Source organism: Bacteroides sp. 214, from assembly GCF_010501015.1.
Lineage (GTDB): Bacteria > Bacteroidota > Bacteroidia > Bacteroidales > Bacteroidaceae > Bacteroides.
On record NZ_QVML01000001.1, the window covers coordinates 1 to 57,671 of the forward strand.

At 41.2% G+C, this 57,671-nt stretch carries 43 protein-coding genes, 1 tRNA gene and 1 pseudogene (1 of these 45 running past the window's edge); 18 read left to right on the forward strand and 27 right to left on the reverse strand.

Annotation, left to right across the window (positions count from 1 at the left end):
* Positions 1-236: 236 nt before the first annotated feature.
* The 6 genes from D0T50_RS00005 (at position 237) to leuB (ending at position 7,136) form a co-directional block, all read left to right on the forward strand.
* Positions 237-488 carry a hypothetical protein gene (locus D0T50_RS00005; protein ID WP_163220693.1) on the forward strand — a complete coding sequence of 84 codons (252 nt, stop codon included), beginning with the start codon at positions 237-239 and terminating at the stop codon, positions 486-488.
* A 382-nt stretch (positions 489-870) separates the two neighbouring features.
* Positions 871-2,376 carry a 2-isopropylmalate synthase gene (locus D0T50_RS00010; RefSeq protein WP_163220695.1) on the forward strand — a complete coding sequence of 502 codons (1,506 nt, stop codon included), beginning with the start codon at positions 871-873 and terminating at the stop codon, positions 2,374-2,376.
* 37 nt (positions 2,377-2,413) lie between these two features.
* Complete coding sequence (leuC, locus tag D0T50_RS00015; protein WP_163220697.1) at positions 2,414-3,841, forward strand: 3-isopropylmalate dehydratase large subunit; 1,428 nt, start codon at positions 2,414-2,416, stop codon at positions 3,839-3,841.
* 97 nt (positions 3,842-3,938) lie between these two features.
* Positions 3,939-4,532: a 3-isopropylmalate dehydratase small subunit gene (gene leuD / locus D0T50_RS00020; RefSeq protein WP_163220699.1), complete on the forward strand. Its 594-nt coding sequence runs from the start codon at positions 3,939-3,941 to the stop codon at positions 4,530-4,532.
* Positions 4,508-6,040, forward strand: a complete 1,533-nt coding sequence (locus D0T50_RS00025; RefSeq protein ID WP_163220701.1) for an alpha-isopropylmalate synthase regulatory domain-containing protein — start codon at positions 4,508-4,510, stop codon at positions 6,038-6,040. Before leuD ends, D0T50_RS00025 begins: the two co-directional genes overlap by 25 nt.
* 22 nt (positions 6,041-6,062) lie before the next feature.
* Positions 6,063-7,136: a 3-isopropylmalate dehydrogenase gene (gene leuB / locus D0T50_RS00030; protein ID WP_163220703.1), complete on the forward strand. Its 1,074-nt coding sequence runs from the start codon at positions 6,063-6,065 to the stop codon at positions 7,134-7,136.
* On the opposite strand, the gene D0T50_RS00035 is transcribed toward leuB, so the two are convergent.
* Positions 7,133-8,053, reverse strand: a complete 921-nt coding sequence (locus tag D0T50_RS00035; RefSeq protein WP_163220705.1) for a cation diffusion facilitator family transporter — start codon at positions 8,051-8,053, stop codon at positions 7,133-7,135. The genes leuB and D0T50_RS00035 overlap by 4 nt on opposite strands.
* A 125-nt stretch (positions 8,054-8,178) precedes the next feature.
* Here D0T50_RS00035 and D0T50_RS00040 point away from each other — a divergent pair, with 125 nt between their 5' ends.
* The gene (locus tag D0T50_RS00040) at positions 8,179-8,691 is read left to right on the forward strand and encodes a hypothetical protein (RefSeq protein WP_163220707.1); all 513 of its coding nucleotides are present in this window, start codon (positions 8,179-8,181) and stop codon (positions 8,689-8,691) included.
* Between the two features lie 587 nt (positions 8,692-9,278).
* On the opposite strand, the gene D0T50_RS00045 is transcribed toward D0T50_RS00040, so the two are convergent.
* Positions 9,279-10,388 (reverse strand): dipeptidase, encoded by a 1,110-nt coding sequence (locus D0T50_RS00045; RefSeq protein WP_163220709.1) that lies wholly within the window; start codon positions 10,386-10,388, stop codon positions 9,279-9,281.
* 9 nt (positions 10,389-10,397) lie between these two features.
* Positions 10,398-11,633: a dicarboxylate/amino acid:cation symporter gene (locus tag D0T50_RS00050; protein ID WP_163220712.1), complete on the reverse strand. Its 1,236-nt coding sequence runs from the start codon at positions 11,631-11,633 to the stop codon at positions 10,398-10,400.
* A gap of 182 nt (positions 11,634-11,815) precedes the next feature.
* Between D0T50_RS00050 and D0T50_RS00055 the strand changes: the two genes are divergently transcribed.
* Positions 11,816-14,713 carry a helix-turn-helix domain-containing protein gene (locus D0T50_RS00055; RefSeq protein WP_163220714.1) on the forward strand — a complete coding sequence of 966 codons (2,898 nt, stop codon included), beginning with the start codon at positions 11,816-11,818 and terminating at the stop codon, positions 14,711-14,713.
* A gap of 1 nt (position 14,714) precedes the next feature.
* Here D0T50_RS00055 and D0T50_RS00060 read toward each other — a convergent pair whose 3' ends face one another.
* From D0T50_RS00060 to D0T50_RS00080, 5 genes are all read right to left on the reverse strand, one after another.
* The gene (locus D0T50_RS00060) at positions 14,715-16,397 is read right to left on the reverse strand and encodes a Plug domain-containing protein (RefSeq protein ID WP_163220716.1); all 1,683 of its coding nucleotides are present in this window, start codon (positions 16,395-16,397) and stop codon (positions 14,715-14,717) included.
* A gap of 24 nt (positions 16,398-16,421) precedes the next feature.
* Positions 16,422-17,591 carry a DUF4249 domain-containing protein gene (locus D0T50_RS00065; protein WP_163220718.1) on the reverse strand — a complete coding sequence of 390 codons (1,170 nt, stop codon included), beginning with the start codon at positions 17,589-17,591 and terminating at the stop codon, positions 16,422-16,424.
* Between the two features lie 4 nt (positions 17,592-17,595).
* Positions 17,596-20,337: a TonB-dependent receptor domain-containing protein gene (locus tag D0T50_RS00070; protein WP_163220720.1), complete on the reverse strand. Its 2,742-nt coding sequence runs from the start codon at positions 20,335-20,337 to the stop codon at positions 17,596-17,598.
* Positions 20,334-21,032 carry a hypothetical protein gene (locus D0T50_RS00075; protein ID WP_163220722.1) on the reverse strand — a complete coding sequence of 233 codons (699 nt, stop codon included), beginning with the start codon at positions 21,030-21,032 and terminating at the stop codon, positions 20,334-20,336. Before D0T50_RS00075 ends, D0T50_RS00070 begins: the two co-directional genes overlap by 4 nt.
* A gap of 208 nt (positions 21,033-21,240) precedes the next feature.
* Positions 21,241-21,314, reverse strand: a tRNA-Ala gene (locus tag D0T50_RS00080).
* A 73-nt stretch (positions 21,315-21,387) separates the two neighbouring features.
* Here D0T50_RS00080 and D0T50_RS00085 point away from each other — a divergent pair.
* The 3 genes from D0T50_RS00085 to D0T50_RS00095 are packed head-to-tail and all read left to right on the forward strand — an operon-like array spanning position 21,388 to position 24,061.
* Positions 21,388-21,690: a DUF4286 family protein gene (locus tag D0T50_RS00085; RefSeq protein ID WP_163220724.1), complete on the forward strand. Its 303-nt coding sequence runs from the start codon at positions 21,388-21,390 to the stop codon at positions 21,688-21,690.
* Complete coding sequence (gene ruvC, locus D0T50_RS00090; RefSeq protein ID WP_163220726.1) at positions 21,687-22,253, forward strand: crossover junction endodeoxyribonuclease RuvC; 567 nt, start codon at positions 21,687-21,689, stop codon at positions 22,251-22,253. Before D0T50_RS00085 ends, ruvC begins: the two co-directional genes overlap by 4 nt.
* Entirely contained in the window at positions 22,250-24,061 is a 1,812-nt protein-coding gene (locus tag D0T50_RS00095; RefSeq protein ID WP_163220728.1) for a type I pullulanase, read from the forward strand. Before ruvC ends, D0T50_RS00095 begins: the two co-directional genes overlap by 4 nt.
* Positions 24,062-24,219: 158 nt before the next feature.
* Here the strand turns inward: D0T50_RS00095 and D0T50_RS00105 are convergent, their stop codons facing one another.
* Entirely contained in the window at positions 24,220-24,828 is a 609-nt protein-coding gene (locus tag D0T50_RS00105; protein WP_163220732.1) for a DUF4923 family protein, read from the reverse strand.
* A gap of 364 nt (positions 24,829-25,192) precedes the next feature.
* Between D0T50_RS00105 and D0T50_RS00110 the strand changes: the two genes are divergently transcribed.
* Positions 25,193-30,772, forward strand: a complete 5,580-nt coding sequence (locus D0T50_RS00110; RefSeq protein ID WP_163220734.1) for an alpha-2-macroglobulin — start codon at positions 25,193-25,195, stop codon at positions 30,770-30,772.
* A gap of 9 nt (positions 30,773-30,781) precedes the next feature.
* Positions 30,782-33,038, forward strand: a pseudogene (pbpC, locus tag D0T50_RS00115) (penicillin-binding protein 1C).
* An 85-nt stretch (positions 33,039-33,123) separates the two neighbouring features.
* On the opposite strand, the gene D0T50_RS00120 reads toward pbpC, so the two are convergent.
* From D0T50_RS00120 to D0T50_RS00145, 6 genes are all read right to left on the reverse strand, one after another.
* Complete coding sequence (locus D0T50_RS00120) at positions 33,124-33,630, reverse strand: ferritin-like domain-containing protein (protein ID WP_163220736.1); 507 nt, start codon at positions 33,628-33,630, stop codon at positions 33,124-33,126.
* A gap of 78 nt (positions 33,631-33,708) precedes the next feature.
* A complete protein-coding gene (locus D0T50_RS00125; protein WP_163220738.1) occupies positions 33,709-36,609 on the reverse strand; it encodes a xanthan lyase in 2,901 nt (966 codons plus the stop codon).
* A gap of 94 nt (positions 36,610-36,703) precedes the next feature.
* The gene (locus D0T50_RS00130) at positions 36,704-38,695 is read right to left on the reverse strand and encodes a glucosamine-6-phosphate deaminase (RefSeq protein ID WP_163220740.1); all 1,992 of its coding nucleotides are present in this window, start codon (positions 38,693-38,695) and stop codon (positions 36,704-36,706) included.
* A gap of 450 nt (positions 38,696-39,145) precedes the next feature.
* Entirely contained in the window at positions 39,146-39,919 is a 774-nt protein-coding gene (locus D0T50_RS00135) for an amidohydrolase (RefSeq protein WP_163220742.1), read from the reverse strand.
* A gap of 13 nt (positions 39,920-39,932) precedes the next feature.
* On the reverse strand, positions 39,933-40,487 hold the full coding sequence (locus D0T50_RS00140) for a 1-acyl-sn-glycerol-3-phosphate acyltransferase (protein WP_163220744.1): 555 nt from the start codon (positions 40,485-40,487) through the stop codon (positions 39,933-39,935).
* A 102-nt stretch (positions 40,488-40,589) separates the two neighbouring features.
* Complete coding sequence (locus tag D0T50_RS00145; protein ID WP_163220746.1) at positions 40,590-40,859, reverse strand: hypothetical protein; 270 nt, start codon at positions 40,857-40,859, stop codon at positions 40,590-40,592.
* 268 nt (positions 40,860-41,127) lie between these two features.
* Between D0T50_RS00145 and D0T50_RS00150 the strand changes: the two genes are divergently transcribed.
* Both D0T50_RS00150 and D0T50_RS00155 read left to right on the forward strand, forming a co-directional pair.
* Positions 41,128-42,774: a diphosphate--fructose-6-phosphate 1-phosphotransferase gene (locus D0T50_RS00150; protein ID WP_163220748.1), complete on the forward strand. Its 1,647-nt coding sequence runs from the start codon at positions 41,128-41,130 to the stop codon at positions 42,772-42,774.
* Positions 42,775-42,838: 64 nt separating this feature from the next.
* Complete coding sequence (locus D0T50_RS00155) at positions 42,839-43,705, forward strand: glycoside hydrolase family 25 protein (RefSeq protein WP_163220750.1); 867 nt, start codon at positions 42,839-42,841, stop codon at positions 43,703-43,705.
* Here D0T50_RS00155 and prmA read toward each other — a convergent pair.
* Entirely contained in the window at positions 43,692-44,537 is an 846-nt protein-coding gene (gene prmA, locus D0T50_RS00160; RefSeq protein WP_163220752.1) for a 50S ribosomal protein L11 methyltransferase, read from the reverse strand. The genes D0T50_RS00155 and prmA overlap by 14 nt on opposite strands.
* Before the next feature lie 198 nt (positions 44,538-44,735).
* On the opposite strand from prmA, the gene D0T50_RS00165 reads away from it, so the two are divergent.
* Both D0T50_RS00165 and D0T50_RS00170 read left to right on the forward strand, forming a co-directional pair.
* The gene (locus D0T50_RS00165; protein WP_163220754.1) at positions 44,736-46,163 is read left to right on the forward strand and encodes a hypothetical protein; all 1,428 of its coding nucleotides are present in this window, start codon (positions 44,736-44,738) and stop codon (positions 46,161-46,163) included.
* Positions 46,164-46,225: 62 nt separating this feature from the next.
* Positions 46,226-47,731, forward strand: coding sequence for an OmpP1/FadL family transporter (locus D0T50_RS00170; protein ID WP_163220756.1), 1,506 nt, complete (start codon positions 46,226-46,228; stop codon positions 47,729-47,731).
* A gap of 181 nt (positions 47,732-47,912) precedes the next feature.
* Here D0T50_RS00170 and D0T50_RS00175 read toward each other — a convergent pair whose 3' ends face one another.
* From D0T50_RS00175 to D0T50_RS00220, 11 genes are all read right to left on the reverse strand, one after another.
* Positions 47,913-48,380, reverse strand: coding sequence for a nucleoside deaminase (locus tag D0T50_RS00175; RefSeq protein ID WP_163221281.1), 468 nt, complete (start codon positions 48,378-48,380; stop codon positions 47,913-47,915).
* 11 nt (positions 48,381-48,391) lie between these two features.
* Positions 48,392-49,378 carry a Gfo/Idh/MocA family protein gene (locus tag D0T50_RS00180; RefSeq protein WP_163220758.1) on the reverse strand — a complete coding sequence of 329 codons (987 nt, stop codon included), beginning with the start codon at positions 49,376-49,378 and terminating at the stop codon, positions 48,392-48,394.
* Between the two features lie 4 nt (positions 49,379-49,382).
* Positions 49,383-50,234, reverse strand: coding sequence for a transporter substrate-binding domain-containing protein (locus D0T50_RS00185; RefSeq protein ID WP_163221283.1), 852 nt, complete (start codon positions 50,232-50,234; stop codon positions 49,383-49,385).
* 6 nt (positions 50,235-50,240) lie between these two features.
* Positions 50,241-52,214 (reverse strand): putative porin, encoded by a 1,974-nt coding sequence (locus D0T50_RS00190; protein WP_370520837.1) that lies wholly within the window; start codon positions 52,212-52,214, stop codon positions 50,241-50,243.
* A 177-nt stretch (positions 52,215-52,391) separates the two neighbouring features.
* Positions 52,392-52,934: a 2-oxoacid:acceptor oxidoreductase family protein gene (locus tag D0T50_RS00195; protein WP_163220762.1), complete on the reverse strand. Its 543-nt coding sequence runs from the start codon at positions 52,932-52,934 to the stop codon at positions 52,392-52,394.
* Positions 52,935-52,938: 4 nt separating this feature from the next.
* Positions 52,939-53,700, reverse strand: a complete 762-nt coding sequence (locus D0T50_RS00200; protein WP_163221286.1) for a thiamine pyrophosphate-dependent enzyme — start codon at positions 53,698-53,700, stop codon at positions 52,939-52,941.
* A gap of 28 nt (positions 53,701-53,728) precedes the next feature.
* Positions 53,729-53,899, reverse strand: coding sequence for a hypothetical protein (locus tag D0T50_RS13595; RefSeq protein ID WP_203558150.1), 171 nt, complete (start codon positions 53,897-53,899; stop codon positions 53,729-53,731).
* A 25-nt stretch (positions 53,900-53,924) separates the two neighbouring features.
* On the reverse strand, positions 53,925-55,004 hold the full coding sequence (locus D0T50_RS00205; RefSeq protein ID WP_163220764.1) for a 3-methyl-2-oxobutanoate dehydrogenase subunit VorB: 1,080 nt from the start codon (positions 55,002-55,004) through the stop codon (positions 53,925-53,927).
* A gap of 45 nt (positions 55,005-55,049) precedes the next feature.
* The gene (locus D0T50_RS00210; protein ID WP_163220766.1) at positions 55,050-55,280 is read right to left on the reverse strand and encodes a ferredoxin family protein; all 231 of its coding nucleotides are present in this window, start codon (positions 55,278-55,280) and stop codon (positions 55,050-55,052) included.
* Positions 55,281-55,291: 11 nt separating this feature from the next.
* Positions 55,292-55,570 (reverse strand): lipopolysaccharide assembly protein LapB, encoded by a 279-nt coding sequence (locus tag D0T50_RS00215; RefSeq protein ID WP_163220768.1) that lies wholly within the window; start codon positions 55,568-55,570, stop codon positions 55,292-55,294.
* 439 nt (positions 55,571-56,009) lie between these two features.
* Entirely contained in the window at positions 56,010-57,410 is a 1,401-nt protein-coding gene (locus D0T50_RS00220; protein WP_163220770.1) for a glycoside hydrolase family 28 protein, read from the reverse strand.
* A gap of 197 nt (positions 57,411-57,607) precedes the next feature.
* Between D0T50_RS00220 and rpiA the strand changes: the two genes are divergently transcribed.
* A protein-coding gene (gene rpiA, locus D0T50_RS00225) for a ribose 5-phosphate isomerase A (RefSeq protein WP_163220773.1) crosses the window boundary here: on the forward strand, positions 57,608-57,671 show its 5' end (the start). 635 nt of this gene lie beyond the right edge of the window; the window shows 64 of its 699 coding nt (coding positions 1-64); it begins with the start codon at positions 57,608-57,610; its stop codon lies off the right edge, out of view.

Consider the following 57,671-nt stretch of genomic DNA (forward strand, 5'->3'; position numbering starts at 1 on the left):
GTACTGCGTAATAGTGGGAGAGTAGGTAGTCGCCGTTTTTTAAGTTTCCCGTCCGGTTCTTCGATTGATAGAAGAAACAGGGCGGGAAACTTGTTTATATAGGTGTGTATTATAAGAAGTAGGAAGAAGGAGTGTAATTTTTATATAAAAATGTTATTTTAAGTATTTGTTATTCTACTATTTTACTTACCTTTGCGCCGCACTATATTAATAAACATTTTAATGCAAATTGATTTATGAAAACAAAAGTATTATTAGCAGCTGTTGCTGTTATGTTTTCTATGACTTTGATGACTTCATGTGGCGGAAACAAAAGCAATGCTTCTACAGCAGAAACAACTGAACAAGTTGCAGACGAATGCTGCAAGAAAGATTCATGCGAAGCTAAATGCGACTCAACAAGTTGCTGCACAGCTGAAGGTGATTCTTGCTGTCATGCAAAAGCTGACTCTACGCCTTGCTGCAAAGAAGCTGCAAAAGCTGAGTAATTCTGAAAGTAAAAGGAATGAGGGGTATATAGCCCCTCTTTTTTTTGCCCTTCTCATAAATCTAAAGTGATAAATTCGCATTGTTAAGTAAGTAAAACTGATAAAATGATTAATAAAGAAACAAAAAAGTAACATTTGTTTTGTTTATTGAGATTTATTCCTACCTTTGCATCGAGTTAAAAGAAAAAAGAGATGAATCAATCGTTTATATACATTCTACTATCTGGTATTATTATTCTGCTGGGAATCTTCAGTGGAAGTGAGTACTGTATGTAGATATGTAAGATAACAATATACATAAAAGCCTTTCTCACTTCCATGTGTGAAAGGCTTTTTTCGTAAGTAGCATTTCAGTAAATACAAATTAATAACCAATATCGGTATGAGTGACAAATTATTTATTTTCGACACAACATTAAGAGATGGAGAGCAGGTACCCGGGTGCCAATTGAATACGGTAGAAAAAATTCAGGTAGCAAAGTCTTTAGAACTGCTTGGTGTAGATGTTATTGAAGCAGGATTTCCGGTCTCAAGCCCGGGAGATTTTAATTCTATCATTGAAATATCAAAAGCAGTAACATGGCCAACGATATGTGCGCTGACAAGAGCGGTACAGCGCGACATCGATGTGGCTGTAGAATCCTTGCAATATGCCAAGCGCAAGAGAATTCATACAGGTATAGGAACATCGGACTCTCACATTAAATATAAGTTCAACTCTAATCGCGAAGAGATTATAGAACGGGCGGTAGCATCGGTAAAGTATGCCAAAAGGTTTGTAGAGGATGTAGAATTCTATGCCGAGGATGCCGGAAGGACTGATAATGTTTACTTGGCACAGGTACTGGAAGCGGTTATCAAAGCCGGAGCAACGGTTGTTAATATACCCGATACTACAGGCTACTGTCTTCCCGATGAGTATGGCGCAAAGATAAAGTATCTTATGGAGAATGTACGTGGTATAGAAAAGGCTATTCTTTCTACACATTGCCACAATGACCTTGGTATGGCAACAGCTAATACCATAAGTGGGGTGTTGAATGGTGCTCGTCAGGTGGAGGTTACAATAAACGGAATTGGCGAACGCGCAGGAAATACAGCTTTGGAAGAAATCGCTATGATTCTTAAAAGCCACAAAGAGATAAAAATAGAAACAAACATCAATACTCAAAAAATATATCCAACAAGTCGTATGGTATCGAGCCTTATGAATATGCCGGTGCAGCCCAACAAGGCTATCGTAGGACGCAATGCTTTTGCACATTCATCGGGTATTCATCAGGATGGTGTATTGAAGAACCTGGAAACTTACGAAATTATTAACCCCAACGATGTTGGCATTGACGATAGCTCCATCGTTCTTACTGCTCGTAGCGGACGCGCTGCCTTAAAACATCGTTTGTCTGTATTGGGTGTTGAACCTTCTACAGAGAAGCTAGACCAAATTTATGAACAATTTCTGAAAATTGCCGACCGCAAAAAAGATATTAATGATGATGATATTCTTGTTCTGGCAGGAGCCGATCGTAGTATAAATCATCGCATCAAGCTAGACTATCTGCAAGTAACCAGTGGGGTGGGTGTGCGTTCGGTGGCGAGTCTTGGTCTGAAAATTTCGGGCGAGAAGTTTGAAGCGGCAGCCGGAGGTAACGGACCGGTAGATGCGGCAATCAAAGCATTGAAAAAGATAATCAATAGACATATGGTGTTGAAGGAATTTACCATTCAGGCACTTAGCAGAGGAAGTGATGATATGGGAAAAGTACACATGCAAGTAGAATACGACAACCAGATATACTATGGTTTCGGAGCAAACACCGATATTATTGCTGCTTCGGTAGAAGCGTATATTGATTGTATTAACAAATTTGCAGGTGTCGAAAAATAAAAAAATAGCATAACCATTTAATTAATAAAACTATAATATGAGTACATTATTCGATAAGATATGGGATGCCCACGTTGTAACAAAAGTAGAAGACGGACCTACACAGTTATACATTGATAGGCTCTATTGCCACGAAGTAACCAGTCCGCAGGCGTTTGCCGGTATGCGCGAAAGAGGAATCTCCTGTTTCCGCCCTGAGAAGATTTTCTGCATGCCCGACCATAACACACCTACACACGACCAAGATAAACCTATTGAAGACCCCATCTCGAAAACTCAAGTAGATACATTGGCAAAGAATGCCGCCGAATTTGGATTGGCACACTTTGGCATGATGCACCCAAAGAATGGAATTATTCATGTAGTAGCTCCTGAAAGAGGTCTCACTTTACCTGGTATGACTATTGTATGTGGCGATTCGCATACCTCTACACATGGTGCGATGGGGGCAGTAGCCTTTGGTATTGGTACTAGTGAGGTAGAAATGGTAATGGCGTCACAATGTATCTTGCAATCCAAGCCCAAAACGATGCGTATCACCATTGACGGTACATTAAACGAAGGTGTAACAGCCAAAGATATGGCGCTTTTCCTTATTGCACAAATGACAACAGGCGGTGCTACCGGCTATTTTGTGGAGTATGCAGGTAGTGCAGTCAAAGCACTTTCTATGGAAGGTCGCCTTACGCTGTGCAACCTCAGTATTGAGATGGGGGCGCGTGGTGGCATGATTGCTCCCGATGAAGTAACTTTTGAATACATCAAAGGTCGCGAGTATGCTCCTGTGGGCGAAGCATGGGATGCTGCTTTAGCTTATTGGAAGACTCTGAAAAGCGATGACGATGCTGTTTTCGATAAAGAAATAAGTTTCCCAGCCGAAACTATTCCGCCTATGATTACCTACGGAACCAACCCTGGAATGGGCATAGGTATAGACCAAAACATACCTGCTCTAAGCACCATACCCGAAGCGGGACAAGCCTCTTACATTAAATCTCTTGAGTATATGGGCTTTGAAGCAGGCGAATCGTTACTTGGCAAAGCTGTTGATTATGTATTCCTTGGCTCCTGTACCAATGGGCGTATTGAAGATTTTCGCGCGTTTGCTTCCTTAGTAAAAGGAAAGCAGAAGGCAGCCAATATAACCGCTTGGTTGGTACCCGGCTCTTGGGAGGTGGATAGGCAAATCAAGGAAGAGGGTTTGGATAAAATAGTTGAAGCAGCAGGATTTGTGCTTCGCCAGCCCGGTTGTTCGGCTTGCTTGGCTATGAACGATGATAAAATACCGGCAGGTAAATATGCGGTTTCTACATCAAATAGAAATTTTGAAGGGCGTCAAGGTCCTGGTGCCAGAACGTTATTGGCAAGTCCATTAGTTGCTGCGGCAGCTGCAATAACCGGAGTGATAACCGATCCACGGAAGCCTCTCCCTAACCCTCTCCAAGGGAGAGGGGATCTTAAATAGTCTCCTTGTTAGAATAATAATAATGATTAATAACTAAAAAACAGAGCTAATCCTTCTCCCTCTCCTTTGGAGAGGGGCGGGGTGAGGCCCCAATATTATGAAAGAAAAATTTAATATACTGACATCTACCTGTGTACCTCTTCCGTTAGAGAATGTTGATACAGACCAGATTATCCCTGCCCGCTTCCTGAAAGCTACTACCAAAGATGGCTTTGGCGAAAACTTGTTTCGCGACTGGCGATATGACAAACAAGGTAACAAAATAGCCTCATTTGTACTGAACAACCCTACATACGGTGGCAAGATACTTGTGGCCGGTAAGAATTTTGGTTCCGGGTCTAGTCGCGAACATGCTGCGTGGGCTATTGCCGATTATGGTTTCCGGGTGGTTGTGTCTAGTTTCTTTGCCGATATATTTCGCAATAATGCGTTGAATAACTTTGTGCTGCCGGTTGTTGTTAGCGAAAAATTTCTCTCGGAGTTGTTTGCTGTCATTGCCAAAAACCCAACAGCGGAAGTAGAGATAAATCTACCCGCACAAACCATTACCAATAAAGCTACAGGTGCTACTGAGAGCTTTGAAATCAATAGCTACAAAAAACATTGTCTTGCTAACGGATTGGATGACATCGACTTCTTGCTAACCAATAAAGATAAAATAGAAAAATGGGAACAGAACGCCGTAAAATAGAGATAATGGACACCACCCTGCGCGATGGAGAGCAGACGAGTGGAGTATCTTTTGTCTCGCACGAAAAGCTAATGATTGCTCGTTTGCTACTCGAAGAATTGCGTGTAGACCGCATAGAAGTAGCTTCTGCACGTGTGTCCAACGGTGAATTTGATGGTGTGAAGATGATTTGCGACTGGGCAGCCCGTCGCGATATGTTGCAAAAAGTAGAAGTGTTGGGCTTTGTGGATGGAAAAGCTTCGGTAGATTGGATCCGAGCCGCTGGTTGTTGTGTATTGAATCTGCTTTGCAAAGGATCTGAAAAACACTGTCGTCAGCAGCTTATGAAAACTCCCGAAGCTCATATTGAGGATATTAAGGAGGTTATAGCCTATGCCGATGAAATGAATATCGACGTAAACCTCTATCTTGAAGACTGGAGCAACGGTATGAAAAACTCGCCCGAGTACATCTATACACTTATGAATGCCTTGAAGGATACAAGTGTAAAACGCTTCATGTTGCCCGACACACTGGGGATACTCAATCCTATGGAGGTAGCTACCTTCGTTCGTGATATGGTAGAACGTTACCCCGATAAACACTTCGACTTCCACTCGCATAATGACTACGATCTTGCGGTAAGCAATGCTTTTGCTGCTACCTTGAGTGGTGTGAAGGGACTGCATACAACCATAAATGGATTGGGCGAACGCGCTGGTAATGCTCCTTTGGCAAGTGTGCAGGCGATGCTTAAAGATCAACTTGCTATAGAAACCAATATAGAGGAAAGTCGTCTGAATGACGTGAGCCGTGTAGTGGAATCTTATTCGGGTATCATCATACCTGCCAATAAACCTATTGTGGGCGAGAATGTCTTTACACAAGTGGCAGGCGTACATGCCGATGGCGATAACAAGAGTAATCTGTATTGCAACGACTTGCTCCCCGAGCGATTCGGTCGTAAGCGTGAGTATGCGCTTGGTAAGACTTCGGGTAAGGCGAATATCCGTAAAAACCTCGAAGACTTGGGTTTGAATCTGGATGAAGAGTCTATGCGCAAGATTACCGAACGCATCATTGAGCTGGGCGACAAGAAAGAACTTGTTACGCAAGAAGACTTACCTTATATCATTTCTGATGTACTGAAGAACAGAGCTGTTGCCGAAAAAGTGAAACTGAAAAGTTATTTTGTTACCTTAGCACATCGTTTGCGACCTATGGCAACGCTTAGCATAGAGATTGACGGACAACTGTACGAAGAAAGCTCTTCGGGCGATGGTCAGTATGATGCCTTTGTTCGTGCATTGCGCAAGATTTATAAAGTAACTCTCGGACGCACGTTTCCGATGTTGATAAACTATGCGGTAACCATCCCTCCGGGTGGACGAACCGATGCTTTTGTACAAACCGTTATTACTTGGAGTTACGAAGGTAAAGTGTTTCGCACCCGTGGTTTAGATGCCGACCAAACAGAGGCTGCTATCAAAGCCACTATAAAAATGTTGAACTTACTCGAAGATTATTAATAAGCAAATACATAATTTACGTATGAAAATGAATATAGCGGTTCTTCCTGGCGATGGAATTGGACCTGAGATTATAAAAGAGGCACTTGATGTAACCCTTGCTGTGTGTGCTAAATTTGGACACGAAATAACATATGAATATGCTCTTTGTGGTGCAACAGCTATCGATAAAGTGGGTAATCCATATCCCGACGAAACACATGAACTTTGTTTGAAAAGCGATGCGGTGCTTTTCGGAGCGGTTGGCGACTTGCGTTTCGACAATAATCCAAGTGCTAAAGTTCGTCCCGAACAAGGTTTGCTTGCTATGCGCAAAAAGCTGGGGCTTTATGCCAATATACGACCTGTGGCTACATTTGAGTCGCTCATTCACAAATCTCCGCTAAGGGCTGAATTGGTGCGTGGTGCCGACTTTATGTGTATTCGCGAACTTACCGGCGGACTTTATTTTGGTCGCCCGCAAGGTCGTTCCGAAGATGGTAACACAGCCTATGACACTTGTGTATATTCTCGTGAGGAGGTAGAACGCATTGTTACCCTTGCCTACGAGTACGCCATGAAGCGCAGGAAAAAACTAACAATCGTAGATAAGGCGAATGTATTGGCAACTTCTCGTTTGTGGCGCGAGGTGGCAAAAGAGATTGAACCCAACTATCCCGAAGTAGAAACCGAATACATGTTTGTAGACAATGCAGCGATGCGTCTTATTCAGTGGCCTACCTCTTTCGATGTAATGGTTACGGAGAATATGTTTGGCGATATCCTTACGGACGAAGCTTCGGTAATTACCGGTTCAATGGGATTGCTTCCTTCGGCTTCTATCGGTACTTATACCTCTGTGTTTGAACCTATTCATGGTTCTTGGCCACAAGCAGCAGGACAGAATATAGCCAACCCGTTGGCTACAATCCTTTCGGCTGCCATGATGTTCGACTATGCGTTTGGACTGAAAAAAGAGGCAGAACTGATTCGCGAAGCAGTAGATGCATCCATGAATACCAACGTACGTACGCAAGACATACAAGTAGAAGGAGTAGAGCCTTATTCTACTTCGGCAGTAGGTAGCTGGATTGTTGAGTATATCAAAAAGGCTTAATCGTCCGTTTCGGCTTCGCACTGTATGCTATCTAACTCGAATTCGAGTGTGGCATGTCCTATGTTTAAGTGCTTGAGCTTGTGGCGGATGGTGCTTTTGATACTTTCCATGTTCTCCAAATTGTCTATCACGATATGTGCCGTAAGTGCGGTTTCTGTAGTACTGATAGCCCAAATATGCAGGTGGTGCACGCTTAATATGCGTGGCACCTCCTCTATTTCCTGTTGTATCTTTTCTGAATTTATTCCTACCGGAACACCATCTAAGGAGAGGCGAATGCTATCGTGTAGCAATCTCCATGTCGAGATAAGTATAACTATCGCAACGACAATACCTATAATCGGGTCGATGATATACCATCCCGTTTTATTGATGATAAGCCCCGAAGCCAAAACTCCAACAGAAACCAGCGCGTCGGCAGCCATGTGCAGGTAAGCGCCTTTCACATTCAGGTCTTTATCTTTATCTTTCAAGAACAAAAACGCAGTGAAACCATTGATTAATACTCCGACACCTGCTACCCAAGCAATGGCTGTTCCTTCTATAGCGGTAGGGTTTTGTAGCTTTTCAATACTTTCAATAAGAATGGCTCCTACGGCTACAAGTAGAATCATGGCATTGAAAAGAGAAACCAACACCGTGCTTTTTTTATATCCGTAGGTGTATTTGTCGTTTGCTTTTACTTTAGATAGTTTGAAGGCAAGCAGGGCAAGCACCAAACTTACCACATCGCTCAGGTTATGCCCCGCATCGGAGAGGAGTGCCAGAGAATTGAACCAGAAACCCGCACCAAATTCTACCAATACGAAAATAAGATTCAGTGATATACCAACGATGAACGCTTTGTTCAGTGAGGTAATGTTTACAGCATGATGATGATCGTGCTGTTCGGCGTGTTTATGACTATGCTGTCCCATGATTATTTAGAATTAAAGAGAACACGAATGTACGATTTTTTGTTTTGATAGAAAAAACAATATCCATATCTTTACCGTTGAAGTTATGAAAGAGGTATGAGTGTCAACTAAAAAAAATGAATGAAATGAGGAAAGTTATCTTAGTTTGTTTGTTGTTTACATCGATAGGCTTGTCTGCGCAGTCGGGCTTTAATAAGAGTAAAATGACGTTTAGTGGAGGGTTGGGTTTGCAGTTTGGCGACTATACTTTGGTAAGCATTGACCCGCAAGTAGGATACAATGTTACAAATTTCTTGAATATGGGCGCAGGTATTAATTACACGTATATGAGCCATGATTATGATGAGCATTACAAAATAAAGAATACCTATTTGGGTATAAATGTATACGCTAAATGTTTTCTGTTTAATTATGGCGTTATTATGATTCAGCCCGAAGCCAACCGTATGTGGAAGACGCTTAAATATGATAGAGGCGAAAAATTCAAAAGCGAAAAACTAGTGCCTACTTGTGTGATAGGTGCGGGTATTCGTTTGGGAGCAGTTACGGCAATGCTGAAGTATGACTTGGCACAGGATAAGAACTCGCCCTATGGTTCAAAGGTATTCTACAGTGTGGGTTATACGTTCAGTTTATAAATAGATTGTTTTATAAATTCTTACATCAGGGTTCTTGGCTAAGTAACCCCAACTATCATTTTGTTAAAGTTCTCTAGAATGCGATAAAATGAGAGGAGTCAACGCGTGGACAGGAAAAATCGCAGGAAATCGGCTTTAGAAAAAACACCTCAAATAGTCTAAAAAACACTCTTGTTACTCAAGATGTGCCCTACAAGGCTTGTGTCGCCTATTTTTCTGACTGTGTTTTGGGTAAAAACACAGTCAGAACATGGAAAGAACACAGTCAGTTCTACCTTCAAACTCAGTCTGTTTTTATTTCTTTGCTTATGGATTAGCAACTGTTTGCCATAAGCAAACGCTCTGAATGCTTATGGAAGATGGGGTGTGAGCTTATGGCAGACAGTCGTTCGTCCATAAGCAAATTCTCTTCTTGCAACCCTGTTCAGGAGGCTTGTGAGGCATGTTGAATGCAATTTGTTAATAGAAAACTTTATTGATAGAAATGCAAAAAGAAAGCTACCAACTGCTTGGTAGCCCTTATTGTGGTGTGTATGGTGGCATTATGCTATATTTGCTCGTGCGGTTTATGTGTGTTCTTGGTATTTTTATTCTACATTCTGAACCTCTTTCATAACCCGTAGGAAGTTTCCTCCCCATATTTTGGCAATCTCTTCTTCGGTGTAACCTCTTTCTATAAGTCCGGCAGTAAGATTAAGTAGCTGTCCGGCGTGCTTGCAACCTATAACTCCGCTTCCTCCGTCAAAATCGGTTCCAATGCCTACGTGGTCTATGCCGGCAACTCTTACGGCATAGTCTATATGGTCCAGTACTTCGTAAAGAGTGGTTTCCCTGCGTTTGGGACTCATGAAGCTACCAACAAAATAAATCTGCACCACGCCACCCTGCTTAGCAAGTGCTTTGAGTTGTGCATCTGTTAAGTTACGGTTGTGATTAAAGATACCTTTCACACCCGAGTGTGAGGCAATAATAGGTTTTGAAGATAGTTTGATAACATCCCAGAAAGTGCTTTCGGAAGCGTGCGAAACGTCAATTATCATACCCAAACGGTTCATTTCTTCTACCACTTTTTCGCCAAAGGGGCTTAGTCCTCCCCACTCATCTTTACTCTTACTGGAGGAGTCGCAAATGTCATTATCCATCACATGGCAAAGGGTTAAGTAGCTTACTTTCAACTTTTTCAGACGCTCTAAGTTCTCAATATCTTTGCCAATCCCATAGCCATTCTCCACTCCAATAAAGAAAGCTTTCTTTCCTTCGGCTTTTAACTGTTCAAGGTCAGCGGGTGTATAGGCTATGGCACAGCGGTCGCTATTCATATCCACTTGTTTATAAACAGCATCAATCAATTTGTTTATCACTTGCACCGCCGAGTCCGAAGAGACTTTCGTTCGTGGTCCTTGATCTACAAAACAAGCCATGAACGCTCCATCGAGCATCCCTTTCTGCATTTTGATAAGCGTTACCTGATTGCGATTGGCTTTGCCCACATCGTAGTTTTTTTCGCGAACAAAGTTGAGTGGTGTGTCGCAATGCGTATCTACCGATAAAAAACGGCTGTGCATCTCTTTTGCTTTGGCAAGTAACTGAGGCGAAAAGGCAACTGTGTCTTTTGTTGTTATCTCCTCTTGGGCTTTCAAAGAATTGTGGGTCATAGTAAGTATGATAAGTAGTGCGAATGCAAATTTTCTCTTCATGAATATCTCTTAAATAGTATGTTTAAACCATTCTTTACCACCCGAAAGACGGCTTGTCAAGACTGCTCCGGTAATGTTGCTGGTGGAGTTGATGAGCGTTGCAGGTACATCACAAATGGTAGAAATTATAATAAGTGGAACAACCAGTTCGGGCGAGAAGCCGAATGCGGAACAAATAAGAATTTCTCCTGTCATACCTCCGCTAGGGATAGCTCCTACTACTGCACCCACAAACAAAGATACACCGATAACGAGGAAAATAGTGCCAATGCTTAGTTCATAGTGTCCAAACAGTGTAAAGAGAAACATAATCTTGATAACTCCGTTCATCACCGAACCGTCTTTGTGAATGTTTGTTCCCAGCGGAACAACCGTTTCGGCAATAGCTGCCGGCACACCTATTTTCTTGGATGCTTCAATGTTAATGGGAATACATGCGGAGCTCGATGCCGTTGCAATAGCTGTGAGCGAGGGAGTGAGTATGTTTTTCCAAAAATCAACAAGCGTTTTCTTTCCTCCGGCAAGAAACATATAAAGCGAGTTCAGCCCGAAGAAACAGATAAATGTCAGTAACATATAAAGAATAAAGACATGCATGTAACCACCAATAACCTGACTACCCACCGAGCCCACCGTGTCGGCAAAGTAACAACCCAAGCCAATAGGGGCGGCATACATAATAACCGTCATGGCTTTCATTATTACTTCCGAGCATGCATCGAGCATAGTGCTTACCTTTTCGCCTTTTTCGCCGGCAAGCGAAACTGCCAGTCCAAAAAGAATGGAGAAGACGATTAGCGGTAGGAGGTTGGATTTATTGAACAGTTCCAAAAAATCGGGTACGGTAAGCATTTGTACAATCATGCTGCCGCTAAGCGAGTTTGTTACAACATCTTGTTCGGGCATATTGGCTACAATTTGCGACTTATCAATATCCTGCAGTGGATTGTAAATCATCATGAAAAGATATCCCAATACCGCTACAACGATTGACATGAGCAGAAATACCAGCATGGTGCTACCGATAACCCTTCCCATCATCTTGTTTTTCTTTATGTTGCAGATGGCCGATGAGATGCTAAAGAAAACCAACGGAACGATAAGAACAAACATTAAATTGAGAAAGATATCGCCTATAGGCTTTACAATGGCTGTCTTTTCGCCAAATATGATGCCGCAAACACCTCCGGTAATTACGCCCGCAAGCAGTAACAGAGAAGACGCGTAGTTCTTTAAAATGTTCATACTCCTTATTGTAATATGGATATTTGCCGAATGGCCTCCAAATATAGAAAAAAAACTTCTTACTTGGTTAATTCTTACTCTTATTCCTTTTATGAGATAAAAAAGACGTAAATCTTTTTGCTTTTTGCTTATAAGTTGCTAATTTTGTCCAATAGTTAATCAGTAAAACACCTAGATTATTAATGGCGAGAAAGTGCGACAGTATTAGAGGATGTTTCTTTTTGTTTCTTTTTTTGTTGTGTACTTCGTCTCTATACGGAATAGAATTGCGCTATTATTCTGTAAAAGAGGGACTTACGGATGAAAAGGTTTCATTTATTCATCAAGACGAGAATCGTTTAATGTGGTTCGCTACAAATAGCGGAGTTTGTACATTCGACGGATTGTCTTTTCAGTCCTTACCGTTTAAAGACAACAAAAACCCATTCGATGACCAATCAGTTATTTCCATTTACGAAGCAGAATTACAACAGTTTTGGATACAAACCCAAGACAAATTGTATTTATACGATAAAAAAGCACAGACGGTAGAATCTTTTGACGAATTTGATGCGAGCTGCAAGGTTATCGTTTCTCCACAAAAGAAAGTATTCGTTCTGAAAACAGATAATATACTTCATTATTATTCCACAAACGGAACTTTTCAAAAAGTAGCTGTAGAAGGCCTCACCAAGAGTGCAGTGTTGGATATATTAGTAGACTCATGGAATGTTCTATGGGTATTTACTAATGATGGAAAGCCCTGCTCGTACGATATTGATGATAGAGATGAGCAGATTGTAATCAATGAACTGGGTGATTTTGAACATCCTGCTAGTCTGCTGTGGTGCTTTCATGAAAAGAATCAGGTATTGTTTGTAGATAATACTTACACTTTGTTTCACTACGATATTTCAACCAACACCAAAGATAGTATTTGCGAACTCTCTCAACAAATTAAAAACTTCGGCGAGGTTACAAGCATAATCAAGCAAGAGCGCAATTTCTTTGTTTCATTAGCCGGAGGATTGTTGATAAAGGCAGGGTTGAACGAAAAAAAGTTGTACGTACTGAACGAAACGTTGCTTTCGGCACCCATCCTTTGCATGTATAGTGATCCTGTACAACAAATACTTTGGGCTGGAACCGACGGCGAAGGAGTAGGGCGTATAACAAACGAAGCACCCGTTCTGGATGTGCTGTCGTCCAAAAATATGGGTTTTCCAATCAACCATTCAATCACCTCTGTCTTTATTGACAACAATAAAACAATGTGGTTGGGCACTGATGGAGATGGACTTATTTGTATAAATGATACAGCAACGTTGCGAAATAAGACCAAATATTTGCTGTTCGATCCCAATAACAGCTTGCTTAACAGTAAAAACGTATTTGCCATTGCCGGAAGCAAGAAACAAATATTGTGGATTGGAACAGACAAAGGTCTAAACTACTACTCGTATCAAGATGAAAAGATAAAGCTATTGCAGGTATTGGCAAATGGAAAACCATTGAAATCAGTGCGCGCTTTATGCGAACAGAATGACTCTATCCTTTGGATTGCCAGTCAAGGTGAAGGTTTGATAAAGGCTTATCTGGCAGGTACTTCTGATGTACCCGTTATTACACGTACCGAACGAATTCCTTTAGAGAGCAAAGGAGTATCTGTTGATAATTTGACAACTATCTATAAAGAATCCAACGATGTTGTTTGGTTTGGTACGAAAGATGCCGGTCTTTTCAGGATAACCCGCACAAAGACAGGTGATGAAGTGAAGAATATCCGTTTTGATAAATATGAAGAGCCGGGGCTGAACACCATTTATTCTATCACAAAGAACATTTATGGTACGTGGATTGGTACAGGTGGCGGACTTATTCAAATGGAGTACAACAAAGAAGAAGTATATAATGAGTCCAATCTGTATCCTTTCAACATAGTACATGGTGTTTTAGAAGATAATGATATAAATCTTTGGCTCGCTACGGATGTTGGTGTGATACGCTTTTGTCCGCATACTCTTGCTACCAACCTGTATGGGCAAGAATCATCTAAGGAAATAACCGTTTTTTCGGAAAATGCCTGTTACAAAAGCAATGGTTTGCTTGTGTTTGGAGGAAATAATGGTGTTGTTGCCTTTGATGCTAATCAATACCTTGGCGATGCGTTTATGCCCGATATTGATATTGTTGGATTAAACTTGTTTGGCAAAGAGTGTAACTTGTACGATTACCTTTCTGTTCGCAAGGGAGTTAGTCGATTACGTTTTGCATACGACCAAAATGTAATCGGGGTAACCGTTGTTGGCAAAGACTTTATATACGGAGATAATTACTCTTATTATTATAAAATAGAGGAACTTGGTAAAGATTGGGTAAATACAGGCTCAGTAAATGTAGCAAGCCTATCTTACTTATCGCCGGGTGAATATACTTTATCTGTGAAGTACAGAAATAACGTAACTGCTCAGCAGAGCAATCCTTTTCCCATTAAAATAACGATAAAACCTTTTTGGATGTTTAGCTGGTGGGCTTATTCGCTTTATGTACTCATTCTGCTTTCGATTGCAGCGTGGTTTGGCTATAAGTACTACATGAAAAGGAGAGCTGCTTCGCTCGAAAATTCAACAGAAACAGTAAATGGTGTATTTTCTATTCAAAACGAATCTACGGCAATAGCTACCAATCCGGTAACAAATAATATCGTAGAGTTGGGTAACGTGCATTTCTCTACTGCAGAAGATAAAGAATTCTATGAGAAAATGCTTAATATTATTGCGCAACAAATGACCGACCCAGAACTTTCTGTAGATGCCATTTGCGTAGAACTAGAACTGTCGAGCTATCAGCTTTATAGAAAGCTACGACGCATTACACAAAAAACTCCTAACGAAATAATACGCGAATATCGTTTTGCTGCAGTGGAAGAACTACTTGTTACCACCGATCTTTCAACGGATGAAATTTTATCCAAGGTAGGTTTAGTGAGTAGAAGTAACTTCTTTAAGCTATTCTCGCTCAGACATGGCATAACGCCTAAACAGTATCGTGAGCAAGAACGGCAGAGAAAAGCAAAAAAGAGAAGGGGGAGGAGCAGTTAAGCTACCTCACCCTGAAATAATTTTTTGCATATACAATCTTTCCACTTTTAGTTATTCCCTCTACAACAATAATAAATACGCCCGAGAAATCGGAAGTATAGAAGCTTACCGGTATGGAGGTCGCGCCGTTTGTTCCTTCGAAGAAAGGATTCCAATATAGTGTATGACGGAAGTCGGGAATCAAAGATTCTTTTGTTTTTGCATCGCTATAGTTCGGACTGGGGAAGAACTCCATATATTCCGGACAATGATACTCTATTAATTGCATATTTCCTTTTAACTGTATTCCGGGTAGGTTTCCTCGATAAGTATTCATAAAAACAATACCATCATACATTTCGCTGGCAAACAAATACCTGCCCTGATATATGTCTAAGGTTTCAATATTCAGCGGATTGTAGTTTAGAATGTAGTCGTGATCGTATAGAGGAACACCGTCAAGTAGTACCAATGTGTTCCCATAATTAAAGCCTCCCATGTCTTCAGAAAAAACTTCGAGCCTTTTTGTGTTGTTGACTTTACGGACTCTTAACCCCATAACATACTCAATAAGTGTTTCGCCTACGGTATTGAAGCGTGTATACTCGTCCAGCTTATATCTTCTGAAACTGTAGTGTGGAAGGTATTTATCGAGTTCTCTTTTATGTGCTAGCGAATCGATGTTATATACTTTGGGTAGCTGTGAAGCAACGTATCTATCCATTAGCTGACTGTTTGGTGGAGCCAGTGTCAATGTTGGCATTGTTTTAGGCTTCATTTCTTCGAATGGCGACACAATGTCCATCCGATAGCCATCATCTTCTTTCGCAGTAATTGCTGTAGATACAATTTCCTGAGGTCCGAATATTCCACGGGTAATGAAGTACGTTTTGTTTTCCTCTTCTTCATTAACCCCGTTTATGTAATGAATCTCATTTCCAACAAACCCAATAGTACCCTGATAGGAGTCTGGAATATCGTTAATAGATTCTCCGGATGCTGACGTTAGTTTTCCTGTAATAATATGTCCTTCGTACTCAGGAAGCCACTTGTTGGCAATTGGTGCTTTCTTGGATGCTTTGACTTGCTCGAACCAGTTGGAATAATCGTAATCGGGAATGTCTGCAACAGAATCATTTCTGTATACGGAGATTGATAAATCGACTAAATCTTCGGGCAACATTTTTAGTGATAGGTTAACCAAAGAGCGTTTGTCATATTCGCGTTTGTCGCTTGTAATGGAAATGGTAGGAACCCGTTCTGTTGTTTTCCAGTTTATTTCCTCTGCGGGTAGGATTTTGATTTTGCTGGTTTTCTCCTGATCCTGAACATTGATAATAGCGATGTCTCTTTGGAAAAAGATCTTTTCGCCTTCATTACGCATATATTGCGTGTATGCATAAAGCTTATAGACACCCGAAGATATATTGTTGGGAATGGTGATTCTTCCGGTTCCAACACCTTTATCCAGTGCAACTTTCCACTGTATATGTGGCTTTTCCGTATCGCATATCTCAATATATCCTACTTTGCTTAACTCCGAAAGATTTAATTCAGAATTGAAGGTGGCAAACTTAAACCAGATATCTTCTCCGGCTACATAATGCTCTTTATCTAAACGTACGGATACACGCTCATTCATTTGTTGCGCTTGTGCAATCAGGTATAAGCTACACAGGCTTATTATGATATATAACTTCTTCATAAACTGAGTCTTCTGTTATTACATTTATTCATGGGCGTTGGGCCAGAATGATGGTTTATTTTTAGTACCTCCTTTTCTTGTACAGTCTAAACATTCTATCCCTGTCCAAAATAAGGCAGGTTGACCCCATTCCGGAAAATACGGATGAGTACCCGAGATAATGAGTTCTTCTACACTTAACCCCCATTCATTCATTCGCTTAGCTATTTCTTCACTCTCTATTTCACTGCAATAATTAGCGATTGGTTTTCGCAGAATTTCATTTGCACTAATAAAACGCTGACAGTGAGTTACATTCATAGAGACATCTATGTAGCCAATAACCTTCTTGCTGGCGCTATTACAAGAAATGTTTCCTTCGATACCGGAAGGAAGCGGAGTGAAAAGTCCACCCATTCCTTCATTCGATTTAATAAGGTCAAGGTAATATTCGTATGCACCTTTGCTTATTCCTTGCTGAACAACTCGCGTGCTGTATAGAATGGAGAAGCGTTCATTTTGGGCATCTTGGCTATATAGGTTCTTGTTAATGAGCCTATTTTCGTTTAGTTTTTCGGTAGAGCCAACTACAATGCTTTGGTTTTTGGACTTTTTCCAGCAATAGTATTTGATGAAATCGCCATAATCAACGTATCTCCCTTGAACAAAATCATAAAAAACAGATGTTGGATATCTTGCCGAGTATTCCCAGTCTTCAATGAAAGACCACATAAAGAAAGCTGCTTCATCTCTTGTGGTGTGTGTAGATGCGGTTATAAACACCTCTTTTCCAGCCCCTGCCTGACTGAAAGAAATACTATCTATCTCTGGCGTTCTTACGGGTTTAATCAGAGTGGACTGATAGGTGTCTCCCTCGTATTGAAATTCAATACCATATGCTACACTTTCTTCCAATGGTGGGATATAAATAAGGTGTTCGCCGTTACCTACATAAGTAGCTTGTTCGCTACGGTATCCATTGTCTCCAACAACATGTAGCTTTACCTCAACATCGTTATAGCCTCCGGGAAGATAATCTTCCTCTAATGAGAAACTTTTGCTAAAGTAGAAGCTGATAATTGAATCGGAGTGAATATTTCCTTCCACCACAAGAATGTTTTCATCGCTCTCGGGGAGGGAAGCGTTAAATTCGGAGATACACGAAGATATCATCAATAGGATGAAGAGTGGGATAAAGTATATTATTTTTTTCATGACACTAGAATTTAATATTATACGTGATGAATGGAATCGCGCTACCGAAGATAGACATCTTATATCCTTGAAGTTTCCCCGATTCCGTAAGGAAATAGATAGAATATACGTTTTTACGTGCTGTGACATTATACACACCAATTGAAACAGAACTGTGGGTCAGTAAGGTTAACTTGTGACTTGGCTCAATATTGAAAGAGATATCTGTGCGGAAATAGTCGGGTATACGATATGAATTACGATCAGTATAGTATACATGTACGGAGTTCAAACGATGGTCATAATACTGTCCGGCAGGAACAGTTGTGGGTCTTCCTGTGCTGTAATCCACATTAACCGACATGCTGTATCGTTCGGTAAACTTGTAGTTTCCAACAAATTTCACTTCGTGCGGCTTATCATACTCGGTTGGATACCATTTACCATTGTTTACAGGGTTTTCAATTAACTTGCTGCTCTGCCTTAAGAACGTACGCGAGTAAGTATAGCCCAACCATCCGTTCAATTTTCCAACAGCTTTTCTAACCATAAATTCTACACCGTATGAGTATCCTTCTGTAGAAATTACATCTGTTTCTATATGATGGTTCATGATAATTTTTGCTTTGTTGCGATAATCTAAATAGTCGTTCATTTTTTTGTAGTAACCTTCAATGGAGAATTCCCATATTTCGTCGGGGGTATTGTAGTAAGCGCCAATGGCTGTTTGCCAACCTTTTTGAGGCTTGATATTGGCATCACTCAACTTCCATGTATCGGTAGGAGACATGATTGCTGTATTGGATAGTTTGTGAATGTACTGCTGCATGGAGTTAAAGCCGGCTTTAATAGAGAAATCTTCGCTAAAGGCATAACGGACTGATAAACGAAACTCAGGAGCATGATATGTTTTTAAGACTTTTCCGGAACCGGCAGTGACAGTATCTGTTACAGTCGATTCGTAAGGAAGTAATCCCGATTGATATTTGTAATAGGTACGTGGTCCTAAGGCATTGAATATAGAGTAACGAATACCTGCATTAACAGAGAGTTTATTGTTGATTTCCCACTCGTCTCCTATATAGATGGCTGTTTCCAGTGCTTTGTCTTTTTGCAATACATCTTTTCGTACAAGAGATTGGTCACCCTCTGGTTCATAGGTTCCTGCATTAATGTTATAAAACATTGATTTCAAACCAAAGTTTACTTTATGTTTATCGAGGTCATAGCTGAAATCTGTTTTAACGAAGAATTGATTAATGTCAAATGATAGTTTATAGGCAGCTGCCTCATTGGTGGTTTCTTTATTCTGGTAGTCGTAATGGTCATATCCAGCACTAAAATAGCCCGCCAGTCTTTCATTGAAAACAGTTCTCCACTTGGCAGATGCGTTTATATTACTGTATGCATATTTCTGGTCTTTATTAAACGAGAAATTGTCACGACTATAATAACCATATACATTGAGGTTGTTTTTAGCGTTTACATTATGCGAGAAAGTAGCGCCTAAATCATAGAATCCGGCTTTTCCATTTTTATATCCACTCTTTTCGGGGAGCTGGTTCAATATCCAGTCAGAGTAAGTGGTTCTTCCACTCAAGAGTAATGAGGTGCGTTCCTTAATTAGCGGTATCTCTAAATTTAGCTTACTTGTAACTAAACCAATACCAGCCGAACCAATAAACTTCTCTTTGTTGGCCTCTTTTCCTTTAATGTCCAAAACTGATGAAATACGTCCGCCATATTGCGCAGGGATACTACTTTTATATATCTCTGCTTCCTTAATCATATCCGAACTAAATGCGGCAAAAAAACCAAATAGGTGATTGGGATTATAAATAGTTCCATCGTTTAGAAGAATCAGGTTTTGGTCGGTTGCTCCCCCTCTCACGTTAAATCCACTCGATGCTTCTCCCACTGTTTTTACGCCCGGCAATGCTTGTATGGCTTTCAGTATATCCACCTCTCCAAGTGCCATAGGGATATTCTTGATTTTTGCAACTTGTAGCTTTTCAAGTCCCATTTGTGTTCCTTTTACATTTTGTATTCTGCCCGAAACAACCAAAACTTCGCTGAGCCAATGTGACTCTTCTTCCATCTCTATATCCAACACTCCATCAGTATGTAGGAGCAACTGGCGGCGTGAGTTTTTGATGTTCATTCCGGTAATATCCAGCTGTACTCTCCCTGCAGGAAGTGTGATAGTGAAGTTACCGTTAACATCGGTAACCGTTGCTGTCCATGGATTTGCCAACACTATGTTTACACCAATGAGTGGTTCGCCACTTTTGAAATCAGTTACTTTCCCTGAGAGTGTAACGTTCTCGGGCTTGTGTCGGGCATACGCATCACCTATTATATATACTTTATTCTCGGAAGTTGCTTTTTCTACAATAATAGATTTATACATTCGCTGCTCCTCATCAGTGGCTTCTTTCTTGTCTGTAAGAAAAATCGGCGAGAAGTGTGTTGTTAATTCTTTGTCTTTTAGAATAAAGATAGCATTGTTGTAAACAGATACTTTGTAAGGTGTGTTGGCAAAGCTCTCTTTTAAGAGTTGCAATACATCTTGACCTGCACTGATATTGCGAACATAAAACGAAGAATCTATCACGGCATAGATTTGTTGTGAACTCTCTTTGGCTATGTTCTTCACCCATTGTTCCACACAAATGGTGTCGGTAGCTATTGTGGTTTCCTGTGCTGTAGCGACTTGCGAAAAGAATAAAGCAATAATTGCTGTTGCAAGTAATATTTGTTTTCTCATCTCTTGCCAGTTTGATAGGTTAATTTTTCGCAAAGTGCAAACACCTCGGTCAAATATTGATCTCTATGTTCTCTCCAACGTAAAGCGCGTTCTTTAGCATATTTTTTTATTTCTTTCTTATGCGAAGGAAATAGCTTGTAAATATTGCTTTTTTTATTGATGGGATAGGCTTTTCCTTCCATTATCAGAAAGTATTTCTTCTTGAAAGAGAAGTAGCTTGTTACCTTGTCGTTTGGTCTGTTTAGTATACACTCTTCACGCAGAAGTAATGTAAGTTCATTTCCTTTGTATAACCTATTGTAATATCCAGAGGCTAGATTCCAGTTATTAGTTATTGGGATGTGCAAAAAATAACTATGGTTAAACGAAAATTCTTTCACATGATCTTTTTCAATAATTACAATATGCCCATTTGGCGTTTTTGCACAAAGGTTATTTTTGTAAAGATCTAATCTTAGCTCAATGTTACTATAATAATTGTTGTTAGTATATACTTCTCCGGTACTGAAATCGGATGTTTTGTGGTACGGGTGATTGTCATAAAACGCAAAGTTATATTGAGACTCTTGCTCACCAGTATAAATAGCAGCATTGCTCTTTACTTTTTCAAAGTATCGATTAACGGGCGTTTGTCCATACAACTGAATCGAAATAATAAAAAAGAAAGCTATTATGCCTGTCGTTATATTTCTCATAAAGTAAGATTGTTGTGGTTATATACAAAAGTATGTATTAAAAAATTAAAAAGATAAATTTAAAGAGGTTTATTTTTGCATGGTTATAAATTTAGTCAGCACTGAAACAAAAGCCTATGTGTGCTTATCGGAAATAGAAGTGGGGGTTGAATGTGTCTAAAGAAAAAGAAAAACGGGAATGTATATTAAATACACTCCCGTTTTCAAGTGGAGAATATCGGACTCGAACCGATCACCTTTAGACTGCCAGTCTAACGCTCTAGCCAGATGAGCTAATCCCCCTAAATGCGGGGCAAATATAATGCTTAATTCTGAATTTATTGTTAGTTTTGTAGAAAATAATAATAAAAGAGAGATGCTTATATACAATACAACCTATCATGTGGACGATGAAATACATGAAAATTTTGTTATTTGGCTGAAAGAGTATTATATGCAAGAAGTAGCGAAAGACGCTGCTCTCCATTCGCCCCGCTTACTTAAGGTGTTGAGTCATAGAGAGGAAGGAACAACGTACTCTTTGCAATGGGAAGTAGAAAATTCTACTGTACTGCATCGTTGGCATAGCCAGAATGGGGCGAAGTACAATGACGAAATGCTTCGAATATTTGGAAGTAAAGTAGTTGGGTTTCCTACATTAATGGAGGTTATAGAGTGATTGTACCGGTTAAAGAGAAAATAATTCTGGGTATTGACCCCGGTACCACCATTATGGGTTATGGGGTTATTAAAATAGTGGGTACAAAGCCCGAACTGTTGGCTATGGGGGTTATTGATTTACGCAAATATGGCAACCATTACATCAAGCTTCGCAAAGTCTTTGAGCGGGTAACAGGCATTATCGAAAGCTTCTTACCGGATGAAATGGCAATCGAAGCTCCTTTTTTTGGAAAGAATGTACAATCAATGTTGAAGCTGGGCAGGGCACAAGGAGTGGCGATGGCTGCCGCACTAACCCGTGATATTCCTATAACCGAATATGCTCCTCTAAAAATTAAAATGGCCATAACCGGAAACGGACAAGCTTCCAAAGAGCAGGTAGCCGATATGTTGCGACGTATGTTGAAAATTTCGCAGGAGGAGATGCCTGCTTTTATGGATGCTACTGATGGACTTGCTGCTGCCTACTGTCACTATCTACAAATGGGACGCCCTACTGTAGAAAAAGGATGCAACGGATGGAAAGATTTTATAGCCAAGAATCCCAATCGTGTAAAATGAAAACAATCGTCACCTTATTTATAGTAGCACTTACACTTGCCGGATGTACATATGAAAAAAAAGAGTACGCGACTTTTGATGATTATCCGGTACGTACCGATAACTTACAAGAGGTTATTTTTACACCTGCCGGTACACGTTTTGTGCTTTGGGCACCTACTGCCGACTTTGTTCGATTAAACATTTACAAAACTGCCGATAGCGAAGAAATATATAAACCCGTTACTATGAATCCGGGGAAGGACGGTGTATGGACGGTTCTTATCAGCGAAAATCTTGAAGGTAAGTTCTATACTTTTAATGTGAAAATAGGTGAGGAGTGGCTCGGCGAAACACCGGGCATTGGTGCGCGTGCTGTTAGTATCAACGGAAAACGTGGTGCCATTATTAATCCGTTTGCTACCGACCCTATTGGTTGGGAGAGGGATGTTCGCCCACCGTTTACTTCGCCTGTAGATATGATTATCTACGAAACACACTATCGCGATTTTACTATTCATAACTCTTCGGGACTGGAACATAAAGGAAAGTATTTGGGATTGTCTGAAAAATATTCCGTTATACCCAATACATTTCATTCCACAGGTTTGGATCATTTAAAGTTTCTTGGTGTTACCCATGTCCACTTCCTGCCTTCCTTCGATTTTGCTGCCATTAATGAAAACACTCTGCATGAAAATAACTATAGCTGGGGCTACTCTCCACTACACTATAACGTACCTGAAGGGTCGTATGCAACTAACCCTGCCGACCCTATCACCCGTATTCGTGAGTTTAAGCAAATGATAATGGCATTACATTCGGCAGGTATTCGGGTGGTTCTGGATGTGTCGTATACTCGTACGTGTGATGTCGTAAAAAGCCCTTTTGAACTTACTGTTCCCGGTTATTTTTATCGACATGGAACAGATAGTATTGTTCCTAAAGGAGATGTAAGCCTGGTTGCTACCAATCGTGCTATGGTTCGTAAGTTTATTGTGGAGTCAGTGCGTTATTGGGTGGAAGAGTTTCATGTGGATGGATTCTGTTTTAACGAAATAGAAGAATATGACACAGAAACCCTTACTGAAATACGAAAAGTAGTAGATAAAATAGACTCTACTATTCTAATGTATGGTAAAGATTCTGAGTTAACAATACCAGGTGTCATGTCTCTTACAAAGAAAGTGGCAGTTGCCTCTTCTAATGTAAAAGGGTTGAATTCTCCGCAGCAAATAAACTATGCTTCTATACATGATGAACTTTGTTTAATGGATTACCATCGGGAGGTAATACCCAATCTTACTACCGAACAACAGATAAACCTCAACAAATTGGCACAAACAGCAGTGCTTACCTCGCAGGGGGTTCCGTTTATTCTCTCTGGCGAAGAAATGATGCGAACCAAGAAGGGTATTCTCGATACTTCCGAAAGCTCTGACTTGGTCAATGCCATTGACTGGAATAACAAGATAGTCTTTAGTGAATTGTGCGATTACTATAAAGCGCTTATCGCGCTACGCAAAAATCATCCGGCGTTTCGGATGACAGACACAAAACAAATACATCGCCATCTTGAATATCTCCCTGTCGAACAGAAAAACGTAATCGCTTTCCGTTTGCGCGACCATGCTAATGGGGATGTCTGGCGGGATATATTGGTAGTGTTAAACGCGGATTCTTATTTAGCCGAACTGAATATTCCAAAGGGAGAATACACAGTGGTGTGCAGCGAAGGAGTGATTAATGAGTATGGACTTGGCACAATAAAAGGTCCCAAAGTGATTGTACCGGGATACTCTACTTTAATTGCCTATCGATCGTTCTAAAATAGCCGCATAAATACCGACATGTAGATTGCTGCAAACAGCAATCCTAACACGCCGAAGATTATCCGCCCTATGCGGCTTTCGTTATAATAGGCTAAGCAGAAGCAAAGAGCAGCTACAAGCACTATAAAAAGTTCTATGAGGAGACGCATATTTTTCTATTTCTTTTTCATTTCCAGTCCCACGGACATTCCTTCGTAACTTCCAGCCAATGCAACAATAGTTTGTACTGTAGTATTGGTAGACTTACTGCCATAAGTAGTAAGTAGCTGCAGTAGTTTGTCAGCATTAAAGAGCAGTGCTAAAGTAGAAGAAGAGGCGTTTATCTGCGCACTAATGGTAACAAGTGCTGAATAAGTTAGCTCTATTGTACCGGCAGAAGCATCGTATACGTAGGTTCCATCCAGTTTCTTCCCGTTTACAGTACTGTTAAAGGTACTATCTGCATTGAACGTAAAGCTTGTAATGCCTTGTTTAATGCCTACTTTGCTTAATTGCTTATCTATTTTGCTCTCAAGAGTAGAAGCAGCTACACTACCACCGGCTTTTTCGAGCAAATTATCTGTCTTAAATTCAATGGAAGAACCTTGATACACCCAAGTGCCGGTAATGTCGGCTTTGTTGGTTCCTGTAACCGTGTTTACAACATCGGTAATGGTTTCGGTGATATTGTTTCCTTTTAATAAGTCACGCCATGATTGTGCTTGAAGGTTCATGGTAGTTGCTATCAAGGCACAAAGAATAAACAATAATCTTACTTTTCTCATAATCATATTTTGTTTTAGATTGCAAATATACTTCTTTGATTCTATATTTTGCATCATTGTAAATAAAATCAGGAATCAAACATCCATAGAGGCTTAGTTATAGCTCTGATTTTCTGACTGATTTTTACTTCACTTCTGACTGATTTTTGATCAATTTCTCAGTGCTTTTTGATAAAAAAACAGTGAGAAATTAGTTGCAAAAACCTTGTGAAAGATAAAATAGGGGGTCTTCACAAGTAACTTGTTTACCGTCATCTGGTTACTGCGTTTTGTGAATGTGAAGACCTGTTTTGTTAAACTATATATAGAGTTTGCTTTTGAATTATTCAACGGGTATCTTTGAGCTAGTTAAAAACAATTGCTTATGAAATCTAACAAACTAACCAATCTACTTGTTTACATTTTCTTCTTTTGCTTTACGTTAAGTATATGCGCTTGTAAACAATTGCCCAAAGAAATTACCCCCTCTGTGGAGTATGCTTCTTATGTTAAAGCTTATACGGGTGGGGTTATCTCCAGAAATGCTACTGTGCGGGTAGAGTTGGCAAAAGAGCAACCATTGGTGGCTCTAAATAGCGAAATAAAAAACAATCCATTTTCTTTCACTCCTTCATTGAACGGAAAGGCATATTGGATAGACAATAATACCATTGAGTTTATTCCCGAAGAAGGCGGGTTGATACCCGGACAGCTTTACAATGCGACCTTTAAACTTGGCGACTTTGTTGAAACAGATGAGCAACGGAAAAGGTTTGAGTTTAGTTTTCGTGTACAAGAGAGTAATTTTTCCGTTAACGTACAACCAATACTTGTCAAGACGTTGCATCCCGATTGTGTCACTATTCAGGGAGAAATCCGTTTCAGCGATGTGATGGGAAAGAAAGAAACTGTCGAAAAGATTATCACAGCAAAGCTATCCGGCAAAACACTTCCTGTTGATGTAGAGGCTACACCAGACGGACTTTTCTATACATTTTCCATTGTTGATGTGCCACGAACAGATGATGATACTAAGGTGTTGCTTACCATCAACGGAGCTTCCATTGGTATTGACGAGACTGTGACCCGCGAAGTTGTTGTTCCTGCCAACCACCGTTTTGAGGTACTTTCCACACAACGGGTAAGTAGTGGCGAAGCTGCGCTGGAAATTGTCTTTACCGAACCTATTGACGTAACTCAAGATCTGAAAGGACTTATTGTGCTGCAAGGCGCGAGTAACCAAACCATTCAGGTTACTGATAATAAAGTGACTTTGCATTACGAAGAAGGTAATATCAATAACCTAAAGCTTACCATTCATGCCGGTATCCGTAGTGTAACCGAAAAAAAGATACTCGAAGATACTTCCGTTTCCTTTAGCCGTGGATTTGAAAAACCGGCAGTGGAAATTCTTACCAATGGAAGCATTCTGCCCGATTCTAAGAATTTGATTATACCTTTCCGTGCTGTGAGTTTGCATGCGGTAGACCTTACGATTGTGCGTATATTCGAAAATAATGTGCTTACTTTTCTGCAGACAAACACTTTGTCGGGCTCTAACGAATTGCGTCGTTCGGGACGGTTGATTTATAAAAAAATGCTTTTGTTGGATTCCGACCCAACAAAAGACATTACCAGATGGGAAGACTATTCTATAGACCTTTCCGGTATCATCAAACACGAACCGGGTGCGATTTATCGCATTATGCTTTCGTTCAAACAATCCTATTCGGCCTATCCGTGCGATGGTAGTTACGAAGCAGGAGCAAAGTTTTCTGCTGGGATTTCAAATCTGACAGATGAAACAGCCGAACTTGACGACACGGCTTGGGATATACCACAGGCTTATTACAGTATGGATTATGGCGATTATGATTGGGAACAGTATAACTGGCGCGAACGCGATGACCCCTGCCGTCCTACTTACTACATGATGGCTGAACGGAAAAGTTCCTGCAATGTACTTTCCTCCAATATCGGTGTGATTGTAAAACGAAACAGTATGGGAAAGTTATGGATTGCCATCAACGATATTCTTAACACGCAACCATTGCCGAATGTAGATGTAAAAGCTTACAATTTCCAATTGCAACGAATAGGAGAGGCTACTACCGACTCTCAGGGATTTGCCGAGATGGAGCCTAAAGGTGTTCCGTTTGTCATTGTAGCCTCGCATAACGGACAAAAAACTTACCTGCGTGTGGTTGATGGTGAGGAAAAATCCACCAGCCGTTTTGATGTGGGAGGTAAAGAAATAAAGAAAGGGTTAAAAGGCTTTATCTATGGCGAACGTGGCGTCTGGCGTCCGGGCGATACTCTGCATGTATCTTTCGTGCTCGAAGACCCCAATAAACGCATCCCTGTCAAACATCCTGTAACTTTAGAACTCTACAATCCTCGTGGGCAATTTTATACAAAACAAATCTCTACCGATGGTATAAATGGTTTTTATGCTTTTCATATTCCTACGTATACTGATGATCCCACCGGTTTGTGGAATCTATATATAAAGGTGGGCGGAGCAGCTTTTCATAAAGCGCTTCGTATTGAAACCATTAAACCCAATCGCTTGAAGATAAACCTCAAATTACCCAATAATAACCTTATCATAGCTACCAATGGTGATGTGCGTGCTACTCTTTCATCCAATTGGCTAACCGGTGCAACGGCTTCTAACCTGAAGACCAAAGTCGAGATGAGTCTCTCGCGTGTTACCACGCAGTTCAAGAATTACAGTCAATATGTTTTTAATAATCCGGCTACCAATTTTGAGTTTAGTAAAAAGGAAATTTTCAACGGTACGCTCAATGCTGTGGGTGATGCTTCCTTTACCATAGAAATGCCCCAATCGGTTAATGCTCCGGGTATGTTGCAGGGAAATTTCACAAGCCGTGTGTTCGAACCGGGCGGTGATGCCAGTATCAATACTTTAACAATACCTTTTGCACCATTTACTGCGTTTGTTGGTATCAACTTGAATCAACCTTCTAATAAATATATTGATACAGATACCGACCATGTTTTTGATGTAGTTACAGTCGATGCAGAAGGAAAACCAGTGAATCGTTCTAATCTGGAGTACAAAATTTACCGCATTGGTTGGAACTGGTGGTGGGAACATAATAATGAGTCGTTCGATTCATACATTAACAACAATAGTATTACACCCGAAGCCACAGGCAAACTATCTACAGTCAATGGAAAAGCGCAATTCTCTTTCCGCGTAGATTATCCGCAGTGGGGGCGCTATTTAGTGTATGTGAAAGACAGAGAGAGCGGACATGCTACCGGTGGTACGATTTTCATAGACTGGCCTGAGTGGCGTGGACGTTCTACCAAAAGTGATCCAACCGGAATTACCATGCTTACTTTTTCACTCGATAAAGCTAGCTATGAGGTAGGTGAGATGGTAACGGCTATTATTCCTGCTGCTGCCGATGGTAATGCGCTGGTTTCGCTGGAGAATGGAAGCACAGTGCTCTCTCGCGAATGGATAAAACTTTCGGCACAGGAAGATACTAAATATCAGTTTGTCGTGACTGAAACAATGTCACCCAATGTTTATCTACATGTGATGCTGTTGCAACCACATACACAAACTGTCAATAACCTACCCATACGTATGTATGGTGTATTACCGGTGCTTGTAAACAATAAACAAACGGTATTGGAACCTATTCTCAAAATGCCCGACGTGCTCAGGCCTGAGAAGGAATTTTCTATCTCTGTGTACGAAAAGAGTGGTAAGCCAATGACCTATACCATAGCTATTGTAGACGATGGATTGTTAGACCTCACTAACTTTAAAACACCCAACCCTTGGAATGAATTCTATGCACGTGAGGCTTTAGGTGTACGTACGTGGGATATGTACGACGAAGTTATTGGCGCTTACTCCGGAAGCTATGGTAAACTCTTTAGTGTGGGGGGAGATCAAGAACTGAAACAGGAAGACCTCAAAGCCAATCGTTTCCGTCCGGTTGTGAAGTACTTAGGACCGTTTATTGCTGCTAAAGGAAGAACAAACACGCATAAAGTAACCTTGCCTATGTATGTGGGTTCTGTACGTACAATGGTAATAGCCGGTGAAGGAGGAGCTTACGGTAGCACTGAGAAAACAACGCCAGTTCGCTCTCCTTTAATGATTCTATCCTCTTTGCCACGTGTGCTCAGCATTAATGAAGAAGTACTATTGCCTATCAATGTTTTTGCTATGGAAGACGCGGTGAAAGAAGTGACGATAGATGTGGAGACTTCTTCCAATTTGCAACTGGCAGCTGGTAATAAGAACAAAGTTATTTTTGCCACACCCGGAGATAAAATGTGTTACTTTACATTGAAGACCGGCAAGGTAATAGGTAAAGAAGTAATAAAGATTAAAGCAAGTGGTAACGGTCATACTACTGAAGAGAAAATAGAGATAGATGTGCGCAACCCTAATCCTGTCGTATATCAGACTGCAAACCATTTACTTGCTGCAGGAGAGCATACGGAGCTGAACTACCAATTAGAAACAGCTTCTGAAGATAACTGGGTGAAGTTGGAAGTATCTCGTATACCTTCGGTAGATATCAGTTGTCGTCTCGACTATTTGTATAACTACAATCACTATTGTACCGAACAAATTGTCTCTAAAGCATTTCCACTGCTCTTCCTCAATATGTTCAAGGATTTAGATAACCAGGAACAAGAGAACTTGAATAAGGGTGTGCGCGAAGCTATCAAGCATCTCTACGGTAGACAGTTGCCCAACGGTGAATTTGTTTACTGGCCGGGTTATGCGCAAGCCGATGAGTGGATAACTTCTTATGCCGGAATGTTTCTTTCGTTGGCAAAAGAAAAAGGGTACGATGTAAACCTCGCTGTATTAAACAAATGGAAAGCTTATCAACGTAGTAGTACACAAAATTGGATGCCTATTCGTCAAGAAGAGAATTGGCTTATGTGGCAAGCAGACTTGCAACAGGCCTTCCGTCTCTATACCTTGGCATTGAGTGGCGCAGCAGATATGGGTGGGATGAATAGAATGAAAGAGATAGCTAACCTTTCCCAACAAGCCAAGTGGCGACTTGCCGCTGCTTATGCAATGGTTGGAAAAAATGATGCTGCAAACGAATTGATTTTTAATGCTAAGGCAGAAATTGATGCCTACTCCTCAAACAATGCCGTGTATGGCTCCTCGGATAGAGATGAAGCAATGATACTCGAAACTCTGGTTTTGTTGAAACGAGAGAAGGAGGCTTTCACGTTGGCACAACGTATAGCAGAACGCTTGTCGCACGAGTCATATTACAGTACGCAATCTACAGCATTCTCGCTATTTGCTATGGCTAAATTGGCAGGTATGACTTCGGGGACTATTGACTTTGATTGGGAATTGAACGGAATAAAACAAACCTCAATAAAGACTTCTAAAGCAGTACATCAACAACTCTTGCCGATTACTGCATTGAAAGGAAGTGTTATATTAAAGAATAATGGTAATGGCTCGGCTTATGCTTGCTTACTTACTCGTATGCGTTTAATTGAGGATAACTTGCCTGCTATCTCCAACAATCTACGCTTGAAAGTGATTTACACCGACCTTAATGGTCTGCCTTTGTCTATAGATAAATTGAAACAAGGAACTGATTTTCTTGCTTCGGTTACTGTAACCAATGTAAATCCGGCTACTGATTATCGTGATATAGCTCTTACTCATATTATCCCCACTGGTTGGGAAATTTACAATGAACGGATGACGGAAAGCGAAGCAAACAAGGCGCGGTTTGATTACCAAGATATTCGTGATGATCGAGTGTTAACGTATTTTAGCCTGCTTCGTGGTGAGTCTAAAACATTCAAGGTGCGCATACAAGCATCTTATGCGGGTATATTTACATTACCTGCCGTGCAATGCGAAGCCATGTATGATGTAACCGCTAACGCGCGTACTCAAGCCGGACACGTACAGGTAATTCAATAACCTGAACAGATGAGGCTGCGTTTACATAAATTGAAAGCCGGTAACAAGATAATGCTTTGCGTTGTTATCTTGTTACTGGTTATTTATGCCTTCTGTTTGCCGGACAATCTATTTAATGTACCCTATGCTACCGTAGTCGTTGATCGTAACGGCGAGCTATTAGGTGCACGCATTGCCGATGATGGGCAATGGCGATTTCCCGCCTCTAACACAGTGCCACATAAACTGGAACGCTGTATTCTTACCTTTGAAGATAGTTATTACTATTGGCATTGGGGTGTAAATCCTGTTGCAATGCTACGCGCCTTGTGGCAGAATTTGAGAGAACAGCGCATTGTTAGTGGTGGCAGTACCATAACGATGCAGGTTATTCGCCTTTCGCGTAACCAGCCACGCACTATTGGAGAGAAGCTGCTCGAGATGATTCTTGCCACCCGTTTGGAGTTTCGTTATTCTAAGAAGGAAATACTAGCACTGTATGTTTCTCATGCGCCTTTTGGTGGAAACACAGTAGGGGTTGATGCAGCAACATGGCGTTACTTCGGTCATGCGGCGGATGATCTATCGTGGGCAGAGGCTGCTACCTTGGCAGTACTTCCTAATGCACCCTCCATGATACATTTAGCCAAGAGTCGCGAAGCTTTGTTAAAGAAACGCAACCGGTTGCTCGCTCGCTTGTATGCCGAAAACGAAATAGATGAGTTAACCTATCAGCTTGCCCTTAGCGAACCTTTGCCTGATGAGCCTTTGCCACTCCCACAAGTTGCGCCTCACTTGGTGACGCAATACTATCTGCAGCAAAGAGGAACTACCCATATCGCTACTGTTGATAAGAATACACAATTGTACATTGAGTCTATCCTCGAACGGTGGAACAATGAATTTATGCGTAGTGATATTCGCAACATGGCAGCACTTGTTATGGATGTGCAAAGTAATGATGTATTGGCATATTGTGGTAATGTGCATTTTTTGGAACAAACTTCGGGCAATCAGGTAGATGTTATTCGCTCACCACGTAGTCCTGGCAGTGTTTTAAAGCCGTTTCTCTATTATGCTATACTTGATGAAGGATTGCTATTGCCACATACGCTACTCCCTGATGTTCCGATGAATATCAATGGTTTTGCACCACAGAATTTCAGTTTGCAGTTCGAGGGTGCTGTTCCGGCTTCAGAAGCACTTGCCCGTTCGCTTAATATTCCGGCAGTTGCCATGTTGCAGCAATACAGTGTACCCCGTTTCCTGGTTTTTTTTACAAAAGATAGGCTTAAAGACAGTAACGAAGTCGTCCGCCCACTACGGACTTTCATTAATACTGGGTGGGGCTGAAGTTACATTATGGGATGTTGCTTCGGCGTATACCGATATGGCGCGCTCATTGAATGGCGTGGAAAACCATTTCCACGCCGGTGCTGTTTGGCAAGTATTCGATGCACTAAAAGAGGTAAATCGTCCCGAAGAACTCGATTGGCGTACCATTCCATCCATGCAAACTATAGCGTGGAAAACAGGAACAAGTTATGGCTTCCGCGATGCGTGGGCAGTGGGTGTTACTCCTAAGTATGTTGTTGCTGTGTGGGTGGGAAATGCTAACGGCGAAGGTAAACCGGGTTTAACCGGTGCTACAACTGCAGGACCTGTTCTCTTTGATATTTTCAATGCACTTCCGCTTTCGTCTTGGTTTGAAAAACCGTATAATGCATTTGTTGAGGCAGAAGTTTGTCGCCATTCCGGCTGTCTTAGTGGTCGTTTCTGCGAAGAAAAGGATACACTGCTAATTGTACCCAATGGCTTGCGTACAGATGCGTGCCCTTATCATACACAGGTTACGCTTACAGCTGATGCGCAGTATCGTGTTTACAAAGATTGTATCCAAAGCACTCCCGTATTACAAAAAAACTGGTTTGTACTTCCTCCTGCTTGGGAATGGTATTATAAACAATATAATCCGCATTATAAACCACTTCCACCACTTTTACCTAATTGTACCGGAGATACATTTGTACCTATGCAGTTTGTCTATCCACAGAACGGTGCGCGTGTGGTACTTCCTCGCCAAATGGATGGGAGTGAGGGTGAACTAACTTTTGAATTGGTGCATAGTTACAATGATGCGGTTGTGTATTGGCATTTAGACGAAGCATTTGTTGGAACAACAGAAGATTTTCACAAAATAACATTGCAAATCTCTCCGGGAAAGCATCATATTACTGCGGTGGATGGATTGGGAAACACAATTTCGGTGAGGTTTACAGTAGAATAATCTGTTGACTCTGCCTAAAATAAAAAAGCTTATGGCGCTAAATTCGCGAACCATAAGCTTTTTGTTTATTTGAAACAGTGAGAGTTTATTGAGCTTTTTCTCCTCCAGAACCTACATTCTTACTCCGTTCAATTGATTGAAGAGCCAAATAATTATCACCAAAATTATTCATGTTATCAATCTCGGTATCGAAATTATCCTGATGATTTTCTTCTTCTATAATTAAATCTTCGAAGACTTGCTTAGATGCAGAATCCAGGTGCTCTGCACATTCTCTTGCCCATGTGTTATATTCATGGATAGTTTGTGCTTCCATCTCCTCTGCTTTTTTGAGCATCTCTTTTACGTCGTGAATCTTTTCTACAGGGGCATTAGCTCTTAATTCTACCTCGCCTTTGAGGAACAAAATGCGTTCGGCAAGCTTCTCCACATGCATCATTTCTGCAATAGCAGTGCGTTTGAACTGATTAGCCAAGAATTCGTAACCCATATCATCCAAACGGAAGTGAAAATACATATACTGATGTACTGCAGACATCTCACCGGCAACAGCTTTGTTGAGCAACTCAATGCTCTTCTCTCTCTTAATCATAATTGCTTTATTAAAGGTTATTCTATTACTTTTCACTATAAACAATAAAAAGAGAGAGATTGTTTACTTAATTCTCTGTTATTTGAAGAAGTTCAACACAGAAGCCATGATTATTGCTCGCTCACTCGCTGTTCTGATACATTCAAACGGGAAACCCAATGCAAAAATGCGGTATGAGCCTTTATAGGCAATTCCTGCGCTATATGCATCTGGCGAGTATATAAATACTGGGAATGCAGAACCGGTCGGTGCAATACAATCGGGTGCTGTTACCGAGTAGAAGCGATTGTTGGGTAAGCGTGGGATGCTCAAGGTGCGCCCCAATCCTGTGATTGTTTCTGAATAATTCCTGCTTAAATTCCCTTGATAACTATATTTTAGAATATTCTCTGTAAACTCTTTGTCGGCAGGGTTGGAAATCATATCACTCCCTATATACGAGCCACTGACAAGTAGGTTTCCACCACTATTGCAGTAGGCAGTCAGTATATTTTGCATTGCAGGTGAAAATGTTTTATAGTACTCATTGCGTGCGGGATTGCTTTGTGTGTCTTCTTTTTCTAAACCGAGAATTAAATCGACTACGTTGTACTTGCTAAGTTCTACCCGTTTGTTTTCCACGCTAGCCTTACTGCACGAAACAAAGCTGTAGCCACCTGCTGCTTGAATAGCTTTGCCATGAATAAAAGGATAGTCGAAAGTATTGCCTGCAATGGTTAATCCTTCCCAACTATTGCTGCTGTATCCCAGCGCATTTGCCCCTTCTTTTCCTGCCATAGTACGGTCGAAATTAAGCTGTGGTCCCGAAAGAGAAATATTATATTGGTAAGGTACGCCCGGATCTTGTTCCAAATCAAAACCAGCAGCGTTAGGCGTATCTATAACGGCTGGACCACTTATGCGTGTAAAACCGTTTATAATAAGTACTTTACCTTCCTCTCTTGGAGATTGAAACGCGGAGAGTATTTCGGAAGGGAAACTTTCGCCACCTTGGTTTACTGCTGTTACTTTGAAGGAGTAAACTAATCCCGGCTCTATAAGCATTTCATACGACGGTTTATTTACTACTATCCCATTATCAAATCCTCCATAGCCAATACGGGTGTAAACCACATATTCGCGTGGCTTGGCAGTGGGCTCAAGACGGTCTTCTTCGGGTTCCCAACTCAGATTCAGCGTATTTCTCTTTTCGCTGAACTCTACTGCAAAGTTACTAACCGGCAACGGCTGCACTACATACTCCTTATTATATTGAGTGCATAGATAGCGAAGCATTGCTTTATAGATGGAGCGACTCGCTGTGAACTTAAAGTTCGGATCGTGTGCCATGCGCATATCGGCAAAGTTTTGGTGCGAAAGTAGCTCCAATATGATTGATGATACAGCAGGTATGCGTGTTTCGCCATAGTTCCTGTTCCACATACCACGTCGTGTCCACTGCGTGTTAAAGGTAGACTGTATATCTGTACGAAGTTGCGAAAGCATCAGATCGGCAAGCTCGCGCGAAGCATATCTGCTACTACCACTATTTAATACTCCTCCATTAAAATCTGTAGTAAATACACCAAGCATACCGATATGCTTGTCATCCTTACTGAAACCTGCATCGGTGTGTAGTGCTAGACTCATTTCAATAGGCACTTTTAATCCGGGTTGTTGTGGATTGAAACTCGAACCACCCATGAGGTAATTTATCATGTTGCCACGTACGGCTATATCGTCGTTGTAATCATGTGTACCAGTACGTGGAGAATAAACCTCATAAGGCATACCAGCCCATTGCGCGCTATATCTTGCTGCTTCAAGGTGGCGGGGAAAGCCGCTTACGCTCCCCCGATCTATATTGCCCATTCCTCCACCAAAGCGTACGGCGTCTGCACAGACAACTCCTTTTTCTTTACTCTCATTGCTAAGAACAACCATGCCGTAGTCATTATTTCCCCTATCAAACTCAAAGGTTCCAAGATATACCCATGTACCTCCACCTATTTGCTGGTTCACTTTGAATTCAGTAACGCCACCCTTATGAAAAACTAAATATTTAGCATCCGTTACGCTGTTATGTTGTGTTTGGTATGATACGTAAACCGCATATCTTCCGGTTTCGGGGATACTTGGAACCCACTCGGCAAAAGCTCTGTTTTGCTTTCTCTCAGTGGGGGCAAATCTGGCAGTTCCATCAAGGAAAGGATTTTCACCGTCTTTGTAAAATTGTTTGTTCTGAGCAAAACCGGGAGCTCCAGTTGTTTGCCAACGTGCTTTTCTACTTTTAACCTCTAAGTAAAAAGAGTTTCCCGGTGTGTCGTTGTCTACTACAACTTCATTCGTTTGAATGTCGCGTTCGCGGGGTGTGAAGACTACCGCACCGGCATTTTCCAGCATTGGAATAATGTAGGGAATAATGAATGATTGAGTAAGCTGGTCTTCGGTAGTGCAAAAGAGGTGTGGACGTTGCCAACTCCATGTGCCTTTGTCTACTTGATAGTATCGTCCGTGACTTTGCCATAATGCAATATGATGCCCGGCTAGTCCATACTTTATCTTATACGGACGCGATGTATTGGTTACCCATGGCGTTTCGTCATCCCTTATTTGTATGTATTGTCGAGTCTTATCTCGCTTCCTCTTATCTAAATAGTAGTTGGGAATTAACTCTTCAATAGGCTTCCCATCGGTAATGATGGTCATATCAAAGAAGCAAACCGGACCGGGAAGAATTTGTCCTAAGTATCGATAAATAGAGATTACTATTTCTTCGCGGAAGGGTTGATAAGAGAAAGCCGGAGAGGCGTAAATTCGTAGTTTACGTCTGTTGTAGTCTATATTGAAACTATCCAATTGGCATTTGCCAATATTTGCATTTGCAGTGGTATAATTGTCGAAGTATTCTTGCAAGCGCTCATTGACATTTCTTTCAATATCTTGTGCATATAGTGAGAAGCAAGAAAAAAAGAAGAGAAGAGAAAGGAGTCGTTTCATAAGATGGTATTGGGGTACTTTATTATGAATTAAATCCTCCCCTCAACTTTTCTCGAAGAGGTTAAGGGGAGGATATTTTTGCTAGATTAAAGATCTATAGTGGAATATATTCCTTAAACGCTTCCATCGCTTCGTACGATGCCAAGCCCAATTTGTCATATAGATCTGCCGTTGCTCTGTTTCGCTCTTCCGAACGTTGCCAAAATAAGCGTTCGTCATTACCTAAGAACGGGGCGCTTTCCATTTGCGATTGATGTTTAAGTATTGAGTTACGTTTTGCGCGCAATTCCTCCGGACTGATAGGCACTGCCATCTCAATATTTTCAATTTCCCATTCAGCCCAAGCGCCACGATACATCCAGATACGACAATCTTTCAACCATTTGGCATTTGCCTCTTTTTCTAAGTCTATAGCGGAAAAGACAGCGTCGGTACAAATTTTGTGTGTTCCATGTGGGTCGGCAAGATCGCCAGCTACAAATATTTGATGTGGTTTCACTTCGCGAATCAAATCCAAAATGATAGCTACATCGGCTTCTCCAATTGGGTTCTTTTGAATGCGTCCTGTTTCATAGAACGGCAAATCAAGGAAGTGGCAACGACTTAACGGTATATTATTGTAGGTACAAGCAATACGTGCTTCGCCACGACGAATAAGTCCTTTCAGGGTTAGTATATCACTTGTATCTAAATCGCCCTCTTTCTTGGTGCGGAGAAACTCACGTATCTCTTTATACTTCTCATTGATTATTTGGTTCTCGCTATTATTGAATAACTGATTAAAACCATTGATGAAGTGTAGGAAACGAACTACCTCTTCATCGCCTACAGCGATATTTCCCGACGTTTGGTAGGCTACATGTACTTCGTGTTTCTGTTCTACCAAACGACGAAGAGTTCCTCCCATAGAGATAACATCATCGTCGGGGTGTGGCGAGAAGATGATTATGCGCTTAGGGTAAGGTTTTGCACGTTCGGGACGATGGGTGTCGTCTGCATTCGGCTTTCCTCCCGGCCAACCGCTTATGGTATGCTGAAGGTCGTTGAAAATCTTTATATTTACATTGTAAGCCGACCCATAGAGAGCTAACAATTCGCTTAATCCGTTCTCATTATAATCTTTGTTGGTGAGTTTAAGGATTGGCTTTTTAACAATGCCGCATAGCCAAGTAATAGCACTGCGAATCAGTTTATCATCCCAATCACAAGACGTTACCAACCACGGACGCTGTATGCGGGTGAGGTGGGCAGCAGCCGAAAGATCGAGTACCACATGCGCATTATTGTGCGTTTGCAAGTATGAGGATGGATAAATATCTGTTATAGCTCCTTCTACACATTCCTTGATTATATCTGATTTGCTTTCGCCCCATGCCATGAGATATACTTTTTTAGCAGCTAGAATGGTCGAAACTCCCATTGTTATCGAACTGATAGGCGTAGCGTCTACACTGGCGAAGGATTTGGATGCTTCATTACGCGAGTCTACATCCATTAGTATCAATCGGGTGGTAGAGTTAATACGAGAACCGGGCTCATTGAATGCGATGTTACCCACACGTCCTATTCCCAATAGAGCAATGTCAATACCACCGAAGCTTTCGATGCGTTGTTCGTATAAACGACAGAACTCAAAGATTTCGTCTTTAGGGATAGTGCCATCAGGACTGAAGATGTTCTGCTTTTCAATATCCACATGATTCAGTAACATTTCGTAAAGCGAATTTAGGTTACTGTTTACCGCGTCGGGTGCTAAGGGGTAGTACTCGTAAAGGTTGAACACGATAACGTTTCGAAAACTTAATTTCTCTTCTTTGTGCATCTTCACAAGGTTGGTATATACCATTTTAGGTGAGTTACCACCACCAAGTGCCAATACACAAAAACGTCCGTCACGTTGTTTGCTACGAATTACTTGGGCTATGTCTTTGGCTATCTGACAAGCTCCTTCTTCTGCCGATTCATAGATATCGGCGGGTACTTTTTCAAACCGGGTTAGGGCTGATCTCTCAAAAGCATTCTCGGGTTTGTAGTATTTGGGGGAAACACGAGTAAGCGTAATTTGAGATGTTAGATTTGTTTTCATACTCATCTTAAATTTGTGTAAGTTCAAAGCCATTACTTTGTAACTGAAATAACAACACAAATATACAAAAGAAGTTTTTTAAGAAAGCTAACTATAAGTAGGTATTGTAAAGATGAAGTGCTGTTTTAACATTTGTTTGTGTTGAATGGTGAAGTTTATCCACCAATGGGCTACTATCCACTCCAAATGTAATTTTACGAAATAGGTCTTCACCTTCACGAAATGCTGCAACTGACACTGCGTGAGTTGTTTACTTGTGAAGACCCCCTCTTTTTGCTTTCACAAGGTTTTTACAAATAATTTCTCACTGTTTTTCTCATCAAAAAACACTGAGAAATTGATCAAATATCAGTCAGAAGTGAAGTAAAAATCAGTCAGAAGTGAAGTGAAAATCAGTCAGAAATTACAAGTAGTAGAACAGTCTAAAAAAACAGTCAAAAACTTAAATGCTTATGGCATAAAGCTAAATTTATCTGCGTCTTTCCAAGCGGGGAATTTTTTACGGAATTCCTGCAATGATGCTAAATCGAGTGTTGCGGTTATTGCACCCTCTTTATTGTCTGTGGCGCGTATTATTTGTTTTCCTTTCGCATCATACGCTACGCTACCACCTGTATAGGTCAGCCCATTTCCATCTGTTCCTACACGATTTACACCACACACATAACTCATGTTTTCTAACGCTCGTGCTGGAAGCAAAGCATCCCATACCGTTTGTCGTGCCGAGGGCCAATTAGCAGGATAAATCAATAAATCGTACTCATTGTCTATGTTGCGGCTCCATACAGGGAAACGTAGGTCGTAGCAAATCAGTAGGCGGATATTCCAACCAAGATAAGAAATAATAACCTTATCGGCTCCTGCAGAAAAGTGATTCAGCTCTTCGCCCATGCGGAAAAGGTGTTTTTTATCGTAATAAATAGCCTCTCTTTCGGGAGTGATGAAGAATCCACGGTTGTAGAAAACACCGTTTTCCTTTGCAATGTAGCTACCGGCAAGAGCAAGGCGATAGGTCGATGCCCATGTCCTAAGAGTACTAATGGTTTCTTCAGTTACAGTTTCGGCAAGCAAGTGACTGTTCATGCTAAATCCTGTGGAAAACATCTCGGGAAGTATTACGAGGTCTGTTGTTCCACTTAATGTTTGTAAGAAGCTTTCTACATGGCGCAAATTAGCTGTTTTGTCTTCCCACTTAATGTCTGTTTGCAATAAAGAAACTCGCATTTCTCAACTTGATTTAGTAAGTTCCTAAACTAAAATTTTCCGGATATTTTCCTTTGAATTTACTGAAGTATTGCTTTATCTCACGGAGGTCTTCTTCAATATTACCACTTGGAATAATCATTTTTCCAGCTTCGATTATTTTTTTTTCATAGTCTATACCTATTAAAACAATAGGTACTTGTGCCTTTATAGCAATGTGGTAAAAACCTTTCTTCCAGTTTGGATTGGCTTTACGTGTACCTTCGGGGGTAATGGCTAAGTGAAATTTTTCTTTGCTGTTGAATACTTTCACCATTTGGTCTACTAAGGAAGTCTTACGACTACGATCTACAGGAATGCCGCCTGCCGACTTAAAGAAAAGTCCGAGAGGAAAAAAGAACCAGTCTTTTTTCATCATAAAGGATGTTTTATAGCCAATCGTTCCGTAGAACAATTTACCTATAAAAAGGTCAAGGTTCGACGTGTGAGGTGCTGCGCAAATAACACATTTGGGCGGCATAGAAACATTTAATATGGCTTTCCAGCCCAATACCTTGGTATAAATAAATTTATAAATAGCGTGCTTCACGATGTTCTTTTATTATTGATTGTATATGTATAAATAACGCAGATTCAGGCTTAATAGTTGATGTCTTTGGCGTGAATCTGCGTTAAATCATTGGATAAATTGTTAGTTTAAGGCTTCTATTTCCTTTGTTACAGCTCCTATTGCAACATTAAAGTCGCTATAAAATTTCTTGTAGAATCCCTTTACATTACCAGGTTCGGTATGGCTCAAACGGCTTACAAATTCACTTTGAATAGTAAGGATTTGCGTCATCAAGGCATCCGTTTTTGCCTTGTTCTCTTCTGAGGTAAACATGCTAATGATTATGCACTCGACGAACAATACGCCCGATATGTTATTTACTTTTTTCTTCAATTGTCTTCTGCTTGCCATAATAACTGTAGTGTTAGCGTGAATAAATAGAAATGTTAGAAGTTGTTTTGAATTTACTAGTTCTGCGGAAATTCAAAACAGTTTCTAAGGCAAATATAAAACTTTATTTGAGATAAATGGACAAAAAGCGCTGCATTGTTTCCTATTTTGAACTATTCATAGCAAAACGCTAACATCTTCCTTACTTATTTTCATAATTAAAAAAAAAGACCGAAATTTGTACGCTTTTAATAGGAGAAACTAACTAACCCCTTTAATAAATACAAAAATGACAAAAAGTGCATTGCAAATTGCAAGATCTGCCTATCAACCCAAGCTACCCAAAGCTTTAAGAGGTGCAGTGAAGGTAGAAAATGGCAAAACCACCGAGTCGGTAGCCGATCAGGAAGCAATCAAAGAATTATTTCCGAATACCTATGGTATGCCGTTGATTAAGTTTGTAGAAGCAAACGAGAAACAGAGTTTTCCTGCTATAAACGTGGGAGTAATCTTGTCGGGTGGACAGGCGCCTGGTGGACACAACGTTATCTCTGGATTGTTTGACGGTTTGAAAGCCCTCAATAGCGATAGCAAACTGTATGGTTTTATTTTGGGACCAGGCGGATTGGTGGATAACAATTACATGGAGTTGACTGGTAGTATTGTTGATGAATATCGTAATACCGGTGGTTTCGATATTATAGGATCGGGACGTACCAAACTCGAAACTCCCGAACAGTTTGAAAAAGGATACGAAAACTTAAAGAAACTAGGTATCTCTGCGCTTGTTATTATTGGTGGAGACGATTCCAATACAAACGCTTGTGTGTTGGCGGAGTATTATGCTGCTAAGAAATATGGTGTTCAAGTTATTGGTTGTCCTAAAACCATCGATGGTGACTTGAAGAATGAGATGATTGAAACCTCTTTTGGCTTCGATACAGCTTGCAAAGTTTATTCGGAAGTTATTGGCAATATTCAACGCGACTGTAACTCGGCGCGCAAATATTGGCACTTTATTAAACTGATGGGACGCTCTGCTTCACATATAGCTTTGGAGTGTGCGTTGCAAGTGCAGCCTAATGTGTGTATTATCTCGGAAGAGGTGGAAGCAAAAGCAATGTCGCTCGATGATGTAGTAACCTATATTGCCGAAAAAGTTGCAGCTCGTGCCGCTGTTGGAAATAATTTTGGTACAGTATTAATACCCGAAGGATTGATTGAATTTATTCCTGCAATGAAGAGTTTGATTGAGGAGTTAAATGACTTCTTGGCGCATCATGCAGTGGAATTCTCGCAAATTAAGAAATCCCGTCAACGCGATTATATCATCTCAAAGCTTTCTAAAGAAAACTCGGATGTGTATGCTAGTCTTCCCGAAGGTGTGGCTCGTCAGTTAACGCTTGACCGCGACCCACATGGTAATGTTCAGGTGTCACTTATTGAAACAGAGAAATTGCTTTCGGATATGGTTGCAGTGAAACTGGCACAATGGAAAGAAGAAGGTAAATATGTAGGTAAGTTTGCTTCTCAACACCACTTTTTTGGTTATGAAGGTCGTTGTGCAGCCCCATCCAATTATGATGCTGACTATTGCTACTCATTGGGCTTTACTGCTTCTACGCTTATTGGTAATGGAAAAACCGGTTACATGTCTTCTGTGCGCAATACAACTGCTCCTGCCGAACAATGGATTGCGGGTGGAGTGCCTATCACCATGATGATGAATATGGAACGCAGACATGGAGAAATGAAACCTGTAATTCAGAAAGCATTGGTAAGATTGGATGGTGCTCCTTTCAAAGAGTTCGCTTCTAAACGCGATACTTGGGCAATAGAAACTGATTATGTGTATCCGGGTCCAATACAATATTTCGGTCCGACTGAAGTGTGTGACCAGCCAACAAAAACATTGCAACTTGAACAAGCCAAGTAATGTGAAGATACAATAACATTAAGGTAGTCGGGTTGCAAAGCCCGGCTACATTTTTATTATATATATGCCAACCCAATCAAAAAAAACAGTAGTTCGCGTTAGAAAGAACACAGCGAAACCCCGTCGTGTTTCGAAAAAGCGAAAGAAGGCGCAACCAAAGTCCATTCCGGCTTGGCTGAAATACTTTCTGGCCGCGCTTGTTGTTGTTTTTTTAATCGTTGGTTTTTATTTCTTCTTTATTCGTCCGTACGCCTATCGTTGGAAACCTTGTTATGGCTACAAAGGATACGGTGTTTGTATTCCCTCAGGTTATCCGGTTCATGGACTGGACCTTTCGCACTATCAAGGCACTATCAATTGGTTGGAGCTTGTTGCTTTTCAGGATCAGAAGTTTCCATTGAACTTTGTCATAATGAAAGCTACCGAAGGGGGCGATCATTGTGATACCACCTTTGTACGTAACTTTGAAGCTGCCAAAGATTATGGATTTATCCGTGGTGTTTATCACTTCTTCTCGCCACGCACTGATGCATTGAAGCAAGCCGAATTCTTTATTGAAACCGTAAAATTGAAAGAAGGTGATCTTCCCCCTGTGCTCGATATAGAGCTTGCGGGCAAGAATAGTGTAGAAGAGTTGCAGCATAAAGCTAAATTATGGCTCGATCGGGTAGAGCAACATTATGGCGTGAAGCCTATTATCTACGCCTCCTATAAATTTAAGATGAAATACCTTAACGATGCAATCTTCGATGCCTACCCTTATTGGATAGCCCATTACTATGTGGACTCAGTGCGTTATAAAGGTAAATGGGATTTTTGGCAGCACACTGATGCCGGTAATTTACCGGGTATTAAGGATAGGGTAGACTTGAACGTATTCAACGGCTCTTGCGAGCAATTAAAACAATTAACCCTCCCTAAGCAAAAATAAACTTTACCGCAGCCCAGTTGTTCTTCTCGGTGTGGTGACAGAAGACAAGCCCCAGTTTGTTTGCTTCTTCTTTTAAAACAGGTATATCTTCTACGTAGAATCCACTCATGTAAAGTTCCGAACCAGGCTTCATGCAGGTTGTATATGTGCTCATGTCATTCAGCAGAATATTGCGATTGATGTTAGCGATAATTACGTCGAACGGCATCCTGCCTTTAAGAATAGAGGCGTCGCCCAATTCCACTGTTATGTCACTTAAATGATTGAGTGCGATGTTCTCTTCGGAGTTTCGGACACACCACTCGTCAATATCGATAGCAGTAATAGGCTTAGCACCACGCATACGTGCCAGTATAGCAAGAATAGAAGTGCCACATCCCATGTCGAGTACCGATTTGTTTTTTAGCTCTGCAACAAGCAACTCTCCAATAATCAGACTGGTGGTTTCGTGATGCCCTGTACCAAAAGCCATCTGCGGGTTTATCAAAATATCGTATTCAGCCTTTTGTACATCTTTGTGGAAGGTGCTGTGTATAACACACTTGTCTGCAATGACAAGTGGTTGGAAATAATTCTTTTCCCATTCTTCGTTCCAGTCTTTGTCTTCGGAATCTTGACGCGTATAAGTAATCGTTGTGTTTTCGATAGGAAAGTCTGCTAAAACCTCCACAACACTATTTTCATCAAGCAATGTAGCTTGTATATAGGCGGTTATTCCATCTTCGTTTTCTACAAAACTATCGAAACCCACTTCGCCCAGTAAGCCGGATAACGTGTCATTGACCGTTTCTGTACAGGGAGTGGTTTGGAATTTGAATTCTACGTATTTCATTCTCGCAAAAGTAAACAATATATCTTGAACTCGCAAAAAGGAACTACGAGGCTATGCTCCAATCATCCCGCTCTTTCTTTATCGAAGAATAGGGAAATCCCTATTAATAATTGGGGAATTTCTCTATTTAGTGGGAAATACCTTCTTTATTTTTGTAACGTGATAAAGTATAAGTATAAAACTAAAAGTGATAGAGATATGAAAAAGATTGTTTTAATTACGCTGATAGCACTGGTATTGCCAACGGCATTAATGGCACAGAGCGTTAATGACGACCTTTACTTCATTCCGAAGAAAGAGAAGCGAGTGCAACAAACTCCTACCAAGGTGGAGGAAAAAAAGGTAGTTGTAAAAACGACTACTACCAATGTAACGCAAGCTCCGCAAACTGTTCTAATCAAAGATTACAAAGGGAATACAGAAACATTGGATATGGATGTAGATAAATACAACCGTCGTTTCGATTCTAGAGATAACAACTTTGAATTGGAGAACGATACATTGTTTATTACCGAGAAAGATCCAAGCGAACCCAGAGGAGAGTGGGTTAACGGTTTCGACGGTTCAGAAGATGATTACGAATATGCAGAACGTATCATTCGTTTCCGCAATCCGCGATATGCTGTACACATCAGCAGCCCTTACTATTGGGATATTGTTTATGGACTGAATTCATTCGACTGGAATGTATATGTAGACGATTTCTATGTGTATGCATTCCCAACATACTCTAATCGCCTGTGGTGGGATTGGCGATATGGTTCAGTAGGCTTCGGCTTTGGCTGGAATAGCTGGTATCCAAGATATCATGGCTGGGGTGGTTGGTACGGAGGTTACTATGGTGGCTATTACAGCGGTTGGTATGGCGGCTGGGGTGGTGGTTACTGGGATCATCATCATCATTGGGGTGGACATTACTGGGGACCAGGTGGTGGCGGTGGACATTATAGACCAAACAACTACACCAATAGAGTATCTAAAGGTTCTACAACCCAACGCTCAAGCGGTAACTCTGTTTCAAACGGAAGGTCTACCACAAGAACAAGTGGTAATAGAGTTTCGACTAGTTCAAATAGCACGCGTCGCTCGGAAAACACCCGTGTTGTAGGTACACGAACACCTTCGTCTCGCGAAAATGTACGCAGCACCGACCGCACCAATACCAGTAGCACTGGCAGAGGTTCTTATACTCGTCCAAGCAGTACACAAAATTCGGAAAGATATACTGGCGGTGACAGAAGTAGCGGACGCACTGAAAGAAACGTAGGGACTTCATCAAATAGATCGTCTTCATCAAGCTCGCCAACAATGAGGGGCTCGAATAGTAGTACTTCAAGAAGTTCATCATCTGCTACACGTGGTAGTTCATCGTCTTCTTCCAGAACCTATTCAACAGGTAGCAGTCGCTCAAGTGGCAGTAGCCGCGAAAGTAGCACACGTTCAAGTAGCAGTTATTCTTCCGGAAGCAGCTCGCGCTCAAGTGGCAGCAGCTACTCATCGGGTAGTAGTAGCCGTTCGTCGGGTGGTAGCTATTCATCGGGTGGTGGTAGCAGCTCGTCGGGAAGTAGCGGTGGCGGAGGTAGCTCATCTCGCTCATCAGGTGGTGGAGGCTCATCACGCAGATAAAGCATAGCTTGAACGAATAGAGAGGAATTAACCAACCATTTACGAATTAAAAACTACGTTTTATGAAAAAGATAATAACACTGGCAGCTCTTGCCTTAACAATAACAATAGGTACTAATGCGCAAACAGCGTATGATGGAGCCAAACTTGCTACAAAGGAACTTAATGGAACTGCCCGTTTTGTAGGAATGGGTGGTGCTATGGGGGCGTTGGGTGGAGATATCTCTACTATGGGTACAAATCCGGCAGGGATAGGTATTTATCGTAGCAACGAAATTATGGCTACGCTGAACTTTGGAACTATAACAACAGAAAGCAACTACATGGGTTCCAGGCATAGTGTAGATGCCAATCGCTTTAACTTTAGCAACATTGGTGCAGTGCTGAGCCATAAAGTAGGCAATTATACCGATTTACGTTATGTGAACTTTGGTGTCAATTATACTCGTTCGAAGGCATTTTATAAGAATATGTCGATGTCGGGAATTATGGATGGCGTAAGCCAAACCACGCAAATATTAGACCAAGCCAATGCTGGTCAAGGAGATTTAGCTGCACTAAACACATTGTATGTTAACGGCTGGCTATCTGCTTTGGGGTGGAACTCGCATTTATTTTACCAAGATGATGATAATATATATTACTCCGAGTTGGAAGAAGCACTAACGCGCGATGCTTATTTTGACTCTCGCGAAAGAGGAGGAATTAATCAGTTTGATTTTAATGTATCATTCAATTTTAACGACCGTTTTTATCTGGGTGCTACAATTGGTGCTTATGATGTGAATTATCGCAAATCTTCTATCTATACAGAGGAATATGCTGAAGATTGGTGGTACGATTTGAAAAGTTGGAATCAAATAACAGGTACAGGTGTCGATTTCAAATTAGGAGCTATCTGGCGTCCTGTTGAAGAATCTCCGTTTCGTGTAGGATTGGCTATACATACACCTACTTTTTATAACTTAACGTATGCGACCAGTGCGTTTATGGAAACCGATTTGGAGTATTATTTCGATACGCGCAATGACTTGAATGGTGATGATATGCATTATTACTTCAGATTACGCACACCTTGGTTGTTTAATATTAGCTTGGGGCATACAATAAGTAACTACCTCGCTTTGGGAGCCGAGTATGAGTATGAAGATTATTCTACTATTAAATTTCATGATGATAATGGACGCTCTATGTGGTGGGAAAACTCAACTCGCGATTATATCTTGAAAGGTGTTCATACGTTGCGTCTTGGTGCCGAACTGAAACCAATTCCTGAGTTTGCTATCCGGGCAGGGTACAACTACTCTACGGCTGCTTTCAAAGATGGTGCTTATAAGATATTGCCGACCAATTCCATTCAGACCGATACCGATTTTGCTAACTCAAAAGGAGTAAGTACCTATACATTGGGACTTGGTTATCGTGGTAGTGTAGCCTATTTTGATGTTGCTTACAAGTACAACACGTATAAAGAAGATTTCTATGCTTTTGACAATACGCATTTGAAATCTACCGATGTAAAGAATAACAAGCATCAGGTATTTGTAACCTTAGGCATGCGCTTCTAAACCAGAACTGTTTTCAATTTGCAATATATTTTTTGTGTGTAAAAGAAATCCCCGAGGCTGTGTAGCTCCGGGGATTTTGCTTATAGTATTCGCTTTGTTTGCTTATGGCATTCGGTTCGTTTGCTTATAGCATCCGAGTCAAATGCTTATGGCATTCGACCCAAATGCTTATGGCTTGAAATCAGTATTCTGTTTTATCTGTTTTATTAGCCCACGCTTCAAAGGCTTTGATGGCTTCATCGCGCATCATTATTTGCGAGGGTAGTTTACGGTCTGCTGGTTTTAATTCCAACTCATCATATATAAAGGAATCGTCGAAGCCGATGTTTTTTGCATCGATTTTGTTGTTGGCATAGTACATACGATCTAATCGTGCCCAGTAGATAGCTCCCAAACACATGGGGCAAGGCTCACAGGAGGTGTAAATTTCATACCCGCTAAGGTCGAACGTTCCTAAATGAGCGGCTGCTGTACGTATGGCACTAACTTCGGCGTGGGCTGTGGGGTCGCACGATGAAGTAACACGATTTACACCAGTGGCGATTATTTCGCCGTCTTTAGCTATTACTGCTCCAAAAGGACCGCCATCATTGGCTACATTCTCTATGGATAGCTCAATTGCTTTCCTCATTAACTCTTCTTTAGTCATACTCATCTCTCTTATAGTTTATCCAGAATTTTGTCCATAACCCAGTTGATGGTGGTAGCGCTTTCTCCGTTGCATTCGCAAATAGATTTGCCCAGCAGATGATCTACCACGGCTTGTATCAAGGGTTGTTGTACATGTTCGGGGTTTTCGATTGTTATCTCTTCTCTTCCTCGCTCGGTATGCAGGGTAATGGGGTCGTAGGTAAAGACAGAGAAGCTGAGGCTGCCCTTGTCTCCAATAATTTCTACACGGTCTATCTTAGCCGAATCGTGCGCAACAAAGCACCATGATCCTGAACCTACCAAGCCATTTTCAAACTGAAAACATGCGCTTAGTGTATCTTCCGCCTTGTATAATCCACCTCTGTTGCTTTTGTAGCCATCTGCGGCCAGAATATATCCAAACATTTCTTGCAACAAATCTATCTGGTGCGGTGCCAAATCATAAAAGTAACCACCTCCGGCAATGTCGGGTTGTACGCGCCATGGCAAATTGGTACTGTTATAATCGAGGTCGCGGGGAGGTTGCGCGAAACGTACTTGTGTATTGATTACGTTGCCAATAGTTCCGTCCTCTACCAGTCCTTTTACCTTTTTGAAATAGGGTAGGTAACGGCGGTAGTAAGCTACAAAACATGGCATACCTGTTTCTTCAGCAATACGATTGATACGCGTACACTCTTCGTAGGTAACCGCCATGGGCTTTTCAATGTACACAGCTTTGCCGGCTTTCATCGCCATAATGGCATAGGTAGCATGCGAAGAAGGGGGTGTAGCAATGTAGACAGCGTTTATCTCTTCGTCGTCTACCAGCTCTTGTGCATCGTCATACCATTTTTTTATATTATGCGCTTGGGCGTATGCTTTTGCTTTCTCACCGTCGCGACTCATTACTGCCACAACTTCGGAATTTTCTATCTTCTGAAAAGCTGGTCCGCTCTTTTGCTCAGTAACGATACCACAACCAATAAATCCCCATTTTATGATTTTGTTACTCATTATTTTAATAGGCTAAAGGGTCTTTTTTGAAATATTTCCGATACATCTGCCTATACTCTTTACTATTGGTATAAGCTTTGAGCCATACGTTTAACGAATCGAGTAGGGCAGGAGATTCTTTATTTACTCCCCACGAATAAAACTGGGTAAAGCTGATTTTTGTATGTATATCCAACTGTGGAAAGGAATCTATCAGTGCTTTGGCAATGACTTCGTCCACCACGGCGTAGTCAATATTATTGTGTGCTACCATAGCTATGAGTTGTTCGGGACCATACTTTTCTACCTCTTCAATATGTATCGTGTCGGCTATTTCGTGCTCAATATTATGAATACGCAAAATAGATGGTGAGCCTTTTTCCACATAGAGCGTTTTGTGTGCCAGGTCTAGCTGGCTCTTTACAAATTTAGTTGTAGTACTATCTGCTTGAGGAGAAGGTTTGCGTTGCACCAGAACTTGACGACTTAACGTGATAGGTGTTGTAAGTAGTAATGAATCCTTCCATTGGTTGGTAGTAGGAATGCCATCGGCTATTACATCATATACTCCATTAGATAATGCCTTAGTGCGATTGTCGAATCCCATTTCGGGAACTATCTCTAGCTGTAGTCCTTGATTATGGGCAAAAGCTTTGATGAGTTCGTAGTTGAACCCCGAAATAGTATTGTCTTCGTTGAGAAAGTAGCTAATAGAGTTGTATTCGGTTACCGCTCGCAGTATGCCCTCCTTGCTGATAGCGGGATAGTCTCTGGGGGTAGATACAACTTTTTCTTTACCCCGCCATAGGGTTGCTATCAATACGGCTACAACACCCATGCAGACATATTTGATTACTCTGGGTTTCGTAAGCTTTATCATAGGTTAATCGTAGAAGTTCCATGAAAGTCCAAACTTGAACATGCTTGGATTAATGGGGTAGTGGGGAGACAGGAAGTAGTTGCTATTTCCCATACCTTGGTTTACGTGATACATCATGGCAAAAAGACGCGTACGCTTCAGGTGCAGGTTGACGTAGACGTTCACGATGGGGTAGTTCCCAATCTTTACCTGTTCGCTTGCATTGGACGATTGAAGGTGATACTGTTGTACTGCCGGAGTATATGCCGGTGCCAGGTATTCGGTAAAATAACGAACATCTGCTCCCAATTCCACACTAAGCACTTTCTTTGCCAGCTTGGCTGAGATGTATAGATTGGAGTATATCGTTAGGTCGGGTAAAGGTAATATGACTTCATCGCTCGATTTTTGCCATACTACTTCATTATCCCAGTGTAATATGCCTAATTTGAAGTTTTGGTTCAGCTTCGCCATTACTACCAGTATATTGTCTCCCGCCTGTGTGGGTCGTGCTGTCTGGTCAAAGTAGGTATAGTTCTTAATGTTTTCAAAACCTCCGCTTAACTTCGTGCCAAATCGCTTAGACGATAGCTCTCCATTTATACGTGTACGAAACTCCTTGTCCATGTCGTTGTCCCACCAGAAGTGATTGGAATGATAATGGCGCATATAAAAAGGAGCTACGGTATTGGATATGCTTCCTTTACCGATAAATGTAATGGTGTCTTTTCCTAAACGGAAGTTTAGGTCGAGATCTCCCTCTATACGAAATTGTCCCACTGCCTCTCCGGCAAGTCCTACTTCTCCACCGGCTTTGTAATGTAGCAATGTACCTTCGCGTTTAGCAAGTTCTCCTCCTACGAATACTTCTTGTTCGGTATATTTATCGGTCTTCAAAGGGTCTAACGACATCAGTGTGTATCGGTTGTACTTGTGCGAAATGTAAGCTGTTAGTCCGGCTTTTGCATACTTATTAAACCCTTCGAGTAAGGCTATACCAAATATGTTTTTTACTCCTATGTAAGTTGTGGTATCTCTACTTGCGTTTTGCTGGATAAAGGTATTCTCGTAGGGAATATCTGTTTCATCTTTGGCTATATATTTATGTCCGGCTGTTTCTATATTAAATGTGTGTATGAAACTGGTTACAGGTACGTACTCTTCGATTGTATCGTTTACAGCAGGTGTTATTATTTCTCCAATGGAGTCTTTCACAGCTTCTTTAATGTTTTCAACAATATCGCGGTAGAAACCTACATTATATCGGTGTGAGTAACTTCCGTTGAAGTGGCTGTTACGGTTAAATGTGCTACTCATGTAGACTGGAATGTTCTCTGTTCGAACATTTTTCTGTCCCAGCGCATCGGGGTTGGTAATGTATAGGTCGTCTGTAATACCACCATTTTCCATCATCTTCATAGAATAGAAATTTACTATTCCGTGTGCTGTATATCTTTCACCCACATAGCTGCCGAAGATATTCGTTTTCAGCATGGAGTTGGCTTGGTTTTGATAATACCCTCTGCCGTAATTGTAATCGAAGTTAAAGCCAAAAGCAAACCGCTTATTCACATTGACCGAGAAGTAGGACTTAAACCGCTCTTCTCCATAAAGTCTGTTGAATGTTTTGTAGTAGGTAATGTTGGTATAGGGAATGTTACTGTTGGTAAATAATTGTTCGTGCGGTTCCGTTATGAAATCGGCAAAGGGAGTCAGGAAGAAAGTATAAGGCATCACCTCTCTTTCAAAGAAGATACGCGACAGTGCGGGTGATCCCAAGTTCCCAAGGTAATTGTTGTGACCGTTTATCCCTTCGGTTAGATTTGTATTTTGGAACTGATGATGTAGGGTATCTACAGGGGTAGGAATGATGCTACCGAGGTTTTTGCTTGTTCGCCACATATACAGTTTAGGAGCCAGACTGATGATCTCTACTTGGCTGTTCAAACTGTCTTGCTCATGTTGGAGAGATTCTGCATCCATAGGGTTTGTTTGCATAGGCATTTGAGCAAATGCTGGTAGTGTGCAAACTAACAAGACAAAAAGATATGCGATTTTGCTTATTTTCATTTCAACCGCAAATATAACAACAAATTTTGGACTTTGAATGAAGAATTAACGTAGAGAAATTAATCTAAAGAGGTTTTATCACTCAAAGTCCAAAATCAAATTCTATTATCCCTTTTTCACAATCTCCATTCCTTTTTGAATGGCAGCTTCGTTGAGAGGGATTAGGTGATGGTGGCGTTCGGGAAGTGTTTTCTTTAATCCACTTAGTACGCTCTCTATAGAAACCATGGGTTTAACTTTAAGAAGTCCTCCCAGCACAATCATGTTGAATGCTTTAGCATTTTTCATTTCATTGGCTGCATCCATAGCATCTATACGATATACATTGATATCGGTGCGGGTAGGAGGGTTGATAATTCCATAGCCATCATAAATCAATACTCCTCCCGGTTTTACTTTGTTCTCAAACTTCTCCAACGAGGGTTGATTGAGGATAATGGCTACGTCGTAATTGCTTAGAATAGGAGAAGATACGCGTTCGTCACTCACAATCACGGTTACGTTGGCTGTTCCTCCACGTTGCTCGGGACCATAAGCGGGCATCCAGCTTACCTCTTTGCCTTCCATAAGACCCGAATAGGCCAAAATTTTACCCATAGACAGTACACCCTGTCCGCCAAAACCTGCTATAATAATTTCTTCTTTCATGGTCTTACTTATCTTTTAAATCACCGAGTTGATAAAAGGAGAACATATTTTCTTCCATCCATTTATTAGAATCTTCAGGAGTCATCTTCCATCCGGAGCTACAGGTCGAAACAATTTCAACGAGATTAGACCCTTTGCCTTGCATGGAGTTCTCGAATGCTTTACGGATAGCTTTCTTTGCTTTACGAATAGCAGGAACCGATTGTACGGACTGGCGTGTTACGTATGCGGTACCTTCCAATTGTGCAGCTATCTCGGTCATTTTCAAAGGATGTCCATGTAGCTGTGTATCACGTCCATAAGGACAAGTTGAAGTCTTCATGCCCACCAAGGTTGTAGGAGCCATTTGTCCACCTGTCATGCCGTAGATAGCATTATTAACGAAGATAATGGTGATGTTTTCACCACGGTTCAACGCGTGGATTGTTTCGGCTGTACCGATGCAGGCTAAGTCGCCATCGCCCTGATAGGTGAAAACCAATCTTTCGGGCCATAAGCGTTTGATTGCCGTAGCTACAGCAGGAGCACGCCCGTGTGCTGCTTCTTCCCAGTCAATATCTAAATAGTTGTACGCAAACACCGCGCAACCTACCGGTGATACACCGACTGTCTTTTCTTCCATTGCCATCTCTTCAATGACTTCGGCAATAAGTTTATGAACTACCCCATGGCTACATCCCGGGCAGTAGTGCATAGCATTATTGTTCATGAGAGTTGGTTTCTTATGAACCAAGTTCTCGGGTTTAATGATATCTTTTATTGTAATCATACGATTTCTTGTTTTTAAGATAGGCTTATCTGTTGGTGAACCGAATAAAGAATTCCATTATCTTGCAGAACAAAGTAGCTCCACATACGTAGAGGAAAACGGTTCTGTCGTCTACTACAAAGTATATAATAATGGTAATAAGTGTTCCTATGAGGAATAATACGTTGAGTATGCTTCTTATTTTATCCGGGTTCATCTTTATATCAGTTTTAAGTACCTATTTAATCTATTAACTTTGCTTTGAGTGCACTCACAATTTCATCTGGTCCGGGAACAATTCCTCCCAAACGTCCGAAATGCTCTACTTTTACCTTGCCATTTACTGCTAAACGAATATCTTCTACCATTTGTCCGGCATTCAACTCCAATGACAACATACCTTTTACCTTGCTGGCATATTCGTTGATGGCTGTGGTGGGGAACGGCCAGAGGGTTATCGGACGAAGTATTCCTACTTTAATACCTTCCTCGCGTGCAATTTCCATTGCTTTTTGTCCGATACGCGCCATAGATCCGAAAGCGATAATCAAGTAGTCTGCGTCTTCGCAATTGATTTCTTCGTATCTTACTTCATTCTTCTCTATCTCTTTATACTTGGCTTGGAAGCGCAGATTGTTTTGCTCCATAGGCTCGGGTTGAAGTTCCAATGAAGTTACAATGTTGGGTTTGCGACTCTTTGGTTTTCCGGTAGCTGCCCAAGGACATTCCGCAAGGAGTTCTTCTTCGGTGCGGCGTGCAACAAACGGAGGAAGTACGACCTTCTCCATCATTTGTCCAATAACACCATCGGTCAATATCATTGCAGGATTGCGATACTTAAAGGCAAGTTCAAAACCAAGTCCTACAAAATCCGCCATTTCCTGTACGGACGAAGGCGCAAGCGTGATTAGTCGGTAATCACCATGACCACCACCCTTTACAGTTTGAAAATAATCTGCCTGGCTGGGCTGGATTGTTCCTAATCCCGGTCCGCCGCGCATTACATTAACAATGAGTGAAGGTAACTCGGCACCTGCCAGATATGAAATTCCTTCTTGCTTGAGGCTAATGCCCGGACTCGATGAAGATGTCATCACCTTCTTTCCTGTTCCGGCTCCTCCGTATACCATATTAATAGCTGCTACTTCACTTTCTGCCTGGAGTACCACCATGCCGGTAGTTTCCCAAGGCTTTAGCTCGGCAAGCGTTTCCAATATCTCCGATTGTGGGGTAATGGGGTATCCGAAGTAACCGTCGGCTCCACAACGAACGGCCGCGTGGGCTATCGCCTCATTCCCTTTCATTAATACTACTTCTTCCATCTTTGAATTTTGAATTTTGAGTTCTTTAGATTGTTAGATTCGCGGTTAGTTTTCTACTTTCATCTTATACACAGAAATACAACCGTCAGGGCAAACAATGCCACACGAGCTACAACCGTTGCAGGTGTCTTCAAGCGTTTGTACAGCATAATTGTATCCTTTCGTATTTACTTCTTTGGATAAGGAAATTACTTTGAGCGGACAAGCTACCACACACAAGTTGCATCCTTTGCAACGCTCTGTGTCGACCACTATTGCTCCTTTAATTTTAGCCATAAATTATACGTTTATTGATTGAACATGTCTTTGTTATAGAAATTGAGGATGTCGATAACCATGCGTCTCGCTTCTTTCGCAGGACTTTCGGGGTTCAGATCGATGGCATATTGATAATTGTTCAGCGCTTGTTGCCAATCTCCTTTTTTGCGATGGGCATTGCCCAATAAGTAGTAAGCCAGATCTTTTTCTTCGTTTTCGCTTACGGCAATATAGGCTGTAAGTTCATCGAGCGCTTTGTTTACCTCACCATTTTCAATGTGAGTTTTAATGATCTCTAATGCTTTCATTTATTTCCCCAAGTGATTTATCAAGCACAAATATACTCCTTATTTGTTGATAACTGGATAATGTAGCGTGAAATATTATTAATTTGAAATGTTTTTTTAAGCAGAAAACTGACGTTTTGGTAGTTTGTTTGTGTTTCGTTTGGTATGTCTAGGCGGTTGTTTGCTGTTTTCTTGTTGGTGTCTTGCTGTTTTGATAGCTTTTTGTTATTTGTAAACTCTCTGCGATGTATTTAGAAACATACATACTCAGCAAAGCCTATTTATTGAACTAAGTTGTGCCAACGCGTTGGCACTGTCGTGACACCGCTGTTGCACAATAGTGCCGATGCGTTGGCACAACTTTGCCAATGCACTGGCATACGCTTCGACAATTACAAGAAAAAGAGGCTATCTCAGCAATTGTGAGATAGCCTCTTCCTTTTGTTTTCTTGGCTGGTATTTATTTTACCAGTCCACCATTAATATATAGTCCTTCGAACTTTACATCTTTTACCTTTCCGGTAATGTTGTTACCATTTTCGGCAACGTTATTGAATTTGCAGTTGCTTACGCTGATGTTTTCTATGTTGGCAGATTCATTCAAACCAATAAGTACCACACCATATTTACTTTTTTGGCTGGTAATGTTCTTAAGATGAATGTTGCGCACTGTAGGAGTAAAACCACGTTGACAGTTTTCTCTGTTTTCATATTGTAGGTTAATACGCAGTACGGCTTCTTTACATTCGCCCACAGTAATATTGCGCACAAAAACATTTTCAATGAGACCACCACGGCAAGTGCTTGTCTTGATACGGATAACACGATCCAATAAAGGACTGTCCATGTCGCAATTTTCAACGAAGAGGTTGCGATAACCACCCGAGATTTCGCTACCTACTACTACGCCACCGTGTCCGTTCTTCATGCGACAGTTGCGCACGATGATGTTTTCGCTGGGAGTATCCCATTTGCGTCCGTCGTTGTTACGTCCCGACTTAATAGCAATACAGTCGTCGCCGGTATCGAATAGGCAACCTTCAATTAATACGTTTTTACACGATTCGGGGTCGCATCCGTCGCCATTGGGACCGCGATTGAATACACTTACCCCACGTACGATAAGACTTTCGCAGAATAGTGGATGAATAACCCAGAAAGGAGAATTTAACAGAGTAACACCTTCAATTAAGATCGTGTTGCACGAATAGAAATTTAATAATTGTGGACGTAACCCGTCTTCAGGAGTCATTACACGTTTATATATAGGTGTGTTTGTTTCGGCATACATTAATAGTTTTTCGCGTCCACCATTGCGTTGAGCTTTCATGCCTTCTACCCAACCAAAACGAGGAGCACCACACATAGGCCACCAGTTGTCGTTAGTGGCTTGTCCGTCGATAATACCTTTTCCGGTAATGGCAATGTTGGTTTCGCCGTAAGCATAGATAAGCGGGCGAGCGTTGTAGCAGTCTACACCTTCCCAACGGGTGAGTACAGCAGGGAAGTAGAGCTCTTGGTTCGTGTCGAATTTAAGTATTGCTCCTTCTTCCAAGTGTAGGTTTACATTACTTTTCATGGTTATTGGACCGGTATAAAATGTTCCCTTAGGAATCAACACGGTGCCGCCGCCTGCTTGCGAACAAGTAGTGATGGCAAGATTGATTTCATCGTGCGCGGGTTCCGACGGATTGTCGGCCTTCACGCCGAAATCGAGAATGTTGAATACGCGGTCGGGGAAAGATGTTTGCTTAATTTGTGACTCGATGGCTTTTGCTGTTTCGAATGCTTTGTCGATTACATCCGCTTTGGCAACAACTGCCACACATAGTAGTAAGATAATTCCAAAAAATTTTCTCATGATATTAAATAGTTTTTTTGTTTCGATACAAAAATAAATACTGAGAAGAGGATAGAATAAGACTATTTGTTATAAAAGGGGTAATAATTGACAGGATTTGAAGATATAGCTAATGAAACTTTCTTTCTCTCTTGGCAAATCTCAATAATAAACAGTTATATTTGCACAACCAACAATCGTTAATGTAACTTAACCCAATGAACTGGAACAATACAATTATAGACAATTTGCAATGGTCGGACACCATTAGCAATCTAGAGC

What these genes read in the sequence shown, in the direction of transcription:
- D0T50_RS00005 (WP_163220693.1), top strand. Translation starts at nt 237, where the DNA reads ATGAAAACAAAAGTATTATTAGCAGCTGTTGCTGTTATGTTTTCTATG.
- D0T50_RS00010 (WP_163220695.1), top strand. Translation starts at nt 871, where the DNA reads ATGAGTGACAAATTATTTATTTTCGACACAACATTAAGAGATGGAGAG.
- leuC (WP_163220697.1), top strand. Translation starts at nt 2,414, where the DNA reads ATGAGTACATTATTCGATAAGATATGGGATGCCCACGTTGTAACAAAA.
- leuD (WP_163220699.1), top strand. Translation starts at nt 3,939, where the DNA reads ATGAAAGAAAAATTTAATATACTGACATCTACCTGTGTACCTCTTCCG.
- D0T50_RS00025 (WP_163220701.1), top strand. Translation starts at nt 4,508, where the DNA reads ATGGGAACAGAACGCCGTAAAATAGAGATAATGGACACCACCCTGCGC.
- leuB (WP_163220703.1), top strand. Translation starts at nt 6,063, where the DNA reads ATGAAAATGAATATAGCGGTTCTTCCTGGCGATGGAATTGGACCTGAG.
- D0T50_RS00035 (WP_163220705.1), bottom strand. Translation starts at nt 8,053, where the DNA reads ATGGGACAGCATAGTCATAAACACGCCGAACAGCACGATCATCATCAT.
- D0T50_RS00040 (WP_163220707.1), top strand. Translation starts at nt 8,179, where the DNA reads ATGAGGAAAGTTATCTTAGTTTGTTTGTTGTTTACATCGATAGGCTTG.
- D0T50_RS00045 (WP_163220709.1), bottom strand. Translation starts at nt 10,388, where the DNA reads ATGAAGAGAAAATTTGCATTCGCACTACTTATCATACTTACTATGACC.
- D0T50_RS00050 (WP_163220712.1), bottom strand. Translation starts at nt 11,633, where the DNA reads ATGAACATTTTAAAGAACTACGCGTCTTCTCTGTTACTGCTTGCGGGC.
- D0T50_RS00055 (WP_163220714.1), top strand. Translation starts at nt 11,816, where the DNA reads ATGGCGAGAAAGTGCGACAGTATTAGAGGATGTTTCTTTTTGTTTCTT.
- D0T50_RS00060 (WP_163220716.1), bottom strand. Translation starts at nt 16,397, where the DNA reads ATGAAGAAGTTATATATCATAATAAGCCTGTGTAGCTTATACCTGATT.
- D0T50_RS00065 (WP_163220718.1), bottom strand. Translation starts at nt 17,591, where the DNA reads ATGAAAAAAATAATATACTTTATCCCACTCTTCATCCTATTGATGATA.
- D0T50_RS00070 (WP_163220720.1), bottom strand. Translation starts at nt 20,337, where the DNA reads ATGAGAAAACAAATATTACTTGCAACAGCAATTATTGCTTTATTCTTT.
- D0T50_RS00075 (WP_163220722.1), bottom strand. Translation starts at nt 21,032, where the DNA reads ATGAGAAATATAACGACAGGCATAATAGCTTTCTTTTTTATTATTTCG.
- D0T50_RS00085 (WP_163220724.1), top strand. Translation starts at nt 21,388, where the DNA reads ATGCTTATATACAATACAACCTATCATGTGGACGATGAAATACATGAA.
- D0T50_RS00095 (WP_163220728.1), top strand. Translation starts at nt 22,250, where the DNA reads ATGAAAACAATCGTCACCTTATTTATAGTAGCACTTACACTTGCCGGA.
- D0T50_RS00105 (WP_163220732.1), bottom strand. Translation starts at nt 24,828, where the DNA reads ATGAGAAAAGTAAGATTATTGTTTATTCTTTGTGCCTTGATAGCAACT.
- D0T50_RS00110 (WP_163220734.1), top strand. Translation starts at nt 25,193, where the DNA reads ATGAAATCTAACAAACTAACCAATCTACTTGTTTACATTTTCTTCTTT.
- D0T50_RS00120 (WP_163220736.1), bottom strand. Translation starts at nt 33,630, where the DNA reads ATGATTAAGAGAGAGAAGAGCATTGAGTTGCTCAACAAAGCTGTTGCC.
- D0T50_RS00125 (WP_163220738.1), bottom strand. Translation starts at nt 36,609, where the DNA reads ATGAAACGACTCCTTTCTCTTCTCTTCTTTTTTTCTTGCTTCTCACTA.
- D0T50_RS00130 (WP_163220740.1), bottom strand. Translation starts at nt 38,695, where the DNA reads ATGAAAACAAATCTAACATCTCAAATTACGCTTACTCGTGTTTCCCCC.
- D0T50_RS00135 (WP_163220742.1), bottom strand. Translation starts at nt 39,919, where the DNA reads ATGCGAGTTTCTTTATTGCAAACAGACATTAAGTGGGAAGACAAAACA.
- D0T50_RS00145 (WP_163220746.1), bottom strand. Translation starts at nt 40,859, where the DNA reads ATGGCAAGCAGAAGACAATTGAAGAAAAAAGTAAATAACATATCGGGC.
- D0T50_RS00150 (WP_163220748.1), top strand. Translation starts at nt 41,128, where the DNA reads ATGACAAAAAGTGCATTGCAAATTGCAAGATCTGCCTATCAACCCAAG.
- D0T50_RS00155 (WP_163220750.1), top strand. Translation starts at nt 42,839, where the DNA reads ATGCCAACCCAATCAAAAAAAACAGTAGTTCGCGTTAGAAAGAACACA.
- prmA (WP_163220752.1), bottom strand. Translation starts at nt 44,537, where the DNA reads ATGAAATACGTAGAATTCAAATTCCAAACCACTCCCTGTACAGAAACG.
- D0T50_RS00165 (WP_163220754.1), top strand. Translation starts at nt 44,736, where the DNA reads ATGAAAAAGATTGTTTTAATTACGCTGATAGCACTGGTATTGCCAACG.
- D0T50_RS00170 (WP_163220756.1), top strand. Translation starts at nt 46,226, where the DNA reads ATGAAAAAGATAATAACACTGGCAGCTCTTGCCTTAACAATAACAATA.
- D0T50_RS00175 (WP_163221281.1), bottom strand. Translation starts at nt 48,380, where the DNA reads ATGACTAAAGAAGAGTTAATGAGGAAAGCAATTGAGCTATCCATAGAG.
- D0T50_RS00180 (WP_163220758.1), bottom strand. Translation starts at nt 49,378, where the DNA reads ATGAGTAACAAAATCATAAAATGGGGATTTATTGGTTGTGGTATCGTT.
- D0T50_RS00190 (WP_370520837.1), bottom strand. Translation starts at nt 52,214, where the DNA reads ATGCAAACAAACCCTATGGATGCAGAATCTCTCCAACATGAGCAAGAC.
- D0T50_RS00195 (WP_163220762.1), bottom strand. Translation starts at nt 52,934, where the DNA reads ATGAAAGAAGAAATTATTATAGCAGGTTTTGGCGGACAGGGTGTACTG.
- D0T50_RS13595 (WP_203558150.1), bottom strand. Translation starts at nt 53,899, where the DNA reads ATGAACCCGGATAAAATAAGAAGCATACTCAACGTATTATTCCTCATA.
- D0T50_RS00205 (WP_163220764.1), bottom strand. Translation starts at nt 55,004, where the DNA reads ATGGAAGAAGTAGTATTAATGAAAGGGAATGAGGCGATAGCCCACGCG.
- D0T50_RS00210 (WP_163220766.1), bottom strand. Translation starts at nt 55,280, where the DNA reads ATGGCTAAAATTAAAGGAGCAATAGTGGTCGACACAGAGCGTTGCAAA.
- D0T50_RS00215 (WP_163220768.1), bottom strand. Translation starts at nt 55,570, where the DNA reads ATGAAAGCATTAGAGATCATTAAAACTCACATTGAAAATGGTGAGGTA.
- D0T50_RS00220 (WP_163220770.1), bottom strand. Translation starts at nt 57,410, where the DNA reads ATGAGAAAATTTTTTGGAATTATCTTACTACTATGTGTGGCAGTTGTT.